This is a genomic window from Succinivibrio dextrinosolvens DSM 3072 (genome assembly GCF_900167015.1).
Classification (GTDB): Bacteria; Pseudomonadota; Gammaproteobacteria; order Enterobacterales; family Succinivibrionaceae; genus Succinivibrio; species Succinivibrio dextrinosolvens.
This window is the reverse complement of sequence record NZ_FUXX01000008.1, coordinates 1-57,671: the sequence shown is the minus strand read 5'-3', so window position 1 is coordinate 57,671 and position 57,671 is coordinate 1. Positions and strand designations below refer to the sequence as shown.

52 protein-coding genes and 2 tRNA genes (1 of these 54 running past the window's edge) are annotated in these 57,671 nt (G+C 39.3%); 14 read left to right on the top strand and 40 right to left on the bottom strand.

Annotated elements, in window-relative coordinates:
• On the top strand, nt 1–234 hold the 3' end of the coding sequence (locus B5D46_RS03725; RefSeq protein ID WP_078928291.1) for a PTS sugar transporter subunit IIA. Its footprint begins 303 nt before the window's first position; 234 of the gene's 537 nt are visible here — the last part of the coding sequence; its start codon lies off the left edge, out of view; the stop codon is at nt 232–234.
• Nucleotides 235–333: 99 nt separating this feature from the next.
• Here B5D46_RS03725 and B5D46_RS03720 read toward each other — a convergent pair whose 3' ends face one another.
• The 7 genes from B5D46_RS03720 to B5D46_RS03690 form a co-directional block, all read right to left on the bottom strand.
• Entirely contained in the window at nt 334–981 is a 648-nt protein-coding gene (locus B5D46_RS03720) for a hypothetical protein (RefSeq protein WP_078928290.1), read from the bottom strand.
• A 135-nt stretch (nt 982–1,116) separates the two neighbouring features.
• The gene (gene pntB, locus B5D46_RS03715; protein WP_078928289.1) at nt 1,117–2,640 is read right to left on the bottom strand and encodes a Re/Si-specific NAD(P)(+) transhydrogenase subunit beta; all 1,524 of its coding nucleotides are present in this window, start codon (nt 2,638–2,640) and stop codon (nt 1,117–1,119) included.
• 21 nt (nt 2,641–2,661) lie between these two features.
• Nucleotides 2,662–4,197, bottom strand: a complete 1,536-nt coding sequence (locus B5D46_RS03710; protein WP_078928288.1) for a Re/Si-specific NAD(P)(+) transhydrogenase subunit alpha — start codon at nt 4,195–4,197, stop codon at nt 2,662–2,664.
• Between the two features lie 374 nt (nt 4,198–4,571).
• On the bottom strand, nt 4,572–5,072 hold the full coding sequence (gene rimI / locus B5D46_RS03705) for a ribosomal protein S18-alanine N-acetyltransferase (protein ID WP_078928287.1): 501 nt from the start codon (nt 5,070–5,072) through the stop codon (nt 4,572–4,574).
• Nucleotides 5,062–5,766, bottom strand: coding sequence for a hypothetical protein (locus B5D46_RS03700; RefSeq protein WP_078928286.1), 705 nt, complete (start codon nt 5,764–5,766; stop codon nt 5,062–5,064). Before B5D46_RS03700 ends, rimI begins: the two co-directional genes overlap by 11 nt.
• A 179-nt stretch (nt 5,767–5,945) precedes the next feature.
• A tRNA-Trp gene (locus B5D46_RS03695) sits at nt 5,946–6,021 on the bottom strand.
• A gap of 209 nt (nt 6,022–6,230) precedes the next feature.
• Complete coding sequence (locus B5D46_RS03690; RefSeq protein ID WP_078928285.1) at nt 6,231–6,494, bottom strand: hypothetical protein; 264 nt, start codon at nt 6,492–6,494, stop codon at nt 6,231–6,233.
• Nucleotides 6,495–6,660: 166 nt separating this feature from the next.
• Between B5D46_RS03690 and B5D46_RS03685 the strand changes: the two genes are divergently transcribed.
• The 3 genes from B5D46_RS03685 to pyrI all read left to right on the top strand — a co-directional run bounded on the left by B5D46_RS03685 (nt 6,661) and on the right by pyrI (nt 8,959).
• Complete coding sequence (locus tag B5D46_RS03685; RefSeq protein ID WP_078928284.1) at nt 6,661–7,299, top strand: TetR/AcrR family transcriptional regulator; 639 nt, start codon at nt 6,661–6,663, stop codon at nt 7,297–7,299.
• Nucleotides 7,300–7,536: 237 nt separating this feature from the next.
• Nucleotides 7,537–8,460, top strand: a complete 924-nt coding sequence (gene pyrB, locus B5D46_RS03680) for an aspartate carbamoyltransferase (protein ID WP_078928304.1) — start codon at nt 7,537–7,539, stop codon at nt 8,458–8,460.
• 1 nt (nt 8,461) lies between these two features.
• Nucleotides 8,462–8,959, top strand: coding sequence for an aspartate carbamoyltransferase regulatory subunit (gene pyrI, locus B5D46_RS03675; RefSeq protein ID WP_031492299.1), 498 nt, complete (start codon nt 8,462–8,464; stop codon nt 8,957–8,959).
• 68 nt (nt 8,960–9,027) lie between these two features.
• Here pyrI and B5D46_RS03670 read toward each other — a convergent pair whose 3' ends face one another.
• Both B5D46_RS03670 and B5D46_RS03665 read right to left on the bottom strand, forming a co-directional pair.
• Nucleotides 9,028–9,726: an EAL domain-containing protein gene (locus B5D46_RS03670; protein WP_078928283.1), complete on the bottom strand. Its 699-nt coding sequence runs from the start codon at nt 9,724–9,726 to the stop codon at nt 9,028–9,030.
• Nucleotides 9,727–10,974, bottom strand: a complete 1,248-nt coding sequence (locus tag B5D46_RS03665) for a hypothetical protein (RefSeq protein ID WP_078928282.1) — start codon at nt 10,972–10,974, stop codon at nt 9,727–9,729.
• Between the two features lie 166 nt (nt 10,975–11,140).
• Between B5D46_RS03665 and B5D46_RS03660 the strand changes: the two genes are divergently transcribed.
• A complete protein-coding gene (locus B5D46_RS03660; protein ID WP_078928281.1) occupies nt 11,141–11,629 on the top strand; it encodes a methylated-DNA--[protein]-cysteine S-methyltransferase in 489 nt (162 codons plus the stop codon).
• A gap of 8 nt (nt 11,630–11,637) precedes the next feature.
• Here the strand turns inward: B5D46_RS03660 and rlmD are convergent, their stop codons facing one another.
• On the bottom strand, nt 11,638–13,014 hold the full coding sequence (rlmD, locus tag B5D46_RS03655; RefSeq protein ID WP_078928280.1) for a 23S rRNA (uracil(1939)-C(5))-methyltransferase RlmD: 1,377 nt from the start codon (nt 13,012–13,014) through the stop codon (nt 11,638–11,640).
• A 99-nt stretch (nt 13,015–13,113) separates the two neighbouring features.
• Here rlmD and B5D46_RS03650 point away from each other — a divergent pair, with 99 nt between their 5' ends.
• Nucleotides 13,114–13,623, top strand: coding sequence for an outer membrane lipoprotein (locus tag B5D46_RS03650; RefSeq protein WP_078928279.1), 510 nt, complete (start codon nt 13,114–13,116; stop codon nt 13,621–13,623).
• Between the two features lie 14 nt (nt 13,624–13,637).
• Here the strand turns inward: B5D46_RS03650 and B5D46_RS03645 are convergent.
• Both B5D46_RS03645 and dnaG read right to left on the bottom strand, forming a co-directional pair.
• A tRNA-Ile gene (locus tag B5D46_RS03645) sits at nt 13,638–13,714 on the bottom strand.
• A gap of 90 nt (nt 13,715–13,804) precedes the next feature.
• On the bottom strand, nt 13,805–15,646 hold the full coding sequence (gene dnaG / locus B5D46_RS03640; protein WP_078928278.1) for a DNA primase: 1,842 nt from the start codon (nt 15,644–15,646) through the stop codon (nt 13,805–13,807).
• 218 nt (nt 15,647–15,864) lie between these two features.
• On the opposite strand from dnaG, the gene B5D46_RS03635 reads away from it, so the two are divergent.
• The 3 genes from B5D46_RS03635 to B5D46_RS03625 all read left to right on the top strand — a co-directional run bounded on the left by B5D46_RS03635 (nt 15,865) and on the right by B5D46_RS03625 (nt 19,084).
• Entirely contained in the window at nt 15,865–17,235 is a 1,371-nt protein-coding gene (locus B5D46_RS03635) for a DUF4910 domain-containing protein (protein WP_200805010.1), read from the top strand.
• Between the two features lie 18 nt (nt 17,236–17,253).
• A complete protein-coding gene (locus B5D46_RS03630; protein ID WP_200805009.1) occupies nt 17,254–18,069 on the top strand; it encodes a formyltransferase family protein in 816 nt (271 codons plus the stop codon).
• A 133-nt stretch (nt 18,070–18,202) separates the two neighbouring features.
• Nucleotides 18,203–19,084 carry a symmetrical bis(5'-nucleosyl)-tetraphosphatase gene (locus B5D46_RS03625; protein ID WP_078928277.1) on the top strand — a complete coding sequence of 294 codons (882 nt, stop codon included), beginning with the start codon at nt 18,203–18,205 and terminating at the stop codon, nt 19,082–19,084.
• On the opposite strand, the gene B5D46_RS03620 is transcribed toward B5D46_RS03625, so the two are convergent.
• The 4 genes from B5D46_RS03620 to rplU all read right to left on the bottom strand — a co-directional run bounded on the left by B5D46_RS03620 (nt 19,081) and on the right by rplU (nt 21,423).
• Entirely contained in the window at nt 19,081–19,563 is a 483-nt protein-coding gene (locus B5D46_RS03620; RefSeq protein WP_031491642.1) for a dihydrofolate reductase, read from the bottom strand. The genes B5D46_RS03625 and B5D46_RS03620 overlap by 4 nt on opposite strands.
• A gap of 2 nt (nt 19,564–19,565) precedes the next feature.
• Nucleotides 19,566–20,717, bottom strand: coding sequence for an Obg family GTPase CgtA (gene cgtA / locus B5D46_RS03615; protein ID WP_078928276.1), 1,152 nt, complete (start codon nt 20,715–20,717; stop codon nt 19,566–19,568).
• Nucleotides 20,718–20,829: 112 nt separating this feature from the next.
• Nucleotides 20,830–21,093, bottom strand: a complete 264-nt coding sequence (rpmA, locus tag B5D46_RS03610; protein WP_031491644.1) for a 50S ribosomal protein L27 — start codon at nt 21,091–21,093, stop codon at nt 20,830–20,832.
• 18 nt (nt 21,094–21,111) lie between these two features.
• Nucleotides 21,112–21,423 (bottom strand): 50S ribosomal protein L21, encoded by a 312-nt coding sequence (gene rplU, locus B5D46_RS03605; RefSeq protein WP_031491645.1) that lies wholly within the window; start codon nt 21,421–21,423, stop codon nt 21,112–21,114.
• Nucleotides 21,424–21,724: 301 nt separating this feature from the next.
• On the opposite strand from rplU, the gene B5D46_RS03600 reads away from it, so the two are divergent.
• Both B5D46_RS03600 and gltS read left to right on the top strand, forming a co-directional pair.
• The gene (locus B5D46_RS03600) at nt 21,725–22,690 is read left to right on the top strand and encodes a polyprenyl synthetase family protein (RefSeq protein ID WP_078928275.1); all 966 of its coding nucleotides are present in this window, start codon (nt 21,725–21,727) and stop codon (nt 22,688–22,690) included.
• A 75-nt stretch (nt 22,691–22,765) separates the two neighbouring features.
• A complete protein-coding gene (gltS, locus tag B5D46_RS03595; RefSeq protein ID WP_078928274.1) occupies nt 22,766–23,983 on the top strand; it encodes a sodium/glutamate symporter in 1,218 nt (405 codons plus the stop codon).
• Between the two features lie 65 nt (nt 23,984–24,048).
• Here the strand turns inward: gltS and B5D46_RS03590 are convergent, their stop codons facing one another.
• From B5D46_RS03590 to B5D46_RS03560, 7 genes are all read right to left on the bottom strand, one after another.
• Nucleotides 24,049–25,347: an adenylosuccinate synthase gene (locus tag B5D46_RS03590; RefSeq protein ID WP_078928273.1), complete on the bottom strand. Its 1,299-nt coding sequence runs from the start codon at nt 25,345–25,347 to the stop codon at nt 24,049–24,051.
• A gap of 78 nt (nt 25,348–25,425) precedes the next feature.
• A complete protein-coding gene (hflC, locus tag B5D46_RS03585) occupies nt 25,426–26,421 on the bottom strand; it encodes a protease modulator HflC (protein ID WP_078928272.1) in 996 nt (331 codons plus the stop codon).
• A complete protein-coding gene (gene hflK / locus B5D46_RS03580; protein ID WP_078928301.1) occupies nt 26,421–27,620 on the bottom strand; it encodes an FtsH protease activity modulator HflK in 1,200 nt (399 codons plus the stop codon). The genes hflC and hflK overlap by 1 nt, the downstream gene beginning before the upstream one ends.
• 26 nt (nt 27,621–27,646) lie before the next feature.
• Nucleotides 27,647–28,990 (bottom strand): ribosome rescue GTPase HflX, encoded by a 1,344-nt coding sequence (hflX, locus tag B5D46_RS03575; protein WP_078928271.1) that lies wholly within the window; start codon nt 28,988–28,990, stop codon nt 27,647–27,649.
• Between the two features lie 29 nt (nt 28,991–29,019).
• On the bottom strand, nt 29,020–29,274 hold the full coding sequence (hfq, locus tag B5D46_RS03570; RefSeq protein ID WP_031491652.1) for an RNA chaperone Hfq: 255 nt from the start codon (nt 29,272–29,274) through the stop codon (nt 29,020–29,022).
• Nucleotides 29,275–29,675: 401 nt separating this feature from the next.
• The gene (locus B5D46_RS03565; RefSeq protein ID WP_078928270.1) at nt 29,676–30,572 is read right to left on the bottom strand and encodes a PfkB family carbohydrate kinase; all 897 of its coding nucleotides are present in this window, start codon (nt 30,570–30,572) and stop codon (nt 29,676–29,678) included.
• Nucleotides 30,573–30,702: 130 nt separating this feature from the next.
• Nucleotides 30,703–31,707, bottom strand: a complete 1,005-nt coding sequence (locus B5D46_RS03560; protein ID WP_078928269.1) for a LacI family DNA-binding transcriptional regulator — start codon at nt 31,705–31,707, stop codon at nt 30,703–30,705.
• Between the two features lie 475 nt (nt 31,708–32,182).
• On the opposite strand from B5D46_RS03560, the gene B5D46_RS03555 reads away from it, so the two are divergent.
• Complete coding sequence (locus tag B5D46_RS03555; RefSeq protein ID WP_078928268.1) at nt 32,183–33,787, top strand: sugar porter family MFS transporter; 1,605 nt, start codon at nt 32,183–32,185, stop codon at nt 33,785–33,787.
• A gap of 115 nt (nt 33,788–33,902) precedes the next feature.
• Nucleotides 33,903–34,838 carry a DUF2786 domain-containing protein gene (locus B5D46_RS03550; RefSeq protein ID WP_078928267.1) on the top strand — a complete coding sequence of 312 codons (936 nt, stop codon included), beginning with the start codon at nt 33,903–33,905 and terminating at the stop codon, nt 34,836–34,838.
• Here the strand turns inward: B5D46_RS03550 and B5D46_RS03545 are convergent, their stop codons facing one another.
• From B5D46_RS03545 to B5D46_RS03515, 7 genes are all read right to left on the bottom strand, one after another.
• On the bottom strand, nt 34,839–36,410 hold the full coding sequence (locus B5D46_RS03545; protein WP_078928266.1) for a carboxylesterase/lipase family protein: 1,572 nt from the start codon (nt 36,408–36,410) through the stop codon (nt 34,839–34,841).
• A 98-nt stretch (nt 36,411–36,508) separates the two neighbouring features.
• Nucleotides 36,509–37,465 carry a tRNA (adenosine(37)-N6)-dimethylallyltransferase MiaA gene (gene miaA / locus B5D46_RS03540; protein WP_078928265.1) on the bottom strand — a complete coding sequence of 319 codons (957 nt, stop codon included), beginning with the start codon at nt 37,463–37,465 and terminating at the stop codon, nt 36,509–36,511.
• A gap of 2 nt (nt 37,466–37,467) precedes the next feature.
• Nucleotides 37,468–39,465, bottom strand: coding sequence for a DNA mismatch repair endonuclease MutL (gene mutL, locus B5D46_RS03535; RefSeq protein WP_078928264.1), 1,998 nt, complete (start codon nt 39,463–39,465; stop codon nt 37,468–37,470).
• Between the two features lie 19 nt (nt 39,466–39,484).
• Nucleotides 39,485–41,182, bottom strand: coding sequence for an N-acetylmuramoyl-L-alanine amidase (locus B5D46_RS12435; RefSeq protein ID WP_327192106.1), 1,698 nt, complete (start codon nt 41,180–41,182; stop codon nt 39,485–39,487).
• 10 nt (nt 41,183–41,192) lie between these two features.
• Complete coding sequence (tsaE, locus tag B5D46_RS03525; RefSeq protein ID WP_078928262.1) at nt 41,193–41,681, bottom strand: tRNA (adenosine(37)-N6)-threonylcarbamoyltransferase complex ATPase subunit type 1 TsaE; 489 nt, start codon at nt 41,679–41,681, stop codon at nt 41,193–41,195.
• A complete protein-coding gene (locus B5D46_RS03520) occupies nt 41,668–43,218 on the bottom strand; it encodes an NAD(P)H-hydrate dehydratase (protein WP_078928261.1) in 1,551 nt (516 codons plus the stop codon). Before B5D46_RS03520 ends, tsaE begins: the two co-directional genes overlap by 14 nt.
• An 11-nt stretch (nt 43,219–43,229) precedes the next feature.
• Nucleotides 43,230–43,676 (bottom strand): hypothetical protein, encoded by a 447-nt coding sequence (locus tag B5D46_RS03515; RefSeq protein WP_078928260.1) that lies wholly within the window; start codon nt 43,674–43,676, stop codon nt 43,230–43,232.
• A 293-nt stretch (nt 43,677–43,969) separates the two neighbouring features.
• On the opposite strand from B5D46_RS03515, the gene ppgK reads away from it, so the two are divergent.
• Nucleotides 43,970–44,716 carry a polyphosphate--glucose phosphotransferase gene (ppgK, locus tag B5D46_RS03510; protein WP_078928259.1) on the top strand — a complete coding sequence of 249 codons (747 nt, stop codon included), beginning with the start codon at nt 43,970–43,972 and terminating at the stop codon, nt 44,714–44,716.
• A gap of 68 nt (nt 44,717–44,784) precedes the next feature.
• Here ppgK and recJ read toward each other — a convergent pair whose 3' ends face one another.
• The 10 genes from recJ to B5D46_RS03460 form a co-directional block, all read right to left on the bottom strand.
• A complete protein-coding gene (recJ, locus tag B5D46_RS03505; protein ID WP_159443013.1) occupies nt 44,785–46,482 on the bottom strand; it encodes a single-stranded-DNA-specific exonuclease RecJ in 1,698 nt (565 codons plus the stop codon).
• Between the two features lie 190 nt (nt 46,483–46,672).
• Nucleotides 46,673–47,812, bottom strand: coding sequence for a hypothetical protein (locus tag B5D46_RS03500; protein ID WP_078928257.1), 1,140 nt, complete (start codon nt 47,810–47,812; stop codon nt 46,673–46,675).
• A gap of 12 nt (nt 47,813–47,824) precedes the next feature.
• Nucleotides 47,825–48,943 (bottom strand): AMP-binding protein, encoded by a 1,119-nt coding sequence (locus tag B5D46_RS03495; RefSeq protein WP_078928256.1) that lies wholly within the window; start codon nt 48,941–48,943, stop codon nt 47,825–47,827.
• On the bottom strand, nt 48,943–49,758 hold the full coding sequence (gene menB, locus B5D46_RS03490) for a 1,4-dihydroxy-2-naphthoyl-CoA synthase (protein ID WP_031491668.1): 816 nt from the start codon (nt 49,756–49,758) through the stop codon (nt 48,943–48,945). Before menB ends, B5D46_RS03495 begins: the two co-directional genes overlap by 1 nt.
• The gene (locus B5D46_RS03485) at nt 49,736–50,185 is read right to left on the bottom strand and encodes a PaaI family thioesterase (protein ID WP_200805008.1); all 450 of its coding nucleotides are present in this window, start codon (nt 50,183–50,185) and stop codon (nt 49,736–49,738) included. The genes menB and B5D46_RS03485 overlap by 23 nt, the downstream gene beginning before the upstream one ends.
• A 43-nt stretch (nt 50,186–50,228) precedes the next feature.
• Nucleotides 50,229–52,415: a DEAD/DEAH box helicase gene (locus B5D46_RS03480; RefSeq protein WP_078928255.1), complete on the bottom strand. Its 2,187-nt coding sequence runs from the start codon at nt 52,413–52,415 to the stop codon at nt 50,229–50,231.
• A 110-nt stretch (nt 52,416–52,525) separates the two neighbouring features.
• Nucleotides 52,526–53,872, bottom strand: a complete 1,347-nt coding sequence (locus tag B5D46_RS03475; RefSeq protein WP_078928254.1) for an ATP-binding protein — start codon at nt 53,870–53,872, stop codon at nt 52,526–52,528.
• Between the two features lie 240 nt (nt 53,873–54,112).
• The gene (locus tag B5D46_RS03470; RefSeq protein ID WP_078928253.1) at nt 54,113–54,883 is read right to left on the bottom strand and encodes a hypothetical protein; all 771 of its coding nucleotides are present in this window, start codon (nt 54,881–54,883) and stop codon (nt 54,113–54,115) included.
• A 455-nt stretch (nt 54,884–55,338) separates the two neighbouring features.
• On the bottom strand, nt 55,339–56,313 hold the full coding sequence (locus B5D46_RS03465) for a tripartite tricarboxylate transporter substrate binding protein (RefSeq protein WP_078928250.1): 975 nt from the start codon (nt 56,311–56,313) through the stop codon (nt 55,339–55,341).
• Nucleotides 56,314–56,435: 122 nt separating this feature from the next.
• Nucleotides 56,436–57,248: a tetratricopeptide repeat protein gene (locus B5D46_RS03460; protein WP_159443012.1), complete on the bottom strand. Its 813-nt coding sequence runs from the start codon at nt 57,246–57,248 to the stop codon at nt 56,436–56,438.
• Nucleotides 57,249–57,671 lie beyond the last annotated feature (423 nt).

The following is a 57,671-nucleotide window of genomic DNA, read 5'->3' as shown; positions in this document are numbered from 1 at the left end:
TCAGGTGAAGGTTTAAGTTCAAATGTCGGAATTGGAGATAAGGTTGAAACAGGAACTCCCATAATAAACATTGATATAAACAATGTCTCAGATCAGCTTGAATCGACTATTACCTCAATGATTGTTGTTAACTCATCAGCACCAATTGCCAGAGTTATCAGCGCATCAGGAAAGGTTGTAGCAGGTCAGACTCCATGTACATGGGTTATCCTGGAAGACGATAAAGTAAATTAAAAAAAAGATGAGGCCCAAAAGCTTCATCTTTTATCCTATCATCTGCATCCGAATTAGTCAGATGCAGATTTCGGCACAATTATCACACACTTAAATTCTTTATACGTTGCTTAAGGAAGCAGATTCCGACATCTCATCAGCGCCGTTTATATTTGAATCATTCTGAGTCTGCTCATTTGTAGCATTATCAGAAATAGTCTGAGGTTTTCCCTGAGGATTTGCCGGACTTTCATTATCAGCAGATACACTCTGGGGCTCATCAGTACGTGGCTGAGTATTTAATGTTGTCGAAGTCTCTACAGGAGCTTCCGAAGCTTCCTCTGTCTCTAAGAGAGATTCATCCTGAGCAGAACTTGCAGGAGCATATCGATCATTTATCTCTTTCTCGATTTTTGCCAGATTCTGCTCACGCTGTTTCTTTAAAGTCATGTAATCGTAGGTATAAGATACATCAGAGGACGCTGTCTTATCAGACTTATCTGTCTTCTCAGTATCCTCATTTCCCTTCAGGTTATAATTCTTTAAAGCATCTATTGCGTCTTTGCTAATCTCAACTTCATCAGAACCAGTAGCTTTTTTCAGTTTCTCTTCGAATGCCTTTTTATACCTGGTTTCAGTACTTACTGAAGCACTGGCATCAGATAGAGTCTGAACATTATTCTGATATACAGAGTTCTGCGTATTTGAAGAAGAAAAGCTTGCGATAGCATTTTGAATGCTAGTAAGTGCATTTGCATCTATACTCATACTTTCCTCCTAAAATGGTTACATCTCCCCTCTACATAGGTTATCGGAATTATTGAAGATGAACTTTAGAAAAAAGACAAAAAAAATCCTCTAATTTTGGTAACTAGAGGATTTTTATAAATATTTTGTTATAAATTAGATGTTAGCAACAATCTCTTCAACTGTCTTCTTGGCATCACCGAAGCACATTGCTGAGTTTTCCTTGAAGAACAGAGGGTTCTGAACACCAGCGTAGCCAGGATTCATAGAACGCTTGAATACAACAACGTTGCGAGCCTTCCATACCTCAAGAACAGGCATACCTGCAATTGGGCTGGTTGGGTCTTCTGCTGCAGCTGGGTTTACAGTGTCGTTAGCTCCGATAACCAGAACGGTATCTGTATTCTCAAAGTCATCATTGATTTCATCCATTTCGAATACGATATCATATGGAACCTTAGCTTCTGCAAGAAGAACGTTCATATGTCCAGGCAGACGACCTGCAACAGGGTGAATAGCAAAACGAACATCAACACCACGAGCCTTTAATTTCTCGGTTAGAGATGCAACTGCATTCTGTGCCTGTGCAACAGCCATACCATAACCAGGAGCAATGATTACTGAGCTTGAATTCTTACATAACTCAGCAACATCAGCTGCTTTAAGCTCACGGTACTCGCCCATCTGCTCATCATCCTTGCTTACAACAACCTCGTTACCGAAGCCACCAGCAATAACAGAGATAAATGAACGGTTCATTGCCTTACACATGATGTATGACAGAATAGCACCTGAAGAACCTACTAGAGCACCGGTAACAATCAGAAGATCGTTTGAGAGCATGAAGCCTGATGCTGCAGCAGCCCAACCTGAGTATGAGTTCAGCATTGAGATAACTACAGGCATATCAGCACCGCCGATAGCTGCAACCAGGTGAACACCAAATACTAGAGCAATGATGGTCATTGCAAGTAAAGGTAGGACTGGAGCATGAAGTGTTGAAAGCTCTGCTCCAGCTACGAACCAGATCAGAAGTAGGAATGATACTACTAAAGCACCTAGGTTCATGGCATTACCAAATGGTAAAGTCAGAGGTGCTGACTTGAAGATACGTAGACTGTATGTACCATTTAGTTTACCGTAAGCTACGATAGAACCAGTGAAGGTAACAGCACCGATGAAGATACCAAGGAAGATTTCAACCAGTTCAGTGTTGAACATAGCTAAAGTCATCTGTGGGTGAGCTAATGCTGAAACAGCCTGCTCTTTGCACTGAGCAACTTTCTCTAGAACTTCCTGAGTTGAGCCTTCAAATGGAACTGCGCAGCTTGCAACTGCAGCAGGATCTGCACCTAGCTTAATAAAGCTGTTAAAGCCTACAAGTACAGCAGCAAGACCTACAAAGCTGTGCAGACAAGCGATAAGCTCAGGCATCTGAGTCATCTGAACTTTCTTTGCAACATATAGACCAATAACTGCACCGATCAGCATTGCAATGATAATTGCAGCGAATCCGAATGGGCTTACGGTGGTAAAGGTTGCCAGTAGAGCAATGGTCATACCAACCATACCAGACAAACAGCCCATTTTTGCAGTTTCCTGCTTTGATAGACCTGCTAGCGCTGTGATGAATAATAGCGCTGCAAGAATGTAGGCCATATGAGTTAAACCTAATAACATACTAAATTCTCTCCTTACCTACTATTGCTGTTTTCTGAACATTGCCAGCATACGACGTGTTACTGCGAAACCACCGAAGATATTGATGGATACAATTAACACACCGATAAAGGCAAATATGCCAATTAGAACTGAGCTATTACTGATCTGAACCATGGCACCAACGACCACGATACCCGAAATAGCATTAGTTACAGACATCAGAGGTGTATGCAGTGAATGAGAAACATTCCAAACAACATAGTAACCAACAACTACTGCAAGTACGAATACAGTGAAGTGTGGCAGGAACTCTGAAGGAGCGTAAGCGCCCATTAGCATGAACAGCACAACCATACCAACCAGACAACCGATCTTCAGAGCGGTATTTGGCTTCTTTGGTTCTACCTTAGGAGCCTCAGCAGCCTTGGTAGCCTGAGGAGCAGCAGAAACGCTGATCTTTGGAGGTGGGAAGGTAACCTCACCATCCTTGGTTACGGTCATGTTGCGTAAAACAACATCTTCAAAATCAACATCAATCAGACCGTCTTTGTTCTTGCACAGTAATTTTGCAAGATTTACCAGGTTTGTTGAGTATAACTGTGAAGACTGAGCAGGAAGACGTGCAGCAAGATCAGTATAACCAATCATCTTTACGCCGTTTGGAGTTGTGATAACCTTTCCGGCTTCAGTGCCTTCACAGTTACCACCGGTAGCAGCAGCCAAATCAACAATTACGGAACCTGACTTCATAGTTGAAATCATTTCCTTGCTGATCAGGCGAGGTGCCTGCTTACCAGGAATTGCAGCAGTAGTAATGATGATATCTACTTCCTTACACTGCTTTGCGAATAATTCCATTTCAGCTTTGATAAACTCATCAGACATTACCTTTGCGTAACCGTCACTTGAGCCACCATCTTCATTCTTAAAGTCGAGTTTTAAGAATTCGCCACCCATTGATTTAATCTGGTCGGCAACTTCAAGACGGGTATCAAATGCACGAACAATCGCGCCTAATGAGTGAGCGGTACCAATAGCTGCCAGACCAGCAACACCAGCACCAATAACCATCACTTTTGCAGGAGGTACTTTACCTGCGGCAGTAACCTGACCGGTAAAGAATCTTCCAAAGGCATGTGCTGCTTCAATAACAGCACGGTAACCAGAAATGTTTGCAGTTGAAGATAAAGCATCTAAAGACTGGGCACGTGAAATACGTGGAACCATGTCCATTGCTAAAACTGTAATCTTTTTAGCATTCAGCTTATCTACAAGCTCCTTATTTTGAGCAGGACGAATAAAGCTTACTAAAGTCTGACCTTCGTGCATAAGCTCAATTTCGGCATCAGTTGGGGCATTCAGCTTGAAAATAATATCAGCTCCCCAAACCTGCTTTTTATTGACAACCTTAGCACCTGCCTGTTCAAAGGCAGCATCGTCAAAACTTGAAAGCGCACCAGCTTCGCTTTGAACAGCAATTTCAAAGCCTAATTTTTTAAGTTTTGCAACAGTGTCAGGAGTTGCAGCAACTCTTGTTTCACCGCTTAAACTTTCTTTAGGAATACCTATAAGCATCGCATTTCCCTGTTTGATTAAAGACACTTTCGTGACAACATTGTAATTTTAAAGAAGACGATTAGTCATACTTCCTTATGTATTATAGGTTCTATACCTGTCCTACAAAATGTAGATCTTAGTCAAAACTATTCCTTATTCGCTAATAATCTCCCCTTTTCTACAAATAAAGGCTTAAAATTCAATTAGTTAAAAAATTATAAAAATAATTTCTTCTGATAAATCAATTGCTTTCATTTAGTGCATAACATTTTGTATTATCGCGTTTTTTTATCATTAAAAAAAACTTGCAGCATAATCTATTTGACACTAAAAGATAGAACATCAATGATCATTTTTAACAAAATAACGGTAAGAAATAAACATGAACAATGTTAAAGTGAGAGCGTCATATCAAGATTTTCTTGAATATCACAAAGATGCATAGTATAAGCATCCTCTGCAGGAGAATTTCCGACAGGATTATAATAGGCAGGACGGGTGCCGACAATTTTAAAGCCAAACTTCTTATATAGATTCTGCGCAACAATGTTGCTGACTCTAACCTCAAGAAAACATTCCTGAACCTGATTATTAAGAGCCACCAGCAAAGTATCCTTCAAAAGAAGGCTTCCAAGTTTCTTTCCCTGATAATCAGGATCGACCCCTATGGTTAATAGATCTGTTGTAAATTTTGTATTGTATATGACAGAAAAGCCAATCAGAGTCTGATAATTAAAAAGACCAATGATTATGTAGCTGTCATCAAAGCATTCGATTAGAGACTGGGCGTTCCAGGCATTTTTCTGGGTTCTGAACTCTATCTTTTCCATACTGTTAACAAGAGAAAGATCATCTCTTGTAAGAATTCTTGTGTAAAAAGAATTAGTTGCCATTCAAACGAGCTCCAAACTCTTTTAAAAGAGCTTCCCAAATATAGCGTTTGCCTCTCTGCAGTACCAGTACAGAGCCTGCATCTATAATTCTTGAGACATCGGCAAGAATCACATCGGATGGGAGGTATCGGAATTCATCATTGTATTCCTTTACATCCAGACCACATTTCTTTAGATAATCGGCAAGAGATGACAGGAAATCTACAGATGACTGCATATCAATGAAAACATCTGCTCTTTTAGGTCTTAATCTATATGGCAGAGACTGCCATCTTGCGCCATTAGTTACAGGTATTGATGATGCTGATACAGGAACTCCATCCACAACAGGAGAAGCAGAAGAAACATTAACCAGGTGAGCATTAATACTCTCAGGATATGATTGAGGTATACGATCCGCTTCGACAATATTCTCGGGGGATAAAGATGGTGCTGTCTGAGAATTCACGTTTTCTGCTATTTCAGCAGAAGTTGTACTGTTTTCAGAATCAGTAACAGCCACATTTATAGCTGTATCAGGAGATGAAACAACAGTATTTTGAGATTGACTCATTGCATCAAGTTCTTTTTCTGTAGCAATGGATAACAGTTCTGAATTATTGTCTTTTTTCTCTGGAACATCCAAGTCCGGACCATACTTAAGTACAATCCCTTCTTTAAGTTTCCATGTTATCTGAGTACTTTTTAATATCATAAAAATTTAAAATCAGTTTTGAAGAAAGCTCTGAATCCAGTTTTATCCAATGTTTGAAACTGTACGTGGCAGAATCAAAAAAACTAAAACAATTATATCCAATACAGAACAGATCTGAAAAGAAACAATCAGACTTAGCAAAATTATTTAATGAAAAAAAGATGAGTATTTGAGGAGAGTGGCAGGGGCAGTAAGACTCGAACTCACAACCGTCGGTTTTGGAGACCGCTGTTCTACCATTAGAACTATGCCCCTGTGGATTTTGCCGTAGTATTATCTTTAAAACAGGTGTGTTTGTAAAGAGTTATTTATAAAATTGTTTATATAATTAAACAACAAGTGTATGATTCTCTGCGGCAAAATATTAATTATCATTCTGTATCTTGTTGATTTTATTAGTTTATTAAAAATTTACTCATTAAATTTCCCTCCTTTTGGAGGGAGAATTATTAATCTGTCCTCTACTAATCATCCCAGTGGTGATGATGGTGGTGATGATGGTGATGGTGATGAGGACGTGGTGGCTCATGATAAAAATGATGATGCTCTACAACGTGCTCATGAGGTCTATAGTGAGGTCTTGGATGGAATGGAAATCCATTGCTATACGAGAAATTACTTCCATCCTTGCTATAAAAGAATCCAAAGCTGTCGCCAGCATTTGCTACATTAGCAGCAGATAAGCTTAATACTAAAGCAGAAACAGTAAGGATTTTATTTAATTTCATACAAAACAGCTCCTAAAAAAACAAGTTTGTCTTGCTGAGTCACAGAGTAATGAATCCGCCTTAGAAATTACTTAGAAATTATGGATTAAAAACAAACAGATATGATAAATTTGCCTAGTTGTAATATATGTAAAAACTAAGTATATTGTCCCAAACGAGGATAAATATGGAAGAACAGAAACAAAGAGTAAGAAGAAAGGAATCTCGACCAGAGGAAATTCTGGCCTGCGCAGATAAACTTTTTCTCGAGAACGGTTTTGAGGAAACAACTTTTTCTGATATTGCAAAAGAAGGAAAGATGGCAAGATCAACAATCTATCTTTACTTCAAGGATAAAAATGAAATTCTTAAGGCTATTCTTCAGAGAAGTTTCAAATCTCATATGCCAATTATTCAGCATGAGAGTTTATATGAAAGTAAAACTGTTGGAGAATTGTTCAACAATGCTGTAATCGGTATTGAAAAATTCTTTGATGAGCCTCAGTTTATCCGTCGCTATCAGATGCTTTTCAATCTTGCAATCAAGAATCCTAACATTGCAAAACTGATGAATGAGGAATCTATTCTTCCTACAAAAGATCTTTGGAACAAGCACTGTGCCAGACTGCATGTAAGTCAGAAAATGACAGATTACTTCTTTTCATCACTATACAGTATCTTTCTGATGGCCTGCCTATCAGGAAATATATTTGGTGATCAGAATCCATTGCTGGAGTTTAAGGATTTCTCAAAAATCTACAGAGAAGGAATTCTGAAGTTAGAACTTTTACAGAGTCATAAAAATAAGGATGAAGCTGAAAAATAAAAAATACATCTGATAGTCATGGCACTTTTTTGGTGCGATTTAAATTTATATCTATCAGAAGTAAAAAGTGATTTTTCAGGCGGTTACAGCGCTCCGAAATTTAAATTTCTGCTTTCTCACAAAAAAAATAATCTTCTAGAGTATAATGTAGCTTTCAGGAACAGCGTAAACGCAAGCGCTCCTGAAAGCGAATGCGTCCCAGTTCTTGCTGGTTTTCTAACAGTAAAGGGACAAAACATGACAAATCCACTTTTCCAGAAAGATATAATCTCTATATCTGAATTCTCTAAAGACCATATCGAATTAATCCTAAAAACTGCGTTCGAACTAAAAAAGAATCCTCGCAACGATCTTTTAAAAGACAAACTGATCGGTGTAACTTTCTTTGAAGGTTCAACCAGAACCCGTCTTTCTTTCGAAACCGCCATTCAGAGACTAGGCGGACGAGTAATCGGCTTCCCAGATGCAGCTAACACTTCACTGGGCAAAAAAGGTGAAACCTTCATGGATTCAATGAGAATTATCACCTCATACACTGATGCTCTGGTTATTCGACACAACAAGGAAGGCGCAGCAAGACTTGCTGCAGATATTTCACCTGTACCAGTTATCAACGCAGGAGACGGTTCTAACCAGCATCCATCTCAGACAATGCTAGACCTGTTTACCATTAAAGAGACACAGGGAAGACTTGAGGATATTTCAATTGCATTCGTTGGCGATCTGAAGTACGGACGTACTGTTCACTCTCTGGCAGAAGCTCTATCCCTGTATAACGCAAGAATTTACCTGGTATCCCCAGAATCACTGGCAATGCCACAGTATATTCTTGACGATCTGACCAAGAGAGGAATCACCTTCTCTGTACACAGTAACCTTGAAGAGGTTATGCCAAAGATCGATATTCTTTATATGACTCGAGTACAGAAAGAAAGATTCGACGAAACAGAATACCAGCATCTGAAGTCAAAATATATCCTAACCCCAGAAATTCTTGCTGATGCCAAGGAAAACATGAAGATTCTTCACCCTCTTCCAAGAATAGACGAAATCGTATCTTCTGTTGATGACACCCCATATGCATACTACTTCAAGCAGGCTGCAAACGGTGTATATGCCCGCGAAGCAATTCTTTCACTAGTTCTGAACAAGGAGATTTAAAATGTCAGAAGCTCATGTAGAAAACAATAAATCAAAACTCCTTGTAGAGGCAATTGCAAACGGAACAGTAATCGATCATATTGCTCCTGGTCAGGCCATCAACATTATTCGTATGTTTAAATTCCTGGGAAAGGACAACCAGCTAACTGTAGGATTCAATCTTCGCTCAGGAGAGCTTGGAAAAAAAGATATCATCAAGATTTCTGACGTAGTTTTTTCACCAGCACAGACAGAGCAGATTGCAGTACTTGCTCCTAATGCAACCATAAATCAGATTGAAGATTATAAAGTTGTAGACAAGTATAAGTTAAGATTACCGGCTGAAACCGTAGGTGTATTCAAGTGCCCTAACAGCAACTGCATCACAAATGAAGAAAAAGATGCAAATGCTCGCTTTAAAATCTCAACAGAAGGCAATCAGATTATGATGAAATGCCGTTACTGTGAGAGAGTTTTCACAAGAGAAGTGGTTTTAGAATTCAATGGACTTGGTGATTAGTTTCTAGTCAGCAAAAAAAAGTTTTACTTTCCCAGACATTACTCATAGCATGATGTCTGGGATTTTTTTTACTTTTTCAGTATATTCAACTCAGATACCACTGATTCATCATCCATTTTAGACAAATATTCAAGAAAACTATCTTCAGATAAAGGCTTGGAGAAAAAGAAGCCCTGCAGAAATTCTATACCACATTCCCTTAGGAACTCAGCCTGACTCTCTGTCTCTATACCTTCTGCGACCACTGTACAGCCAATCGAATGAATCATATTGATAATAGAAATCAGAACTGTCATTGATTTTCTATTCTTCCCATCAAAAGCCTGCCAGATCATGGATTTGTCGATTTTGACTAAATCATAGTTAATGGATGACATATTCGAAAAGTTTGAATATCCGGTACCGAAATCATCCATAGAAAATTTGTAGCCCATTTTCTTGAGTTTCTCAATGTTAGCTGCAATTACGGCATTGCGGGAATGAACAGCAATAGTCTCTGTTATTTCAAAATTAATAAACTTCGTAGAAATGTCATAATTCTTTACAGACTGATGCAGACGATAAGGTAAAGAAGGATCCTGCAACTGAAAACCAGATAGATTTACACCAACCCCCACAAAAGATTGTTTATCAAGATTGTATTTTCTTACAAAGCTGCAGACTTTGTTCATTACTCGATCACCAAGCTGAGATATAAGGCCCTTTTTCTCAGCAATAGGAATGAATACATCAGGAGAAATATAGCTCAATGTATCTTTATCTTTCAATCAGACTAAGGCTTCAAAATAAACACATTTATGAGTTATAGAGTTTACAATTGGCTGATAGTAAACTTCAAAGCCATCCTCATCCACAGCTTTCTGAAGCAGACTTTCTACGGCTGTAATATAGTTTCTTTTTTCAGCAGTTGATTTATCAATTATCTGGATAGATGAGCCAGATTTAGACTCTACTCCGTTTTTACAGAAGGCAAGAAGTGAAATAAGTCCTTCAGAAGAGGAAACAATTGCAGGACATTCAATAGAACATACAGAAAAAGAAGGGGCCACCATGTAATCAGTCAGAAACAAAGTTCTATCAGATAATTTATAGCTTCCATAAAGATTATTCAGTTCTTCTTTAGAGTTGATAATAAAACCAAAACTATATTCTAACGTTCTGAAAATGTTATAACTCTTAAATTCAGGAATAGTCTGAATAGCCTTCTCCAGACATTCAATGCAGGCCTTCTGTCCGTATGTAGATCTGATCGCTTCAACATTCTGTAATGAAAAATTAATCACCCAGAAATGTCTTCTTAATTTAAAAAACTCCTGAACAGTGTACTCAAATGCGTATCTGGAAAATGCGGAGGAAATATCCTTATCTGTATGATCTTTTGGGTTTTCAAAAATAAGGTAGTAAAACAGCACTGCAACACAGGATGACGCTGAAGACAAGTGCATATAAGGGCAGAGATACTGAACCAGAGCTGTTACCAGCCAAATAGATAAAAAAAGAGTAAATTCAAAATGATATTGTTTTTCCTTGAATTGATCTGATCTTAATAGCAGGAAAACTATCATAAGGAAATAACAAGGAAAAGCAAAATAACTGCTCAGAGGAATTATGCCATAGGCATAGGCCGCATCCGGCTCACAGTAATAATTGATGTCTCCTAGAAGCACCATTAAAAAAGAAAGAAAAAGAGGGAGAATTCTTAATACAAACTGAGGAGTTGTGTAGTTTTTTATTGATCTGGTTCTAAGATCAATATACATGTAAATCATCCAGATATTAATATTAACAGTTACATAGAACAGCTGATGAATAAGCTTTGCGCTTAGGATAGTAAAGTGTTCTGGATTGTAATAGAAAAATATACATAATGACTTAAACAGGATGCTGGTGACTGAAAGAAAAATCAGTACTTCAAACATTTTTGTAGTGAGCAGATTCAATCTACGATAGCGATAAAACTCCATCACCACAATGAAGATGATAACTAATGAAGCGATCTGCAAACCGTAAGACATGATAAACACATCCTCATGAATTCAACTGCAATATAAAAATATATAATGTAATTATGACTTTATTTAAAAATAACACTTTCAATGAAATCAAGTCTAGAAATGGCTCACAAGACTGTATTTTTTAGAGTTCGAGATTGAAATTTGATGACATTTGGAGCATATCAAAATGAATTTTGTTCAGTTCTATAACTCGCCACTTGGCAGAATCATCATTACAAGTGATGGTAACAGACTGACAGGCCTTGTTTTTGATGACAGCAGTCTCCAATATAGAGCCAACACAGAAAGCATGCTTCCGATATTTACTCAGACCAAAAGATGGCTGGATATTTATTTTGAGGGAAAAGCTCCTGATTTCACTCCTCAAACGGCCTTAAACAGCACTGAATTTCGAAAAGATGTCTGGCAGGATTTATTAAATATTCCTCATGGAAAAACAGTAACCTATGGAGAGCTTGCAAAACATTTATCTGAAAAGAAAGGAAAAAATAAAATATCAGCGCAGGCCATCGGAGGAGCAGTTTCCCATAATCCAATCGCGCTCATTATTCCTTGTCATAGAGTTATAGGAACAAATGGCAGTCTGACAGGTTATGCATGGGGATTGGAAAGAAAAAGAAAACTTCTTTTTTTAGAAAAAGCTATCCCCAATTAATTTCTCTATTATCTTTCTACACGTGACATAAGGACAACGGTTTCTACGTGGGATGAAAATGGGAACATATCAAAGCCTTTTACTGCTTCAACCTTATAACCGTTTGAACATAGTATCTTAAGATCTCTTGATAAGGCAGTCAGAGAACAGAAAATATAAGCAAGTTTCAGAGGAGCCTTAAGTTTACATAGCTGTAGACAAGCTTTATCTCCAATTCCGGATCTTGCAGGATCACAGATAATAGCCCTTATATTTTTATCCTTAAGATATGAAGGCAGCCCCTTTGTAATATCAGCAACATCAAAAAACACATTATCTACAGCATTCAGTTTGGCATTATTCTTTGCTGCAATAATAGATTCTTCAACTATTTCAAGACCATATACCTCTTTGAAGTGAGGTGCTAAGCAAAGAGACATAGTACCAACACCACAGCAGAGATCCAGCGCAACAGCACTCTTTTCCTGACCACACCAGGAAACAGCAGTTTCGTATAGCTTCTGAGCAACAGGGTAGTTTACCTGTAAAAAAGTATGAGGACCTGCTGTAAATTTATATCCGCATAGAGGCAGTTCCACTGACTCTGCCCCTCCTGCAAGATAGGTCATATCACCAAGAACCCTGTTACCTTTGTCTGAATTAACGTTTATGTACACAGAATCGATATCAAACTGCTTTGCTGTATTTAAATAAGCTTCTTTGATATCGTCAGAAACCTTTGAAGAAACTATAAGAGTACATAATCTCCCTTCAAGAGTATCTCTTAAAAATAATGCCCTTAACTCACCAGATCCTGTTTTTTCATCATAAACAGATACATTTAGCGAAGAAAGTATTTCACAAAGTTTAATGGCAAAATCAGAGAACCATCGAGGTTCAAACTTTGACTCTTTTATTTCGATGACATCATGGGATCGGCTTTTATAAAAGCCATTTATGATCCTGCCAGAATTTACAGCAAAATGTCTGATAGATTTAAATCTTGAAGGTTTTGAAATATCACAAGGTTGAACATCTTCAACCAGCTCTGGAGATAATCCAGCTTTTCTGACTGCGTTAACAATATCAGACTTCTTTTTTCTTAGAGAAGCTTCATAGGTCATATTACCGTACGAATACAGGCTCGGATGTTCCAGTCCGTTAAAATCATCAGCTCTGTCTGGAGACTTTTTTATAAAAGAGATTATCTTTCCTGGTCTTCTTTTTGAACCATTTGCAAAAGGAGCCCCAATTTCAACAAGAATCTCTTCACCTTCAAGTGCACCTTCGACATACACTTCGCAATCTTCAAAGACAGCTATTCCCTGTCCGAAGGAATTAACTTCTTTAATCTTGATCTGACAAGGGGATTCGTAATTTTTATAAACTATAATTTTCTTAGACATAACTGACAATTTTTAAATTTTTATACGAAAACGATTTTAGCAAAAATGAGATAATATTCTCAAACTAGCTTTTGTTGAGCTGATAAAAAGGACTATTCAATGAAAAACAAATATTCTTTATCTTCAATTGTAATGGCTTCGTCTGTTCTTGTATTAAGTGGATGTACAAATCCAACAACCGAGGCAGGCTCCATGAATGCCTACTATGACGGAACCATTACAGATATTGAACTTATTGACATGAATAACAAGCAGCAGGATTCGACAACAAACGCTGTTATCGGAGCTGTTGCAGGTGCAATAGCAGGTAACATGATTAATGGACATACCACAGGAACACTTGTTGGCGCTGGTGCAGGTCTGCTTGCAGGAAAAGGATATTCTATGCTTGCCGACAGAACTGATGGTGTAAGAATGACAGTGGATACAGAGAACGGACCAATGATCATTGATATGCCATTCTCATGCAAGTATGGAATAGGTAAGAAGGTCCGTATTGTTTCTGGAAGCTCTAACGGCAGTGTAATGGTCGAAGAAGACGGTCACTTCGTAACAGCAACACAAGACAGTAAGAGTAAATGTCCAGCAGTACTTGAGAAGAAAAAATAGATAAGAGGAAGAAGTGGTGGCCCATTCCCGACTTGAACGGGAGACCAAACGATTATGAGTCGTCTGCTCTGACCAACTGAGCTAATGGGCCACATTTCGAGAAAACATTGTACCTATTTTATGTTGTACAGTCAAGGAATTAGCTGTCAGATGTTAAGTCCGGCACCTGTAGCAAAACAGGTTAACCAAGATTATTTCTAATTATTCTCTGAATCGCCCCATGCTCTTCAAGAGCGTTTGAGTTTCCCTGAGACAACTGTATTTTCAAAGCCTCTGCACGATCTTTCAGAGGTTTCATTAAAACCTCACCTAGAATAACAGCAAAATAATCAATTCTATCTTTAAAAGGAATTTCCCCTCCTGTTGTTGTTACCAGATTCAAAGGAGCATCCATCAGATAACGAACTGTCTTTTCATACTCAGTTCCTCGAGTTATTTCTATAAAATTAGCAGGAGTCATTTCCGGATTCTCTGTAATCAGCTGGAGTATGCCTTCAAGATGCTCACTTCCGCTTATGTTCATGCGTTTACATAATGCAACAAAGGTATCCAGAGCAAATTCATGGTAAACGGATGATACAACGATAGGCTGCTGGACGATAAAGGCCATCAGTTTTCTCATTGGAGTTTTGAGTATATCCTTAGAGCCAGACTTTATCTCGATGGAAGTATTATCTACGCTGCGTTTGTCCTCTGATTTAGGAGTTTTAACTGTTTCCTTATTATCCTTAAGCATGTCATAAAGCTGATTCTCTGATATTCCAGATGGGCCAGACAACAGCTTTATGCAAACCATCTGAACAGCGCTAAGAGGGATCTGAGCAATAAGCTTAATTGAATTATTGATGAAAACAGACAGTTCATTAGGATCCTGAAGATTAAATGACTGTGAATTATGAAGAACAAGAAATTCAGGATAACTCATTGCATCATCGAGGAATTTTACAAATGCATCCAGCCCCTTCTCTCTTACAAGAGAATCAGGATCGTGCTCTGGAGGAAGAAAAACAAAGCTAATCTCTTTTCCTTCCTGCATGATAGGCGTAATAGTCTGAAGAGCATGCCAGGCCGCATTTCTACCGGCACTATCACCGTCATAACAGAAAACAATCTTATCGGTATAGCGGAACATGGTCTGTATCTGCTCAGGTGTAGTTGCAGTACCTAAAGATGCCACAGCATAAGAACATCCTGCCTGACGAACAGAGATAACATCCATATATCCTTCAACAACAACCAGTCTTTGAGGACGATTATTATTTACAAGAAGGCTTTCGTATAAACCAAACAGTTCCTGCCTTTTTCTATAGATTGCAGTTTCCTTGGTGTTCATATACTTAGGCTTATCGTCACCCATAGTTCTGCCACCAAAAGAGATAATGCGTCCCCTTTTATCGAAAATAGGGATCATTACTCTGTTTCGATACATGGCATGAACACCATACTGGCCCTGAACAAGCAGACCAAGATCTATAAGCTTTTTCTCATCGCCAGGATTTTTGCAGAGAGCATCCTGCAGGTATCTAGGATTTGCTGGAGCAAAGCCTAATCTGCATTTCTGAATTGTTTCGTCTGATAGACCTCTGCTTTTTCTAAAATAATTGTAGCCGACCTGACCTTCAGGACTTTTAAGATAGGATGAGAACAGGCTTGCACACCTATCCATCAAATCGTAGTACTCTTTTAGGCGATCATATTCATCTTTAGAATGAGAGGATGACTTATCATATTCAACCTCAATTCCTGCAAACTGTGCAACTTCCTCAACAGCCTCGACAAATCCCAGATTCTTGTATTTCATTACAAAATCTATTACGTTTCCATGTTCCTTGCAGCCAAAACAATAGAACATCTGTTTGGAAGGAGTTACACTAAAAGAAGGGGTTTTCTCATGATGAAAAGGACAGCAGCAGGTATAGTTTGAACCTGCTTTTTTTAACTGGACATAGTTGTTTATCAGCTTCTCGATAGCAACGTTAGGCAGTAGCTTTTCTGTAATAAAACTTTTCTTGATAAATGGCATTATTGTGTCCTTTTCTTTTTTTCAGAAAAACATTTTACTTAAAAATAAACACTCAATCTTCCTAAGGTATCTATTTTTTTTTAACTTACAGAAAAATTATTTTAAAAACATACAGCAACTAAATAAATTAATAATTATTACTGTTAAAATCGACCATAGTTAAACAGAGATAGATCTAATTTTATAATTTCCCCAAAAACAATAAATTATAAGTTCATATGAAAAACAGTCTGAACAATATCAAAGAGATAAATTCCCTTTTCGACAGGTTATTTCCTCTAAACAGAAGCATTCTTGGTGATGGATATAGAGAATCACTGAAAATCCTTAGTGAATATGTTCCATTTACACTTTTATCCTATCCAACAGGAAAAAGGGTTCTAAACTGGGAAATACCAAAGGAATGGGTTATACACGAAGCCTATATAGAGGATCAAAATAAAAAAAGAATTATCGACTTTAAGGATAACAACCTGAATATCGTTAACTATTCTCAACCTTTTGATGATTTCATTTCCCTTGATGAATTAAAAAAACATATTTTTGTGTCACCATATCTTGATAATGCAATTCCCTATACAACATCCTACTACAAGAAAAACTGGGGATTCTGCATGACACAGAAACAGCTTAAGACCTTAAAGAAGGGGGTCTATCATGCATGTATTAAAAGTGAGTTTAAAGATGGTGAGCTTATAACAGGAGAATGCCTTCTTGAAGGGGAATCAAAGAAAGAAATACTGATAACAGCATATCTGTGTCACCCATCAATGGCCAATAACGAGCTAAGCGGACCAATTGTTCAGGCGATGCTTTATCAGAGAATCAAAAAATGGAAACACCGTCATTTTTCTTACAGATTTATCATAAACCCAGAAACCATCGGTTCCATAGCCTATATTTCAGATCACTATGAGAAACTTAAGTCCAATACATTTGCAGGACTGGTCCTGACCTGTCTTGGAGGATTACAGGAGACCTTCCGACTAAAACGTTCAAGAATGGAAGACTCGCCCCTCGATCTCCTGGTAGACAGAATAAACGATGGAGACTGTATAGATTTCTGGGATGATAATACACCTCAGGATAAACGACATATCAGAGTAGAAAACTTTGATCCATCCTGCGGTTCAGATGAAAGACAGTACTGTTCAACAGGAATTAATCTTCCAGTATCACAGCTTGCAAGAAAGGTTTACGGAACCTACCCTGAATACCATACTTCGCTTGATAATAAAGAACTAATGGGAATTGAAGCTCTTTCAGATTCCTGCAACCAGATTGAAAAACTCTTAGCTGTTCATGAAAAGGAAAAGTATTATCTGAACAAATATCCAAATGGAGAAGTGAAACTAGGAAATTACGATTTATATCCAGGGGTTAACACAAACGGCGCCAGAAAAGATTCAAGCATGGAAGATATTATAAATAATCCATTCTTTATCAAGAAAGTCATGTTTATACTCAATTACAGCGATGGAACAAAACCTCTGTCATATATTGCCAAAAGACTTGGCTGCAGCTGTCAGGAATTGCAGGCAGTAGCTGATATATTAGAAACAAAAGGTCTTATTCAACCTATCGATTAACAAGAGAGGATTTTCTCTGTGAAAAAAGTTGTACTGCTATGTGGATCCCATCCAAGACATCTATACGTAGCCAATGAACTCCTAAATCAGAATATGCTGGCAGGAATGGTTATGGAGATTAGGGAAAGTTTTGAGCCTATTCCTCCTGCTGCACTTTCTGAACAGGATAAGGAAAACTTCATTCTTCACTTTAACAGACGCGCCGAATCTGAGAATAGATTTTTTAAAAAGACAGATCCTGCGATCTTCAAAGAGCACATTCCTTTTTTAGAAGTTAATCTCGAAGAACTGAATTCAGACAAAACTTATGAGTTTGTTAAAAGCCTAAAGGCAGATCTTATGATTTCTTACGGAATCCATAAGCTCGACGACAAGTTTCTGAGTCTCCACCAGCGTAATAATTTCAATATTCATGGTGGTCTATCTCCATGGTTCAAGGGAAACACAACTCTTTTCTGGCCTTTCTATATGCTAAGACCAAACTGGGCCGGCATAACCATTCACAGGCTAACACAAAAACTCGATGGAGGAGAAATTCTTCATCAGAGCCTACCAGAGCTGCAATTTGGAGACACAATGCATGATGTGGCAAATAAGGCTGTTATACAGGCAACAGATGATCTTATGAGAATCATCCAGATGCATGACAACGGCAAAGAGCTTATCTGTCATGAACAGAAAGGAAACGGAAAACTGTTTTTAAGCGATGACTGGTCACCTCAGACTCTGAGAGTAATCTATAACCTTTTTAATGACAGGATTGTCGATATGTTTTTAAAAGGAGAAATTACCAGTAATCCACCTAAAATTGTTAATTTTTTCAGCGAAAATTAGCTGATTTAATTCAAAATTCATTCAGAATTGCAAAAAAAAAGTAGATTTGCGTTTTAATGTATAGATACTAAAATATACCAATATTTTATTAAAAATAAGATTAAGTATCAGAACGTGTCACTTTGGGGATAAAATGTCAGCATATGTATTTGGCGACCTTCACGGTTGTTATGATGAGTTTTCAAAACTTCTTCATAAAATTGATTTTACTGCAGGAAAAGATGAACTTTATCTGACAGGAGATCTAATCGGAAGAGGCCCTCATCCTGAAAAAACACTTGATACAATCATTAATCTGAAACAGAAATTTCCAGATAAGATTCATTGTGTACTGGGCAATCATGACCTAAATTTTCTGGCAATTACAGCCGGTTTTCATGCTGCAAGAAAAAAGGATAATCTTGAAGGATTACTTGCTTCAGAGAAGCTTGACCGTTACCTTCAGTTCTATTATTCAACTCCTTTAATTTACATCGATCACAGCAAAAAGCTCGCCGTAAGTCATGCTGGAGTTTATCCTATGTGGGATCTTGAAGAGGCTCAAAAGCATTCGGATGCCTTTTCCGCAGTACTGGCCGATCCTCTGACACGTAAACTCTTTCTTTCAAATATGTATGCCGATCATCCTGTCAGCTATACAAAAGAACTTGAATACAGCGATCTGAATTACTGGAGATTTATCGTTAATGCATTCACCAGAATGAGACTTTGCGATAAAAAACTGAACCTTGACTACGGGCATTCAGACTGTTCACTAAAGGAAGCTGAAAAGGATCATCTGTATCCATGGTTTAAGTACGGTAAACCTTACATGTACAGGAATTCAGCATATACTCTAGCATTCGGTCATTGGGCTGCACTAAACGCAGAATGTAATGAAAAGAATATTATCGCACTTGATACTGGTTGCGTATGGGGAAACAAGCTAACCTGTCTTTGCGTTGAAAACGGCAAAAAAACTACCGTCAAATCAGGTGTAAAAATCGAATTCAGTTCAATGAAGAAAAGCAGTTAGGCTCTCTTCCAGGTTTCAAATACGTATTCAAAACCACAGCTTTCAGAATAGAAAGTCTCACTTTCTTCAAGTTTGAACGGATAAGATGAGAAATCAGGGAATCTGGTGTCACCATCAACGGATTTTCTGATTCTTGTAAGATGAAGAACAGTAGCCAGAGGAAGTGCCTCTTCATACATGCGGGCTCCACCAATAACCATCAGAGTCTTATCTCCGACCAGTTCAATGGCTTCCTTAAGGCTCTTTACGACTACCAGGCCATCAACCTTCTTATCAAAAGTTGAACTTACCATAATATTCAGACGATTTGGTAGAACTCGACCGATTGACTCAAAAGTTCTTCTGCCCATCACTACAGGATGGCCTGTAGTGATTGCTTTAAAATGTTTAAGATCTTCAGATAAATGCCAAGGAATTTCACCTTTATTACCAATTACATAGTTATCAGCAAGAGCAACAATTATCTGAATATCTGCCATTTTTATGCCTTATAAATAAACTCTGGACCATCATCTTCATCATCGAAATCGTCATCATCATCGAAACGATTCTCAGGAAGTTCTGGTTCTGTCCATACAAAGTTCTCTGCCTTAGGTTTCTCAGGCTCCTGCTGCTCTTTGAGTTTAACCTCATCAACAAGATCCTGCAGAGCATAAAGCAGCTCAGGAACACCGGTCTTGTTCAAACCGGAAATAATGAAGGTCTTCTCAGGCTTAACTTCAACAGCATCAATAATACGCTGAAGAGTCTCCTGAGCCTCTTCTTCAGTACCAAGATCAACCTTGTTGGCAACAAGCCAGCGAGGCTTGTTGTACAGCTCATGAGCATACTGCTTAATCTCGTTCTCGATAACCATAACATTATCTACAGGATCTGACTCATCCAGAGGATGAACATCAACAAGATGAACAAGAACACGACAGCGCTCAAGATGCTTTAGGAAACGATGACCTAAACCAGCACCTTCAGAAGCGCCTTCAATAAGACCAGGAATATCTTCAATAACAAAAGATCTTCCCTCTGAGGTCTTAACAACACCTAATGAAGGAACAAGGGTTGTGAAAGGATAGTCAGCAACCTTTGGTTTTGCAGCAGAAACAGAGCGGACAAATGTTGACTTACCGGCATTTGGGAGACCAACCAGACCAACATCAGAAACAAGCAGCATCTCCAGTTTTAACTGTCTTCTTTCGCCTGGAGTACCGTTTGTCTTCTGTCTTGGAGCCTGATTGGTTGCAGACTTAAAGTGGGTATTGCCATATCCATGACGACCACCACGTGCAACACATAGGCCTTCCCCCTCTTTACGAAGGTCACCGATTACTTCACCGGTTGCCATATCTGTTACACGAGTTCCTACAGGAACAAGCAGAACCTTATCTTCACCTTTAGCGCCTGTACAGTCTGATGTACCACCATTCTTACCGCGCTCAGCCTTGTAGAATTTGGTAAATCTGAAATCAACCAAAGTATTCAGATTTGTATCAGCACGTAAATATACGTTGCCGCCATCGCCACCGTCGCCACCATCTGGGCCGCCACGAGGAATATATTTTTCTCTTCTAAAGCTGACAATGCCATTACCACCATCACCAGCTTCTACTCGGATCACGGCTTCATCAACGAATTTCACCTGACTATCCTCCTGATTTCTAGGTGGCAACAGCAGCCACAACTAAAGAAAAACTAATGTACAGACTAAAAAGGCCCGCCGGAGCGAGCCTCTTTATTGTAACTCTTAAGAATTACTGCTGAGTCTCAACGATCTCAACAAACTTACGGCCCTTAGAACCACGAGTTACGAAGGTAACCTTACCATTTGCCTTAGCAAATAGAGTGTCATCCTTACCTAAACCAACGTTTGCACCTGCATGGAAATGTGTACCACGCTGACGAACGATGATGCTACCTGCGGTAACTACTTCACCAGCATAAGCCTTAACGCCTAGACGCTGACCTTGTGAGTCACGGCCGTTACGTGATGAACCACCAGCTTTCTTGTGTGCCATTTCAGTTCTCTCCTAATATTACTGATTAATACCAGTAATCTGTAAATCGGTAAACCACTGACGGTGACCTGTCACCTTCTGGTGGTGCTTACGACGACGGAATTTAACAATCTTAATCTTCTCGCCACCGTGTGCGCCTAATACCTTAGCGGTAACCTTAGCGCCATCAATGTAAGGAGCGCCAACTTTAATGTTGGTGCCATCTGATACTAATAGAACTTTATCTAGTTCGATATCGCTGCCAGCCTCAGCATCAAGAAGCTCAACGCTTAGCACGTCGCCCTCTGAAACCTTGTGCTGCTTGCCGCCGCAAAAAATAACTGCGTACATGCTCAAACTCCGAATAAATGCAGGAGTTCGTCTCCCGCAATCAAACAAAACTTTGCCCTCTAGGGCCATAATGGGTCAATATTTTACAGACAATAAGAATAAAAAGCAAGTCTATTTAAATAGACTCACAATTAATATTTGTTCTGGCTTGAAGCTTCCATTAATACATAGAAATTAATATTTGTATTAACTGACCTATAAAAGCGGTACGAATTTTAATTCTAAATAAGATTAATTTCAAGAAATTTATTAATTGAAATTAATATAATGATACAATACTGCTGATAACAGAGAGAAATGCATGGAAAACCAAGACATTATTATTCAGCAGGATTTAAATTCCGTTGAAGGAATTTTATCGTCTGTTCTGACAGACTCTATTTATGAGGCTTCAATTAATGAAATGTGCCTCAGAGTCGTCAAATCTGGCGGAAAAAGAATGAGACCTATGTTAACTCTTATGGCATGGCGTGCCTTAGGAGGAAAAGGAGACATAAAGTCTATTCACAATTTTGCCGCCGCCACAGAACTTCTTCATACAGCTACACTTGTACATGATGATGTTATCGACAGGGCTACAGTAAGAAGAGGAAAAGAAACATTAAACGAAACAGAGGGAAATCATGCGGCTGTTCTTGCAGGAGATTACCTGTTTACAAGATGTTTCTTCTGCATCCATGACATTAATAACCAAAGAATAGCAAGTATGCTCAACAATACTTTGGCATCTCTGGTTTCCGGTGAAATCAAACAGCTTCATACTCAGGGTGATTTAAACATCTCAATCGCCGATTATGAACATACTATATACTGTAAAACCGGAGCTCTGTTCGAATTAGCAACTGCCGGTGCCGGTATCTTAAGCGGCGAGTCGGACGAGGTTATATCCACTCTTCAGGAGTATGGAAAACAGCTTGGCATAGCATTCCAGGTTGCAGACGATATTCTTGATTACACTTCATCTTCACAAACTCTCGGAAAGAATATCGGAGAGGATCTTGAGGACGGCAGAATTACCCTACCGCTGATTCTTGCTTTACAGAACTGTTCTGCTGATGACAGAAAACTTCTGGAAGAAGCAATAAGAAATGTAAATCTTGATTCTGTACTTAACTTTATTAACAAAACAGATTCCATCCAAAAATCAAAGGATTTTGCGCTAGCCGCGGTTGAAAAGGCAAAGAAAGCTCTGGCCAGATTGCCTCAATCGCAATACAGAGAAAATCTAGAAGCTCTTGCGTTAAAAGCTGCGACAAGAAACAACTGATTTTCTTTGTACATTTTCTAATCGAATATTAAACTTCAACTATAAGCAGGATCTTTTCTTATTCAGGAAATCAAAATGCAAGAGACAACCTTTTTATATACTTATGATCTTAATATGACCATGACCCTTGGTCTGGCTGTTATCCTGCTATGTATAGGTCATTTCATAAAAAAAATATTCCCTATTCTTACAAAATACTTTATTCCTTCACCAGTATTAGGCGGAATTATTTTTTCTATAGTTACCTTTATAGGTCACCAGACACATACATTTAATTTCACTTATGACGAGCAGCTAAAGAATCTGCTGATGATTGCCTTTTTCACCACTATCGGCTTTACAGCTAGTTTCAGAATGCTGATTAGTGGAGGTCTTGGAGTAGCACTATTCCTATTCTGCTCAATTATTCTGATTGTGATTCAGAACGGAATTGGTGTCGGAATTGCAGAGCTTTTCGGTGAATCACCTTTACTGGGAATGGCGGCAGGCTCAATTCCTCTTACCGGAGGTCACGGAACATCAGCTGCATTCGGACCAGAACTTCAGAGATATGGTCTTGATGCCGGCCTGACAGTATCAATCGCAGCAGCAACCTTTGGTCTTGTAGCAGGCTCTATCATTGGCGGTCCTGTTGGAGAAAGATTAATAGCAAAGTTCCACTGCCATAATGCAGATAACTCTGTCTCTAACAGAGATATGGTTGAAGGTGTTCTGACACAGGAAGAGAAGACAATGAGTGAATCTCAGCTCATGGCTGGATGTGCCTATATCATCATATCAATGGTTCTAGGTAGTTTCATCATCACAGGACTTAAGAATATAGGTGTAATCTTACCAGCATATATTGGTCCTATGATTATCGCTTCAATAATTCGAAACTATTTTGATATGAAAGGAAAACATATTCCTATCAGAACAATCAACGTAATAGGCAGTCTTTCACTGCAGTATTTCCTTGCAATGGCTCTAATGACAATGAGACTGTGGGAACTTATTGATCTTGCAATTCCATTGTTTACTATTCTTATTGTTCAGACCATTGTTATGGCTTTATTTGCCTACTTTGTGACATTCAGAATCATGGGTAAGGATTATGATGCAGCTGTAATCTGCGTTGGACAGTGCGGTTTTGGAATGGGTGCAACTCCTAATGCCATGGCAAATATGTCTACCTTTACAGGTGGTAACGGACCATCTCCAAAGGCATTCTTTGTTGTTCCTATGGTTGGCGCTTTATTTATCGACTTTGTGAACGCGTTTATTATTACGATGTTCCTGCAGTTTTTCGGTTAACCCGTTTTAAAGGCAAAAAAAATCAGGTTCATACTAGTATGACCTGATTTTTTTTAAACCGAAGACTAATCAAAAGGATTATCTAAATAGATAGTCTGATCTCTTTCAGGGCCAGTTGAAAGAATTGCAACCTTAGCACCTGATAGCTCTTCTAATCTCTTGATATAGTGTTTTGCATTCTCAGGGAGATCATCCCACTTGGTAATACCAAAGGTTGATTCCTTCCAGCCTGGCATAGACTCATAAACAGGAGTGATACCCTCATACTCATGAGCTGATAAAGGAGGAAGCTGGCTGATTGAGCCATCCTTTAACTTGTAAGCGGTACAGATCTTGATCTCATCCATTCCATCAAGAACGTCCATCTTCATAAGAGCAAGACCGGTTAATGAGTTGATAGTTACAGCTCTGCGCATTGCAACAGCATCATACCAGCCTGTACGACGAGGTCTACCTGTAACAGCACCAAACTCAGCACCGCGCTTACGGATTCCTTCGCCGACCTCATCATTCAGTTCTGTTGGGTATGGACCACCACCAACGCGAGTGGTGTAAACCTTAGCAATACCAAGAACATAATCAATGTGAAGAGGACCTGCACCAGAACCGGTTACACAGCCTCCAGCAACAGTGTTTGATGAAGTTACATATGGGTATGTACCATAATCAATGTCTAAGAATGTACCCTGAGCTCCTTCAAATAGGATCTTCTTATTAGCACGACGACCGTTATCCAGGATCAGAGATACGTCATCAACCATTGCAAGTAATCTGTCGCGAACACCTTCAATGTACTCAAGAACAGATTCAAAGCTTACTTCTGGCTCATGGTAGTAATTCTTTAACTGGAAGTTTCTGTACTCAAGTAGAGCCTTTAATTTCTCCTTGAAGTTTTCCATGTCATAAAGGTCACCGACCCTTACACCACGACGGGCAACTTTATCTTCATAGCAAGGACCGATTCCTCTGCCTGTTGTGCCGATTGCGCCCTTACCTCTTAGTTTCTCAGAGCCTTTATCAATAGCAGGATGAACAGGAAGAAGCAGAGATGAAGCACCAGAAATCTTGATTCTAGACTCTACATTCTCTACACCAGCCTTGTTTAATTCTTCAATTTCTTCAAATAACGCACCTGGATTTACAACAACACCAGAGCCGATCAGGCACAGGCAATCCTTATGTAAAATTCCAGAAGGAACAAGTCTTACAACAACCTTTTTGTTTCCTACAACCAGAGTGTGACCAGCATTGTTACCACCCTGACTGCGAACAACAATATTAGCTTTTGAAGTCAGTAAATCAGCGATCTTACCTTTACCTTCATCGCCCCATTGTGTACCAAGCACAATAACATTATTAGGCATTTTGTTTTTATCCTCGTTCCGAATTATTGCCAAAAAAAAATACCTAAACCATTATACAAAAATGATTTAGGTATGTGATTAATTTGTAGCTTTTGCACCATTTGCGTTATTAAAGAACTTAAAGAACTCGCTGTCAGGTTTCAGTACTAAAACATCCTTTCCTGACGTCATTGACTTCTTATAAGCATCCATTGACCTTAAGAATTCAAACAACTGAGGATTCTGTTTGTAGGCCTGAGCGTAAATTCTTGTAGCTTCCGCATCGCCCTCGCCTCGAAGAGTTCTTGCCTGACGCTCTGCCTCTGCGATCTTCACAACAACCTCTCTGTCCGCATGAGCCTTGATTGCTTCAGCTTCCTTTCTACCCTGAGATCTGTGAAGTTTTGCCACTGCATCACGCTCAGCACGCATACGCTGATAAATGGAATTTGAAACTTCTGGAGGAAGATTAATCTGTTTGATTCTAACATCAACAATCTTGATACCAAGAGCCTTTGCAGATGCGCCGATATCCTTTAAAGCGTTCTGCATAACCTCATCTCGCTTAGACTGACTGGCAACAGCAACTACCTCAGAATCAGTTGAATCGAACACGTTATCATCTTCTGGAGTTGATGTGTTCTTGCCTGAGTTCTGACCAGATACAATCTGATGAATTGTAAGTCTACCAATCTGACTTCTCAGAGAGTTATTAATACGACGTCTTAACAGCTCTTCAGCCTGCATCTTGTTACCACCTGCAGTGGTCAGATAATAGGTCGCAGCATCAAGAATCTGCCACTTAACGTATGAATCGATGATAACGTCTTTCTTCTCTGAGGTAACGAATCTGTCAGCAGATGAGCTGATGGTCTGAATCTTTACATCCAATGCTTTTACCTGATCGATGAAAGGAGCCTTGAAGTGAAGACCTGGATCTACAATTTCAAGCTTGCCGTCAGAAGCTCTTACAACCTTACCGAATCTGGTTACAATTCCCTTAGTACCTTCTGTTACAACATATAAACTGTTAAAGCCGATAAAAGCCAGAACAAATAACAGAATAAGTCCGATATTTAAAGTATTCTTATTCATTATCTACCCCTTCTTGATGAAGTTCCGTAAGTGCTCTGAGTATTTCCTGATAAAGGAGGATATGACTCGGTTACAGTTACATTATCCTTATCTGTCAGATCCTTGGTATTTACACTGCTGTTATCCTCTAAGGCCTTTGGCTTAGAAGGTAGCTGCTGCATACCATTCTGAGGAAGAGGAAGATAAAGTACAGGAGATGAACCTTTAGGAGTATCCAGAAGAATCTTCTGAGACTTTGAGAGAACATCCTGCATGGTTTCAAGGTAAATTCTGGTCTTGGTGATTTCAGGAGCAGCATTGTACTCAGGAAGAACCTTTTCGAATCTTGCAACCTCACCTTCTGCCTTCAGAACAACCTGTGAACGATAACCTTCAGCTTCCTGTCTGATTCTCTGAACCTGACCTTCAGCCTTTGGAAGAACTTCGTTTGCATAAGCCTCAGCCTCACGTTTGTATCTCTGCTCATCTTCCTGTGCGGCGATAGCATCATCAAAGGCTTCTTTTACCTGTTCAGGAGCTCTTGCAGGAAGGAAGTTAACATCAACAATAGTAAGACCGGTATTATATGGCTCAATAATTGAGGTCAGAAGCTCACGGGTGGTCTGTCTTACCATCTCTCTACCGGAAGTTAGAATGTCATCCATCAGAGTATGGCCAACAACATATCTTAAGGCACTGTCGGTTGCTTCAAGAAGAGTATTGTCTGGATTTACAACAGAATACAGATATTTAACAGGATCTGAAATTCTGTACTGAACATCCATTTCAACAATAACAACGTTCTCGTCCTCAGTCAGCATGGTGCCTGATGACTGGATAGAACGAACCTGTTCAATATCAACAACATTAACAGTATCGATACCGGAGAATTTCCATCTCAGACCGGAATCAACAACGTTATAAACCTTACCAAAACGAAGAACAACGCCCTTCTCAGCCTCTCTTACGGTGTAGAATCCGCTGAAGATATAAAAGCCAAGAATAACGGCAACAATAAGACCAATCAAATTGAGACTTGGCTTATCCTGTTTTGAACCACCATTTGATCCTGATTTCTTGTTGCCAAGAAAATTCTTTAAAAGATTCAGAATCTCCTGAACAGGATCATTATTGCGTTTAACGGTACGCCCCCAAGGGTCCGTGTTTTTCTGTTTATCTTCGTCTGAAGAATTATTTGAGCCAGGAGCATTCCAGCCCATTAGATCTTTATTATTTTCCATAGTTTCTAATTCACTGAGTCAAAATCAAATTCGTTACTTTTCTTCCAAGGCTTTTCCAGTGATGAACAGCACAATGAAAGTTCTCCGTTGGTCTTGCTATCTATAATAGAAGCCTCAACCGCTGTAATTCTTATGTTAAGTACAGCAAATCCCTCATCATCATAACTTTCTGAATCTACCGATTTTGCTGCATATAAAAGACTGCGTAATCTTCCATTTTCAGCTCCTATCTTAACAGTAAATTCACATAAATTATCAGATAATAATTCGCTAACTGCTGATAATAAATTATCAATGCCCCATCCGGTCTTTGCACTTACATAGACTCGGGTTGGTTTTCCGCTTTCATCTCTTATGATATTTCTGGCACAGTCTTTTACAAGGTCAGCCTTGTTGTAGACAATTAGAGTTTTTACCTCTGAGGCGCCAACCTGTTCCAGAACTGCATTTACAGCATCAATATTGGACTCTTTTCTCTCATCGGAAGCGTCCACAATATGCATTAAAAGATCAGCCTGAGCAGTTTCTTCCAATGTTCCTTTAAAGGCAGCAACAAGATCGTGAGGAAGATGTCTTATGAAGCCAACAGTATCAGCCAAAACTGTTTTTCCCACGACAGGAAGCTCAATTGTACGAAGAGTAGGATCCAATGTCGCAAACAGCTGATTTGCAGCGTAAACCTTAGCATTGGTAAGAAGGTTGAATAGAGTTGATTTTCCTGCATTGGTATAACCAACAAAGGAAACAACCGGAATGGCATTTTTCTTTCGAAGACTGCGGTTCTGCTCGCGTCGAGATGCCACTACTTCAAGAGACTTTTTAATAGCAGCTATTCTTTCTCTTAATGCACGTCTATCAAGCTCGATCTGAGTTTCACCAGGTCCACCTCTAAGACCAAAACCACCTTTCTGTCTTTCAAGGTGAGTCCAACCTCTGACCAGACGAGCCTGCTCGTATTGAAGCTGAGCAAGTTCTACCTGTAATTTACCTTCATAAGTGCGGGCTCTCTGAGCAAAAATAGTGAGAATAAGAGCGACTCTATCCATCACTCTTACACCGAAGGCTTTTTCAAGATTTCTTTCCTGAGCAGGAGTTAGACTGTTGTTGAAAATTACAGTCTGAACATCAAGTGCATTAACTAAAGAGGCTACTTCCTCGACCTTACCTGAGCCGATGAAGGTGCTAGGATCCGGAGCATCTCTTTTACAAGAAACACTCTCGACGACATCACCTAATGCAGATTCTGTTAGAAGCTGTAATTCTTTTAGGTCTTCTTGTGATTGAATCTGAGTTAACTCAACATGCACTAATAGCGTCGAGCCTAACGACTCAAACTCTTGTTTGGGCATTATGAATCAGTCTCAAATTGAACAAATGTTTATTCTGCAGATTGATTTTCTTCTTCTTTCTCGTCGCCAGTAGTGATATTAACTGCGCGAGCAGGAACGATGGTTGAAATTGCATGCTTATAAACCATCTGGCTTACCTGGTTCTTTAACAGAACTACGAACTGGTCGAAAGACTCAACCTGTCCCTGAAGCTTGATTCCATTTACAAGGTAAATTGAAACGACAATATGTTCCTTACGTAATGCGTTTAAGAATGGATCTTGAAGTGATTGTACTTTAGCCATGTTAAATCCCTAGTTATATTTATTTTATCGGGCAATCTTGAAGTTGAGAATTCAGCTGTAACCGCGAATTTCTCACTTCCCTTATCATCTTATTTTATTGATGACAAAAAGCCATCAGTGCTACTTATGCAAGTAACACCATTATTGTAGCAATAAACTGATGTTTTTTTTATAAATGTTTTAATTTTTAGCAAATAAATGTAATTTTTTTAAGATTATGTTAGCCGATTCACTAAAATTGAGGCTTCTTTACGATCAGAAGTTGCGAATTTTCGGAAATTAATCGAAGAAATTACTTGCAGAAGGAAAATGGAACAGATTGATAAAAATGGACAGTACAGATAAAAAATGGTCTCAGATTAACTGAGACCAACGGAAAAATAATGAAATTTTATATGAAATTAAGCAAATAGTTCTGCTGGCATATCAGGCATTGCACCTGCCTGAGTACAAACGTATGCAGAAATTTTTACTGCTTTTTTATGAGCCTCAACCAGAGAATCGCCCTGCATTAAACGGCTGATAAAGGTTGCAGTGAATGAGTCACCAGCACCAACAGTATCAACAACCTCAACCTTAGGTGTTGGCAGAACAGAAATCTCATCATTTAAGAATACAGTACTCTGAGATGCTCCTTCAGTGAAGATAAAGCAGTAGATGCCAAGGCTCTTCAGATATTCATAGTAAGCAGCAGCAGTCTTTTCCTGTAATCTTGCAAACTCACATAAAACAGGTAGCTCGTCTTCATTGCACTTGAAGATTTCAGTCCTCTTTAAAGAAGCTTCAATAATTTCTCTTGAGAAGTAATTACGGCGAAGATTTACGTCAAATACGCGTAATGAACCTTTTGGCATTGCATCTAATAAGGCCATGATGGTTCTGTGTGAAACGTTTCCACGCTGAGCCAGTGAACCAAAGCACATCAAATCAAGCTGTCTTGCAATTCCAAGTGCTGTTTCGGTCAGAGGAATATTGTCGTATGCAGTATCTTCAACGAAAGTATATGTTGGAACGCCATCATCAGTTAAATCAACGTTTACAGCACCGGTTTCCTTAGTATTTTCAATTAGAAGTGCAGGTAAAAATCTTGCAGCTAAAAGGTTGCGAGCCTGAAAACCTAATGAATCAGTACCAACAGAACTGATTGCAAGTGACTCTAGACCATTCTGTCTGCAGTGGTATGCAAAATTTGCAGGAGCTCCACCAATCTTTGGGCCTGTTGGGAATACATCAAATAGCACCTCACCAAGGCCGGCACACTTTACTTTTTTACCTTTAAATTTTGAAAAATCTAGCATTTTTATCTCCTAATAAAACTGTTGCTGCTAGGTATCTACACTGCAAAATAATCCGTTAATTCCCAGTATGAAATCCTGCTTTTCTTTTGAAATAACTATCCTGGACAGTCTTTTCAAAAAAGGATCCATACTAGTCTGCGTTAGGGCTAGATGTGGAAGCCCTACGCAGCAGCATGGATTTTAAACACACGTTATTAACCTTGTCTCTGCTGCCATTAATACGTTCCAAAACCATAGTGGCAGCCATTCTTCCCATTTCTTCAACTGGCTGACATACGGAAGTAATAGGTGTCGGATAAAAACGGCACCAGTTGCTGTCTCCGTAGGAAACCACTGAAACATCATTTGGGATCTTGAATCCTTTCAGGTTAAGAGCATATAGAATTCCTGATGTAATCGCGTTGTTAGCACCAATAATCGCAGTTGGTCTACTGCCTTTTGCTCTTAACATTAAAATATTTGTCTGTTCAAACGCACCGATAAACAGTTCTTCGTATGAATCAGCGATAATTTCGTGAATTTCTGTTTTAATACCAGACTGCTCAACTCCGGCACATCTCTGAGAGAATGTGTAAACTTTTTTTGAACCAGAGATAAAAGCGATTTTCTCGTGACCAAGTTCCTGCAGATAATCTAAAACCTGCTGAACTCCACCGAGATTGTCCTCAATTACACTATCAAAATTCAGCTCATTCAGGTGTCTGTCTACCAGTACCACCGGCATATCAATAAAATCATTAGCAACAGTTTTGCAAAATTTTGCAGTCGGCATAATGATAAGGCCGCGTAAATTAAGAGGAGCCCACTGTTTCAGGATCTTTGCCTCAAGAGAACTCTGCTCATAATTACAGCCAACGATCACAGAGTAGTTCTGTGAATCAAGATAATCTGTCACTGATTTAACAATTGCATTTGAGAATGAATTGGTTAAATCAGCTGCTATAACACCAATCAACTTGCTTGAGGATGCAACAGTTATGTCATCTCTCAGCTTCTGTAGATAGCCCATCTTCTCAGCAGCATTCAAGACCTTATGTCTGGTTTCTAGAGAAACCATGTCTGGTTTTTTTAATGCTCTGGAGACTGTGGAAGGTGAAATTCCAAGATGTTCGGCGATCTGTGAAATATTAACCATATTTTTTATTTTTCTACCCCAAATCTCTTCGCAGATTATATAAATGAAAAAATTTGTTGTGGTGAAAATGTTTTCAATCTTTGAATATTATCAAATTACTATATGCAATTTTTTGCATTTGCACAATTATACATAATTCTTAAATAACCTCAAAATAATAACTTCAGATAAGTAATTTTTGGGGAGATTATACTTTACAACTGGATTCGCTAGTTTTTTAATTCAATATATATCCCTTATTTAACATAGAGTTATCTTGTTAATTAGACCATCAAAACTGCTCTATATATGAGTTCTAGCAATAAAGAATCGTCTTCATAAATATTAGTTTTTTTGCATTTTTTTACACATTGCAAAATTTTGCATAATATTTTGTGAATAAAAATATTTTTTTAAATTTAACAGTATGGCATTATGCATATCGCAATTTTTTGCACCGCAAGCGCGGACGTAAGGACAAAGGAAATTTAAACAAATGAACAAAAAACTCTTACTGTGGGCTATTACTTCAGCCTTAGCAGGTTTCTTATTCGGTTTTGATACCGTAGTTATTTCAGGTGCTGAAAGTAAAATTCAGCAGTTATGGTCTCTTTCTGGCTCAATGCATGGTTTAGCAATTTCTGCTGCACTATGGGGAACCGTTTTAGGTTCTATTTTCGGTAGTATCCCTACTGCAAAATACGGAAGAAAAAAGACCCTTATTTTTAACGGTGTACTATTCCTAGTAGGTGCTATCGGTTCTGCTGTAGCATGGAACGTATCATCATTCTTCATCTTCCGTTTCATCGGTGGTCTTGGAATCGGTATTTCTACTATTGCAGCACCTCTGTTTATTTCAGAAATCTCACCTGCTGGTGATAGAGGTAAACTTACCGGTTTATTCCAGTTCAACATCGTGTTCGGTATTCTAATCGCATTCTTCTCTAACTATGTGATTGCAAACATCGCACCTGATGAGTCTGCATGGCGCTGGATGTTAGGTATTCAGGTTATCCCATCAATCATCTACACCATCATGTGTTTCTCTCTACCAGAGTCACCACGTTGGTTAATCGTTGATGCTAAGAACGAAGCAGAAGGTAAGATGGTATTCGCTTTAATCACCCCAGAGATGTCTGACAACGAGTTAAATGAGCTTGTTTCAACTGTTAAGGCATCAGCAGCTGAGGAAGGCAAGTTAAAGCAGAGCGCATCAAAGTTCTTCTCAAAGAGACTTCGTTACCCAATTCTGTTTGCATTCCTAATTGCAGCATTCAACCAGTTATCAGGTATTAACATTATTCTTTACTTCGCTCCAAGACTTTTAGGTCTAGCAGGTATCGAGGATCCAGTAGCAGCTTCAATCGCTCTTGGTGTAACCAACCTGATTGCAACATTCATTGGTATTCGCTTAATCGACCTTCTAGGTCGTAAGACCCTACTTTTAATCGGCTGTGTTGGCTATATTGCATCTCTATCAGTATGTACCTATGCATTCTTCCACTTCGAAGAGCTTAAGGTTGTTTCAAATGCAATTGATACCGCTTCAACTGCAGAACAGTTAATCAACATGAACAACGAGACTGTATTCTTCACCGCTGACGATAAGTCAAAGGCTGAGGTTGCTTACGAGACTGCAAAGAAGAAGTTATCTGATTCAACTCAGAAGGCTTCATACACCGGTACCAAGGTTGCATTTGACGGTGAGTCTTTAGAAGAGGTTCGCGATATTGCCCTACAGGTTAAGCACGAAGCTTCATCTTCACTAGGCTCAGTAAGTACCTTAGTACTTGTATGTATGATTACCTTCATTGCATCACACGCAATCGGTTCAGGTACCATCATCTGGGTATTCATCTCTGAAATCTTCCCTAACGATCAGAGAGCTGCCGGTCAGTCTCTAGGTTCTGCAACTCACTGGGTATTCGCTGCAGGTCTAACTCTGCTGTTCCCAATTGCAATTGCAAACTTCGATGCTGGCTACATGTTCGGTTTCTTCGCTCTAATGATGATTGTTCAGATTATCTGGTGTGCAATCATGATGCCTGAGACCAAGGGTAGAACTCTTGAGGAAATCGGTGAAGCTTTATCATCAAAATAATAAAGTAACAAATTTTCCATACTAACGTTTATCAGGGCACCTTATCACAAGGTGCCTTTTTTATATCAGGTCAATATATAATGGTCTGGCGAAGCTGTTTTATCCGAAATTCAATATGAATAAAAGCGAACTGATTGAAAAAATAAAAAAACTTCTAGCTCTATCTGACAGTTCCAATCCCAATGAGGCTGCCATTGCACTTTCAAGAGCACAGAAGCTGATGGAAAAATATAAAATTGAGACAGCAGAACTTAATTTAGGCAATGACATTGGAGAAATAATGTTAAAGCCTTTAAGTGCCCTGACAACACAAACAAGTATGAATCTTCTGCTCTCTATCATCAAAAAAGCATTTGGAATCGAATCTATTCTGCACACCCGCAACTCAAAGATTCAAACTGTCAGCCTTATTGGACCGACAGATCTTTTAGAGTGCTGTGAATACATTTTTACAGTTTTATCCAGACAGGCTGCAGCTGCAATTGGAAACTATTCCAGTACCATCGAATGCGAGGTGTTGTTAGAGACTTTCCAGAATCCTCGCCTTCTCTTGGCCATAGAGCAGCACGTTCCTCCTTTTTACAGGATAGCAATTGAGCCATTTTTCTGTTTTCTGCAGGTAATATCTGAAGAACTTAATTTGACTGAAACTAAGATTGATTACAACTATCTGAAAGGAATATCAAAAAGATTCAAAGATGCAAGAAACGAAGCCTACAAAAATCTTCCTGAATGGAGAGTAACCGAGCTGAAAAGATTATTCTCTTCAAAAGTTAAAGAAAAGAAAAACGCCTTCATCCTGGGGTATTTCAAATCTATTGAGAAAAAAATTGAAGAATATGCATTAACAGAGAAAACGGAGAACAGTATCACTGCCTACATATCTCATAAATATCCTGCTCTAACACAGAGCAGAAAACATTATATGTCCTCAAGTAAAGCTGCAATCGAGGCTTATCAGAAAGGAGTAAATGAAGGAAGCAAGGTCACACTCAACTCTGCCATAAAGGATCGCGCTCCCAGAATTCTCGAAGTTGAAATGAAGATATAATCAGTTCTTCTGTGAAACAAAAAATATCTCTTCAAGCTTTAAGAGTTTATCTTTTAATTTAAACTCCTCTACACCGGTATAAGAACCGATTCTGAGTACTGCACTATCAGTAGTATCATAGGTTTTCCATTTTATAAGAGTGTTCTTTGAGCCATCTGAATTTGGATCTCCTGTTTTCAGAAAATTCAAAAGTCTCATATGAAATACCTGAGCTACATCTCTGGTCTTATCACTGGCATCCTGTGGCAGATTCAAAAAGGCATATTTCAGTTCAGATGAGTGATGTACACCAGAACCATCTTTATTGGAACTCTTTGGAAGATAATCAAAATGATAAACATAAACTTTCTGAGTTTTTGAAAGATTATCCGCAAATATTTTCATTCCAAGATTAAACATTACATCACCAAGAAATTCTGAAGTTTTTGCAAAAGATGAGCTTTTTTCGGTGATTTTATAGAGATTTTTTAAAGATTCTGCCGTTTTTTTATCAAAATTTGCATAAAAACCTGAAATCAGGTCATTTTCACTGATATCAGGATTAACAAACATGGTTCCTTCATCTGTGTTATACCCCATAAGCACAGTTACATCGTTATAATTCCCCTTCTTAAGCTCATGATATGGTGATTTTGGAATAATATTTCCGTCAAAGTAAGGAACCATGAAGGAGCCACGATTGTTTGCAAAGTTATAGTCATAGGCACAGTGATATGCCAGAAGAAACGGATCAAGTGAACGCAGCATATCAATACCGGTATCAGAATCATCCACACCAAACTCAGAGAAGAGTTTCTGACTTCTGCTCACAGCAATCTCGTGATTCTGCTCGGTATTAAAGCCTAAAAATGGATAGGATATAAGAGTGCCGCTTTCCAGAACAGCTTTCTGAAAAAGACCTTTAAGCTGAGGATTCAGAATAAGAGCCGATGCTGCCATAGCACCGGCAGAGTTACCTCCAACAGTAATATTGGAAATATCCCCACCAAAACTACCTATGTTCTTATTTATCCACTTCAAAGCCTCTATGATATCCATAAGGCCCCAGTTTCCACTTGTACCGTATTTTGTAAGTAGTTTTTTGGAATACAGAAAGCCTTCTGCTCCCAGTCGATAATTCAAGGTAACGGTTATAATGCCGTCTTTTGCAAACTGACTGCCATCATACAGAGGGATACTTCCTGAACCTGCAGCAAAAGCTCCACCATGAATCCATACATATACAGGAACTCTGCTGTCAGGATTAATACCTTTAGGTCGGAAGATATTCAGACACAGATAATTGGCTCCTCCACTCTGAGTTGAGTCGTAATTTAAAAAGGCTGACTGAGGGGCAATCGGACAGAATCTGCTGGCAGTGAATTTTTTACTGAATGGCAGAACTGCAACAGGCGGAGCAAAGCGAAGTTCATCTGTTACGGTCTGGGCGTATGGAATTCCTCTGAATACTTCAACACCGTTTAAATCCTCTCCTTCTATCTGACCTGCAGGAGATTCAACCAGAGGTGCTGACTGCGCAGCATTTAAGACAGCCAGAAAGACAAGAGTCAGAAGAGAGGATACAAGCTTCATTTACAATCTCTATCAGGAATAAAGGAAGATACCTTAATTATAGGTAGAGATACAAAGCTATCCGTGATTTAATTCAGAAATCACCGAGGAGAGTCAGTCTAGTAAAGAGAGAACTCCTTTAAGGAATCCAATACTATCTTAAGATTGTCAGGATCTCCTATATTCAGTCTCTTTTTTACCAGATAATTCTGATCTTTGGACAGAGAGCCTCTAAGCCAGGTCATCTGATGCTTTGCAAGGTGAGCAGTTGCAATAACACATTGTTCAACCATCTCATTCTTATCATATTTCCCGTCCAGATATTCCCATACCTGACGGTAGCCAACACATCTCATTGACGGCATATCAAGATTCAGATCACCGCGAGACTTAAGTTTGGAAACCTCATCAATCAGACCGTTGTCCACCATTAGTTCAAATCTTTTGCGGATAAGCTTTCTTAATTCTTCCCTGTCATCATTCTTTGGAAGCAGAATGAATTCTAAGCGCTCAAAAGGACAGCTGTCAGTTTTGGTATCAAAGAAGGAGCTCATGGCTCTTCCTGTCATTTCGTAGATTTCAAGAGCACGAGAAACTCGCTGCTTGTCATTTGGGTTTAGCTTTTCATAAGATACAGGATCAACATCCTTCAGTCGCTCATGCATCTTCGGCCAGCCGTAAACCTGAGCCTCACTGGCAATCTTTTCTCGAACCTTGGGATCTGTCTGAGGAAGAGGAGACAGTCCATCAACCAGAGCCTTGTAATACATCATGGTGCCACCGCAGATAACAGGCAGAGCACCTCTTTTTGTTATTTCGTCTACAAGTCTTATGCAATCCTCTCTGAAATTTGCAGCACTGTAGCTTTGTGCAGGATCGCAGATATCAATAAGATGATGAGGAACGGATTCCTGCTCTTCTCTGGTAGGCTTAGCGGTACCGATATCCATCTCTCTGTATATCAGAGCAGAATCAAGACTGATAATCTCAATCTTAAGATGCTTTGCCAGATTCAGAGCTAAAGATGTCTTACCTGATGCGGTTGGTCCAAGAATAACCAGAGCTTTATTTTTCATACTTAATTCTCAAAATCACGTGCAAGAAGCTTTAAATCAAGCTCCTTTACAGCATTTTCAATTTCAGTCAGGCGAGAAAAATCAGGAATTCTGCTGATAATATCCATTGCAGAAGTCATATTTGTGCCAATTACAATGCTTGCCCCCACTATTTGAGCAAGTTCATCCGGACACTCACCTCTATCAAGTTCAGAATGGTTAGAAACAATAAGATTAAAGATCCTAACCGCTATACCAGCAATATTTGCCCCTTTGAGTTTTAATGGAATCTCAAGTAGCTCAACCTTGTTTTTCTGAACTCTTACAACAAAACCGCACTTCTGCACTGAGAAATAACAGTCCTTTAGCTGTCTGCATAATTCATCATCAATATGATTCAGAGTATAAGGCAGTGTCATTTTAAAGCGCTCAACTCTGTTGGCCATAATATCCTTGCTGTACTCATCCGCAAGAAGATTGGACCTTACTGCATTGATATTCAGAAGATAAAAACTGTGATTTGCCCTTATCAGAGCTGTTTTCTCGGTTATAAGCTCAATCAGCTCTATGCCGTTATCGCGCTCTGAAGTTCTGAATGGAGCACTCTCAAGGTTTGTTCTGGCATTCAGACTGATGTTGGATGCAGCAACAGACGCTTTGTATATATTTATGTTTCTCTGGATGTCATCAGCATTGGTTGCAAAACTGGTATGAAGTCCACGATGCATACCTAAAGAGGATTCAGAAGAGTTTCCTCCTGAGAATGACTGAGAGCCTAAATTAGATGTATTCCTGTCAGATGCCCTGATGATTACAGGCTTGCCTCTGTCTGCAAGCTTACTGATATCAATAAACGCCCCCACGCCTGAAGGGAAAGCTGGAAGTGATTTATCTGTAATATCGTATGAGGTTACATGAGAGGAAACTCTATGAATCTCCTCAGGAATTTCGTTCTGTTCTGCGCTGCTATCAGGACCTAAAGGATCACTGTTCACCATCTGCTGATATGAACCTATGCCGTTTTTCCTTAGTGCATAAACAATACTGTCAACAATCAGATCATGTATCAGAGTTGTTTCATGGAACCTAACCTCATCCTTACGAGGATGTACATTTACATCCACCTTGGCAGGGTCAATTTCCATGTACAGAACACAGCGGATTGGCAGAGTTTTTCCCAAAACCTCAAAAAAACCCTCTTTTAGAGCGTGAGTTACAACCTTATCCGCCAGAGGACGTCCATTTAAAAATATATAGATTTTTTCTGAAAGAGCTTCTTCCTCTCTTGGAGGAGGAAGGATCATGCCCTCAATTCGCAGATTAGGATCTTCACAGATGACTCTCATCCCCTGAACACCGAATTCGGCTCCAATCAGGGTAGTAGTACGCCTTAGATCAATCCCCTCCCCCTTTGCAGGAGAAACTCTGGTAACAGTTTTAGAATCTGATATAAATTCAAAACCAACATCAGGATGAGCAAGAGCAATTCTGGTAAAGATGTCCTTGATTCGAGCAAACTCTGTTCTGTCGGATTTTAAAAAACGTCTTCTTGCAGGTGTATTAAAAAACAGTTCACCAACATCTACCGTAGTTCCAGTTGGATGAGCGGCAGGTTTAACTGTAGGATTCTGTTCCGGACCTTCAACACTGACACTGTATGCATTCTCCTCGTCTGCGGTCTTCGAAGTCAGAACAAGCTTTGATACAGAAGCAATGGAGGCTAAGGCCTCGCCTCTGAAGCCCAGAGTAGTAATTGCAGCAAGATCTTCAACGCTGGAGATTTTAGAGGTTGCATGAGGGGCAAGAGCTAAAGGGAGATCTTCCTTAACAATTCCAGAACCATTGTCTCTAACACGAATTAGCACCTTGCCTGCATTTCGTATTTCACAAAGAACATGTGTACCACCGGCATCAACAGCATTCTCAAGAAGTTCTTTCACCACAGATGCAGGTCTTTCCACCACCTCACCGGCGGCAATCTGACTTGCTAGCTGTTTGGACAATAACCTGATTGAAGACATATCTGTATTCCGGACATGGTTAAGGCAGGTATAAAACCTGACCTACAGATAGAGTATCTTTTTTCAGTGAATTTAACTTCTTGATTTCACTGACGGTTGTGCCATAACGATTTGCGATGATTGAAAGAGATTCTCCTCTTTTTACAGTTACACTGCGCTTACCGCCAATCTGCTTTGTTCTGGCATATGATTCCTGTCTGGATTTGATTTTCTGGGCAGGATACTTTTCATAGTAGGATTTGATACCCAGATAAATATGATAGGCAATCTGTTTCTGATAGTTAGGCTGGTTAAGCTGAATCTCTTCGTAACGGTTTGATAGATAACCGGTTTCAATCAGCAGCGAAGGAATATCAGGAGACTTTAATACAGCTAAAGAGGCAGAGATAGGCTGACTCTTTCTTAAATGAGTGAATGAGCCTAAAGAACGCAGAATCTCCTTTGCCAGAAGATTTCCCTCTGAACGAGTATTTGTAGATGACATATCAAGAATTGCTGTTGCAAGATATGGGTTGCCAACACTCTGATCCATAACCTCACCGGCACCACCGATAAGCTGAGTCTGCTTGTGATTCTTCAGAATCTTGCCGTTCTCTCTTTCAGCTCTGTTTTCAGATAAAACCAGCACACTGGCACCACGGGCAGTAGAACTTCCTGAGGCAACAGAATCAGCGTGAATGGAAATCAGAAGATCCGCTTTACGCTTTCTTGCAATCTCAGAACGTCTGTCCAGATCAATAAATATGTCTGATGAACGAATAAGTGTTCCTCTGAAGGACTTATTGGAATTGATATAGCTTGCCAGTGCCTTGGCAATAGCCAGAGTTACATTCTTCTCTCTTACGCCTCTCTTACCTATAGCACCAGGATCCTTTCCGCCATGACCGGCGTCAACAGCAATAATGAAAGGTCTTGCAACAGGTGTAGCATTAACAGGAACAGGAGGAGCTGAGGTATCAGCAACTTCTTCTTCAACCTCTTCTTTTATGGTTGTAGAAGTCTTTTTGCCTGCTGACGAATTCCTGCTTGATGCTACAGCAGCATCCTGCTCAAGCTGAGCTTTCTTGTAATTTTCTCTTAATTCTTTGAGCTTCTGATTATAGGTTCCTGCATTGGCAGGAGTCATGGTTCTAAAACCATCCTTACCTACTGTTGAATACTGAATAAAAAGATCTCTTTCCAAAGCAGCAAGAGGCTTTGAGGTATCAACACCATAGCTCTTTGCAGAAACCGCAGCTGTTTTTTTACTTTCGGATGACTTAACAGATGAAGCTGCAGCAGTGCCTGCTGAGCTTTTGACTGCAGACTCAGAAGCATGAGGAAAATCAATTACCAGTCTGTAGTTTTTTGAATCCTTTGATGGAGCTAAAAGAAAAGTCTTTGGAGTATCACAGCTTTTCAGAGAGAAAATATAGCGAACATCTTTGCCGTCAGTTTTTTTAGCCACGGAACTCAGACAGCTCTGAGCCTTAAACTTTCCTCCCTGTGGCGCTTTAGACAGATTATCAATATTTCTGATGCGAACTGCCATTACAGACTTGTCTTTAGAAAGGGCAGTTGAATAGTCTGGCTTTGTTTCTGTATCCAAAACCACACGGGTCTTCTGGGAATTATGATAGCTTCTTAGCTTATAAACATCCTGAGAACAGGCTAATCCTGGAATCAGAATACATAGAAGACACAGAAACTGAAATAATTTTTTTAATCTGGCGTTCACAATCATTACTTTAATTAAAACAGGAAGCAATACCGTCCAATTCATCCTGCGATAGTACAGATGATTCTATCACAACATTTCTGCTGTTCTGTGAATAACTTAATGCAATACGAACATCAGCCTCAGGTAGTAATCCATGAGCCTTATCGGGCCATTCAACAAGACTTACGGAGGTTTTCTCAAAATAATCTCGTATGCCCATGTATTCGAGTTCTTCAGGATCTAAAAGTCTATAAAGATCAAAATGATAAATACTGTAATCAGAAAAATCGTAAGGCTCTACAAGAGTATATGTAGGGGACCTTACAATATCCTCATAACCGCAGCCTTCAATGAAGCCGCGGGAGAAAGTGGTTTTACCTGCGCCAAGATCACCCTCTAGAAAAATGAGAATGCTTTTTGAATTCTTTACAGCATAAGGTACACAAAGCTTTGACATAAGTGCGCCAAAACGCACGGTCTGTTCTTCACCTTCAATCTTAAATTCAGTCTTTGACATTAATAAGTTCTCTTATATTCTGACATAAATCCATTGGTAGAGTGCCGATCATACCCTTTTTTATGCCTTCAAGGAATCCTGCTCTTCCATGTAGTGCTGCACCCACGATAGCGGCATTTTCAGGAGAAAGTCCCTGTCCTAACAGAGATACAATTATACCAGTCAGAAGATCACCTGAACCACCAGTTGCAAGAGAAGGAGCTCCCTCGTGAATTATAGTAAGTTTCTTACCGTCACAGACTATGGTGCCAGGTCCCTTTAAAAGAACCACGCCACCGTATTTCTGCTGTAGTTTGTAACAGGCGGAAAGTCTGTCGGCATTAACCTCATCCGGGCTTATATTCAGCATTCTTGCAGCCTCACCAGGATGTGGGGTTAAAACACGATTCTCCCGGTAATAGTCCTGCTCAAAGGTAGCAAGTACATTCAGAGCATCCGCATCAAAAACCAGATTCTGATCCTCAACATCTGACAGGAATGAAATCAGCTTGGCAGTTCTCTCATTGACTCCAAGTCCAGGGCCAACTGCAATTGCATCTGCCCAGCTTATAGCTTCTATAACCGACTTGTCGTCATTGAAATCTATACTCATAAGCTCGGGTCTTACTGACAGCATGGCAGTTACATTTGAAGGATCCATGGCAATCTTAACAAGACCGGCACCACTTCTTAGAGCTCCGTTTCCGCAGATAATTGCGGCACCTCCCATGCCCCTGGCACCTGAGATAATCAGAACCTTGCCGTTATCTCCCTTATTATAGGAAGGTAATCTGATAGGAAGTGCATCCTGAAGGTCGTCAAATCCAACCTGAAAAATTGGCAGAGGTGATTTATATGATGATTCTGTCAGGATTTCATGATAACCGTTTGTATCAACATCTAAAGAGGCAAATTCAATATCGCCGACAAAATCCACTGCATCCGAGGTCAGAAGGCCTGGCTTTAAGGCCAGCATACAGACAGTGGCATTCGCACAGACGCACATACCAGGAACTCCGCCTGTATCAGCACATATGCCTGAAGGCACGTCAACAGCAACGGTGAAGGTATTGAGCTTGTTGATATATGAAATCCATTTTGCGGTTATTCCGGTTGGAGCTGATTCGATACCGGTTCCAAGCAGAGCGTCAATAATCAGATCCGGTTTTGAAACATGAATAATCTCTGCGCCTGCCTCCTGAACAAGACCATTGTTTGGAAGCTCATACTCGACACTTCCGCCCTGCTTTATAAAAAGCTCGTAGGCATAGCTGGCCTCAGAACCTTCATGAGGAATACCTGTTGCAAAAACACGATGTTTTATCCCGTTCTCTAAAAGCAGAGACGCAACAATATAGCCATCACCACCATTATTACCTTTTCCGCAGAATACCCAGACCTCTTTAGCATCTCCGCATTCACGTATAATGTAGTCAAATACAGATTTTCCGGCCCTCTGCATCAGATCAAAGCAGTGACCATTATGAGATTTGGCATGATCTGCCTCTATCTGCTTAACTTCATCGCTGGTAAAAACTTCATAAGGTAATTTGGACATCTTAAAACCTCTTAGATATTAAGATCAGGGTTGTTCAGATCAACACCACAGGATGCAAGAATCACTACATCCTCAGCAAGATCTTCAGGATCAGCGGTGCTACAGGTAATTCTTTCGCGCTCTACGCATACACAGCCAAATTCATCTTTACTCTCGTCAGAAAACAGCTGCAAAAAATCATTAGAAGCAATAACCAGAACTTCTGTATCATCTCTATTTAGAATAAGTCTTTTTATATCTTCAGGCAGAACCGGTTCACTCTTTTTTTCTGAACAGTCATCAAAAATATCCGGTAAACTTGACAGAAATCTTCTTTTGATAAGAAACGGACCGCTTCTTAAAATGTCCTCATAAACGCCATAGTCAAACTCTTCTAGCTTTCTTATTTCAACTGTCCAGTTCTGTTCACTTAAAAGATAGCCTAAGTCCGAGTAACTTATACAAAAAACCTTATTCATCAGAAACACTCATTTTGCAGGATTTTTCAGGATTTATCTCCCTCATTTCAAAAGTTTAACATAGAAATAGACAATCTGAAGTGCACATAAGAAGAATTGAACACAACAAAAGACAAATAGCTCAAAATTACCAACATTTTGCTCATTAACACTTAGACAAACCTTAAAACAAGAAAATTTTCTGATTTTTTTTGACTGAACCTCTACCTTTTAAACAATTCCAGTGGAACTTCAACTGTATTATTGTCTATACTCAAATAAATAGATAACTATGTCATTTCAAGGGGTTTTCCATGGAAATTTTGGGTGTTGATATTGGTGGTAGCGGAATAAAAGGTGCAATTGTCGATACAGAGACAGGCGAACTAAAAACTGAAAGAATTAGAATTCCTACTCCTCAGCCTGCAACTCCAGAAGCTGTAGCAGAGACTCTTAAGGAACTGGTTAAACAGATTGGCTACAATGGCCCAATCGGCTGCGGTTTTCCTGCACGTGTCATTAACGGAGAGGTTCTGACAGCAGCAAATATCGATAAATCATGGATTAACGTAAAGGTTGAAGAACTGTTCTCAAAGACTGTCGGTCTTGATGTGTTCGTAGCAAATGATGCTGACGTTGCAGGTCTGGCTGAATTAAGCTTTGGTGCAGTAAAAGGTTATAAAGGTTCAGTTTTATTCCTGACTTTGGGTACAGGTATCGGTTCCGCTCTTTTCTATAACGGACAGATGTTCCCAAATACAGAGTTTGGACATATCAAGTTCAAGGGAGATATTGCAGAGCATTACTGTGCCGACTCTGTAAGAGAAAAGGAAGATTTGAAATTCAAAGAATGGGGAGAGCGATTAAATAAGTTCTTAGAATACATAGCATTTTTAACTTCACCTGATTTTATCGTGCTGGGCGGCGGTGTATCAAAGAAATTCGAAAAATATAAAGACCAGCTGACACTGAAAACCAAGGTAGTTCCTGCAACAACTCTGAATCTGGCAGGAATTATCGGTGCAGCAATGTACGCCAACACCAGAATACAGAAGAAATAAAAAAACAATCAAACAAAACTTAGAGCCTGAAATAAAATTCAGGCTTTTTTTTGCTTAATTACTTTTTATCATACCCTTTCAATAGAAGAGATTTTGATTTCAAGACGCTCAGAGCCCATATAGTGATTTACGCCGATTGTATATACAGCCCTTACTCTCATATTAGCCTGAATTTCGCGCTCTGAAGGAGTTGCTCTGAGCTTAATGCCTCGCATATAGGAACCATCATCATTGCGAAGGTTAAAACGCAGATGTCGGCTACCTACTACAAATACATCCTCAACTGTATACTCACCATCAAAGCAAGGCTCTTCAAAGCCGTTACCCCATGGACCGTAGGCTTCAAGATCACGGGCAAAGCCGATAGTCAGATAATTAGATGGGAGCTCACCATCAGAAATAATCTCTTCATCGTTAGGATTACCAAGATTCTCTTTTGCAACCTGATTAAAGAGCTCTTTGAATTTCTCAAAATTATCCTTGTGAATAGATGCTCCGGCTGCCATGGCATGACCACCGAATCTAATCAGAAGACCTGGACACTTCTCTGAGAGAAGCTGAAGATTCTTTACGATACTAAAGCCGGGAACTGAACGGGCTGAACCAGCAAGCTCGTCTCCTGAACCAGAGAAAACAAAACATGGAACAGAAAACTTCTCTTTTATTCGGCTTGCAATAAGGCCGCCTAAACCAACCAGCCAGTTTGGACGGTAAAGAACAATTGCACAGTTGCCTTCCTGCTTTAAGGCATCCTCAGTAGCTTCCTTTAAGAAGACGCGCTCATAATCGCCTCGGCGCTTATTGCACATCTCAAGATCCCTGGCAATAATGCTGGCCTCAGATTCATCATCGGTAAGCATTAAAGATACTGCAGGATTGTTTTCAAGCTTAATTCGTCCCGGTGCATTAAGTCTTGGACATAAATCAAAGGCAATACTTACTGAATTGATGGCAGCAAGATCAACTCTGCAGGAGGCTGCCAGAGCCTTGACGCCAATAACTGATTTTCCGGCCCTGATCTTTTCAAAACCGTATTTAACCAGCTTACGATTATTTGCATCAAGCTGCATTACATCGCCGATGGTGCCTAAAGCCACAAGATCAAGGAATCTGGCAATCAGAGGCACATGAGTCTTATCGTAAAAGCCCCTGTCTCTTAAAACAGCTCTGGTTGCAACCAGAACATAGAAAAGCACACCGGCTCCGCAAAGATTTTTTGAAGGGAATTTATCACAAGGAAGCTTAGGATCAACAATAGCATCGGCTTCAGGAAGAACCTCAGGAGTTTCATGATGATCTGTAATTACAACCTTAAGACCTTTGCTTTTGGCGTAATTAATCGATTCTTTACAGCTGACACCGTTATCCACGGTCAGGATCAGCTTAACTCCATGAGCTAAGGCTTCATCTACAGTTTCGTTACTGACACCGTAGCCGCCTTCATATCTTGATGGAACAAAATATCTTACCTCAGAGGCGCCTAAATCCTTAAGACCTCTGACACCCAGGGCTGTACCTGTAATACCGTCAACATCGTAATCGCCAGAAACCAGAATCTTGTCACCGTTCTCAATGGCATCAGCAAGAATATTACTTGCCTTGTCGATATCATGCAGGTCTCTGTAATGATAGATATCCGAAAGCTGGCATGTAACCTCACTTTCCGATGATACGCCTCTTCTTGCAAGTATCTGACGAATAATCGGATCAGATACAAAAGTCTGCAAGTGACTATCATCAACGATATCACGTCGTACTATTTTCACGATAAATCCCTTAGGTTCCGTATTATTTAAATTCGATATATTTTGTCCGTGACACCATTATATGAGTTTAGAAGAGGTTTTTCATACAAACTGATTAATAAAATTCATTTTCTGTTAATTATCTTTGTAAATCAGAAAAAAAAACAGAAAGAAACAATGAAATTAATTCAGAAAAATTAAGTTGCTATCTTTAAACTAGAGCTTTCATTACCAGAATTGAAATAATTGCATTAATAATGCTGATGGCAAACATCAGTCGGTAATGACGGAATTCAAGTCCGATAACTCCAAGAATGCGGCCCATATACTGCAGCTGAGCCCCCATCAGGAAGATAGCAGGTGTAATGATTGCAAGCTGAGTCTGTGTAATCTCTCCTGTGGCACACATTGTCGCCCCCATAGCCACACCGCCAAGACCGGAAAACCAGGCAGAGACCAGAACAACCATAGTCTGACCATTCAGACCGAAAATCTGCATCAGAGGAGAACCAACTCTGCCTAAAAAATCCATAGCACCTATTTTCATAAGAACAGCAGTCAGAACAAAAGCCATTATTACATTTGGCATCATGATGTTAAGACTGATATTTATGGCTCTTTTCGCTCCACTGATAAAAGCATCGGCAATATTTGATATATTCTCTTTACTCTGTTTTATATTTCTGTTTTCCAAAACCTCATTCGGGCCTTTCACCTTAGTATCGATCTCTTCATTTTTGAAAGAAAGATAAGCTCTAATCAGGTTGGCACCGACAATCTTGATTACCAGAATAATTCCCAATGGCATAAGAATAGGAATGTTAAGATGTGCTGATATAATCGGCATTGCAGTCAGATAAACACCTATCGAGCCACCGGATGAGAATTCAAATGCAGAGAAGATGCAGCGCTGTTTTCTGTTAATAATTCTCTGATCATAGAGATCCTTAGTCATTACAGCACCACTGTCTGAACTCTGAAGTGAACTTATAATCGCAAAGGCAGAACAGCCCGGCAGACCTAAAAGAGGCTTTAGAATAAATGAGAAAATACGTCCTGCAGCATTTAGGGCTCCAAGATACCCTGCAACAGAAAGCACGCCTAAAGAGAGAATAATCCCAGGGATAATTGATAGCGCAAACAGAAAAGCGCTTCTTACACTGATATCCCCATGACCTGTAAAATTATCAGAGCTTCCTGCTATGGTACCGAATTTACCCAGAATAGATGAGTAATCAAAAGCTGTAAGCCATTCCGGTCCCTTTGCACAGATACCCGAGAAAAACGCAATCACCATGAACAGTGATACATATTCCATTACGTTTTTAAATATCGCTCTGATATTAAACAAGAAATATCTCCTCTAACGAGTCTGAAGTCCCTGATAAAGATCCCTTGCCAAAGCCTTAAGCTTTGCTCTTGCAGGCTTTCCAGATTCGGTTCTTGGCAGATTATCAGTTCTTAGGATGATCTTTGGATCCCAGTACTTTGGAACCTTTTTCTTTAAAAGAACAGTAAGATCCTCATCTTTAATTTCAGATGGAATTCCATGCTCTCCACTAAGCAGAAGGCATACAGTCTCACCATACCTGTCTGATGAAACCGAGGTGATATTAAAATCACAGCTGACTGATTCCCTAATCATTTCCTCAAGCTTTTCAATCTGAATCTTAATACCGCCGCTGTTAATTATGTTATCTGCACGTCCTATAACAGAGAAGGAATTATCAGGATTAAATTCCACAATGTCGTTGGTCTTTAGGGATTCAACTCCAATATAAGGAGCATCAATCATCAGAGTATCATCCTCGGCCTTATGAAGTCTTACCCCTTCAAAAGGTACATATCCGCATGCAGAAACACCATTTTTTTCTTCAGCGTTTACACGCTTTAGTGCAATGTGAGAAATCGTTTCCGTCATACCGTAGGTTGACCATATACGGTTTTTAGATTGCATCAGTTCTGCTTTTAAGGAACTGTTTACAGCTCCGCCACCAATAATCAGCTCTCTGATATCAAACAGGATTTTTCTTTCTGCTTCTGATTCAAGTGAAGAAAACACCTGAGCAGGAGTCATTGCGGCAAAATATGGAGCCTTTTTCAGTCCTAAAAGAGGATGAGATGACGGATTTACCGCCACAAGCTTAAGCTTTCTGGCCATTGCTCTTACTACAACCATCTTTGCCCCGATAAACTTCAGAGGCATACACAGAAGAGTTGAAGCCCCCTCAGGAATATTAAGGTATGAGCAGGTCATATTAGCACTGTTCAGCATATACTCTTTTTTAAGTTTCAGCTCTTTAGGTTCACCTGTAGAGCCGGAGCTGAACACACTGATTGTCTCAGAATCAGAGATAAAATCCTCATACAGAGCATTTATCTCTGATTTGAAATTCTTACAGAGAATCTCTTCAGAGTCGTTTATCAGATATCCTTCAGCAAAGCTTAATGAAAAGTTTTCTTTATAGTTATTCTCTTTCATTATGGCAGATTGTTCAGTTTGCTGAAATTTGGTTTTCTCTTCTCTAAGAAGGCTTTTCCTCCTTCCTGAGCCTCATCGGTCATGTAGTAAAGCATGGTTGCGTCACCTGCAAGCTCCTGAATACCAGCCTGACCATCAAGTTCAGCGTTTAGACCGGCCTTGATCATACGCAGAGCAAGAGGACTTAACTCCATCATTCTCTGAGCCCATTCAACAGTAGTATTCTCAAGCTCTTCAACAGGAACCACAGTATTTACAAGTCCCATTTCCAAAGCTTCCTTAGCACTGTACTGACGGCACAGGAACCAGATTTCACGAGCTTTCTTCTGACCTACAACACGAGCCAGATATGAGGAACCAAAGCCAGCATCGAAGCTACCAACCTTAGGACCGGTCTGACCGAAAATAGCAGACTCTGAGGCAATTGACAGATCACATACAACATGAAGAACATGACCGCCACCTATGGCAAAACCGTTTACCATTGCAATTACAGGCTTTGGAAGTGATCTGATCTGCTTTTGCACATCAAGAACATTCAGTCTTGGAACGCCCTTTCCATCAACATATCCGCCACGGCCCTTATAGTTCATGTCACCGCCGGCACAGAAAGCCTTATCGCCGGCACCGGTCAGCACAACAACACGAACATCTGCACACTCGCGGCAGTAGTATAGAGCATCACTCATCTCTGCTACAGTCAGAGGAGTAAATGCATTTCTGTAACGAGGACGATTGATGGTGATACGAGCAATACCCTCGTAAAAATCAAAAAGAATCTCTTCGTAGTCTTTAATCTTTGTCCACTGACGCATTAGTGATAGCCTCTCTTAATTTGTGTGTATCTTTGATAATCAAATTGGTCATTCTGATAGTAGATAAAAGCTGCTCTTTTTCATTGAAGACATCTACATTCCAGATATGAATGGTTTTTCCTATTTTTACTGGAGTTGCTACTGCATGAACCTCTGAATTGAAAAAACCAGGAGCAACATGGTTTGCAGAGACACATGAGCCCACCGGAATCATATCTGAATCGCACAGTTCAAATGAGGCAAATCCAGCCAGATTCTCTGCCAGAGCAATGCTTGCACCGCCATTCAAAAGCCCGAAGATCTGACAGGTTCTGTGATCAACCGGCATGGTTGCCTTATAAACACCATTCTCATCCTTGAACATTTTTATACCTAGGGCTTCAACCATGGTACTTTTCAGATGAGGAGACATTTTTTCCCCGCTCATAGACAAGAAACTCCGCAAAAAATAAAAAACATATTTATCTTTTTTAAGATAACTCTTTTCTCAGTACTGAGAAGAATTCCAATGCCCCGTCGATATCAAGTTCGCTATGGGCAAAGGACATTCTCTTTAAATCCATTGAAATATAGCTGTCATGCTTTTCACGATCCAGATTATTAACCTTTTTAATCAGATCGGTACCACTTATATTCTCATAATTCAGAATATTATAAACAGCAACCTTAAGACTGTCTTTAGGAGTATAGGCAAGCTCAATATGTGATTTATATGCAGATGCATCAATTGATTCCTTTTTAAGCATCAGCACAATTGTCCTGATTACCTTGTCGCCCTGCCAAGGGAATAGTGCGATTCCGGTAGGACCGTCATAAATATGAGATTTGGCAAGCTGCATACGTTCAAACTGTTCAATTCCCTGCTGAACATGTTTTGCTGCAACCTTATTCAGATATACAGGGATTTTCTTGTTTCTGTATATCTCAAACATTCTCTTTCTGACCTCATTATGAATATGACCGGCACTGCCGTTCATCTGCAGAGGCTGCGCATCATGAGGATAGGCTTTTACACCGATAAGATGTCTCTCCTGAGAAAAGAAATTAACCTTCCAGCCGCGTCCTGCAAAGAGGAAGGTATCACCGATAATCAGATCCTGAGATAAAGGAATGGTTCCTATCTGATGACCTTCATGTTCAATTGTGAACTCTTTAGGAGTATCAAATGCGGCGTAGAAATTCCAGTTTGAGACGATTTTCTCGCCTTCAAGGCCTAATGCCAGAGAACCATCGTTTAGCTGAACAATCAGATCCTTTTCACCAAGACATTTTAAAAACTGCATATAAATCTTTGGTGTACATAAAGAGAAAGGTCCGCTCTTGCACAATAGCTCATGCAGAGCCTTGGCACTGACACTTCCATAGGAAGCTATTACAGACAGAGTCTGCTGCAGCAGTGTTGAAAAGGCATACTCATGCTCTAAAGGAGGTTCATACCATCTCTCTAGAAGCAGCTCTATCATGGCAACAGTCATTACTGTATCTTCGTAAAGCTCTGTTTTTCTGGTATCAGTCAGAGCCTCAGGAATAAATACTCTCAAAACCGCATTGTGCTCACGGCGACCGGCTCTTCCAAGACGCTGACGCAGTGAGGCCACTGTAATAGGATGCTCAACCTGAGCGATTGATGAAACATCAGAAATATCAATACCTAACTCTAGAGTTGCAGTACAGATAGCAGTTGTTGGCCATCGACCTTCCTGCAGACGATACTCAAGACTTTCTCTGAGCTCCTTTGAAAGAGAACCATGATGAGGAAAAAACTCGTTAGGAACAAATTTGCTCTTACTCTTCTGTTCAAGCTTTCCTGCCAGAGTTTCAGTACAGAATCTTGAATTACAGAACACCAGATTAGTAGAGCCGCGCAGAAGTCTGAAAATATCGTCTGAAATGGAATCAAACTCTTTAGGCAGAACTTTTCCTTCAAGCTCAGGATTATCAAGGGCAATATGATCATAGCCCTTAATCTGAACAGAAAGCTTATCCTCACAGCTCTTGGCGGCAGTAATAACTTCACAGGGAATAGAGGAATTTGGACGTAAATATGACATAACGCCATGGGCATCCGAAAATGTTGCCGACAGAGCAACTCTGGTTACGCGTTTACCAATAAGGTTCTCTATTCGATGCAGCTGTGACTGCAACTGATAGCCTCGCTGGGAGCCCATAAAGGCATGGAACTCATCGATAATCACGTAATAAAGATTCTTCATCGATGATTCTATCCAGCTTTTATGGTTGATTAGAAGAGATTCCAGGGACTCAGGAGTTGTCAGAATAATACCTTCAGGCTCATCTAATATTCTGTTTTTCTTGGAAATTGATACATCTCCATGCCATGGAGTCACATTTATTTTCAGAAATTCTGTCATCTCATCAAGACGACGATACTGGTCGTTAATCAGAGCCTTAAGAGGGCTGATGTAAAGAATTCTGATTCCATGCAGATCTTTGGAATTCTGAATTGAGGTCAATGCTGGCAGAAAGGCTGCTTCAGTTTTTCCGCTGGCAGTAGATGCGGAAATAATTACATCATTCTTCCTTTCAAGAATTGGCTTGATTGATTTTTCCTGAATTGGAAGAAGTGACTGCCAGCCCTTTTTAAACATCCATCTTTTAAGATCAATATCAAGCAGATTTATAGAATCTTTTTCCATAGAAAATACCTTTAAATGGATGTCTAATGGTAGGAACTCTCCTCAAAGGAGAGCAGCCTAAATGAATAACGGGGTACAGAGACCAGAGCTTCAGGAGTAACTCCTTGAAACTAAAGAGTAAATGATGTCAGATCATCATCATCTTCAGATTCTTCCATATCATTCTTTTCTGAAAAATCTTTTGCAGGCTCTGTTTCAATGGATACGAGCGATGTATCTGACTCAGACTCAATAGAAATATTACCAATCAGAGTTTTCCAGTTAAGTTCAGGATTCTGCTCTAAGATTGACAGCAGATCTACAAAGGCCTTAATTGTATTACGAGGTGTTCTGAAATAAGCGTCACCGATATTCTGAGAACAGTGCTCTAAGAAGGCTGTTAGAGCTTCATCAGGAAGAATGTAGTTTTCCTTCTTTCCGTTTGCAAAAACATTTCTAATGTTGCAAAGCAGGACATAAATCTCCTCAGGAGAAAGGTTCTGCAGAATCAGAATTGGGCTGTTATAGTCAACAACATTGGCAATCTGAGCAAAAGTGTTCTCCGCAAGACGAGAATGAAGAGCCTCATAAGAATACAGACCTTTGCGCTGATCCATCAGGAACTCAGGAGTACCGCCAAACAGGAAGCCTATAGACTGAGCAGAGCCCTGGAAACAGTCATTAAGAATTCTTAAAACCTGCTCGTAATTTGAATTTCTGGCTCTCTGAGATGGAAGCTTATATAGATTAACAACCTCATCAAGATTTACCAGAAGGCCTTTATATCCTGCCTGGGTAACAAATCTGCCAAGAAGCTTGATATGATCATAAACATTATGATCCTCAACAATAGCTCTTACTCCTAGGTCTCGTTTCGCATCTGCCTTTGAAGTATATTCACCGCGAAGATAACGGATAGCATTATTCTTCAGATCATCGTTATTCTCGTTGTAAGCCTTCCAGTAGGTTGCAATCACCTGTGCAAAATCATAACCGTCAACAAGCTCAGATAAAGAGTTCAGTTTCTCTTTAATAACCAGCTCAACATCTCTCCCCTGTTCATCAGCAATACGACGCTGCTCGGTAATAAATTTTTCAACAAGAGGAACCATGGCGTTTCCTTCAGGATGAGCTCTGGTAGACAGATTTCTTGCAAGCTCCTTATAAAGGTTACGAGACTGACCGGTTGAAGCAAACAGTCTTCTGTCAGGGGATAAATCTGCATTTACAACAACAAGACCTTTCTCCAGAGCTATATATCTTACAAGCTGAAGAAAGAAAGACTTACCGGCACCGAAATCACCGATAACAATACGAAAAGCGCTGCCCTGATCTGCAATATTATCAAGATCTTTTATAAGAGCTTTAACCTCATTTACTCTACCGACCTGAATGTACTCAAGTCCGATTCTAGGTGTCACACCGGCACGAAGAGACTGAATAATTGCAGATCTTTCACGAGGTCTGATGTTTGCCATGATATAAAGCTCCTAAAATTTAAGTGAACTGATCATTATATACCATGATTTATGTTGCGGCGGAGTATATTTCAGAAATATTACTATCTGGAAAGCGAAGAAAAAAAATCTTTTAAGAAAAAATTTCTTAAAAGATTATGAAATTCCAAATTGGAATAAGTACACGTTAGAAAATATGAATCTTTTTTAGAACCTTAGACAGATAGTCTAAGATTCTGATAAATTCGATATAAAAAACTATTAAATATCAAATGAATGGTATTTTTCAGTATCAAAAAAATCAGTAGTTGAATGTCTTACAGCATCCTTTAACTCTTTAGATACAGCTCTGGAAAATGCTCTTTTCAGAATATCTCTTCCTGTTACCTTAGGATTAGAGGTTGATGTCATTGTATAAATGACAGTTCCGTTTGAATAAACTTCTGTAAATTCATTCACAAACTTGTTGGTAGACAGATCCTGATAGCTGAATCTGCAGATTTTTGACTGCTCTCCCTTCAGTAAGGTAGGAGGTACAATATTATTGATATTAGAATGCTTAGTTGATCTTGTTACAAGCTCTCTGCAGAAACTGTCATGAGAATAGTCAATGTCTGAATATTTCATTTCATACTCAACAGTTGCAGTAAATTTCATAGAATCATTTACAAGAATAACTGATTCCTTAGGAGTGTCAGGTTTGTCTTCTGTACGGGTTTTCAGAATTCCAATGAACCCAGGCTGAACCCAGAGATTCATGTCCTCACTTTCTATCATTTCATCTTCAAAGAAGACATTAACCTCATACAAATCAGGATTAACAGAAGAGTATTTCTGAGTAAGAATCTTTCTTTTCTCTTCCTTCTCAATTTGTCTGACTGCTCTTGCGACCTTTGCTCTTTCATACAGAGAAAGTCCGTCAGATGATTTATGAGAAGTTGTACTTTCTGATGTTTGTTCTTTTGTACATCCGGCAAAAATGCCCGTAGACATCATTGCAAGAAAAGCGATAAGTAGTTTAGATGATTTCATATATAGTGATATAACCTAGTATTATTTTTTTTGTGAAATATATTAAATAACTTTTTGCGACACATGTCAAATTATTAAATATCAAAAAGTTAATATAACGAAATTATCATATTTTTAATGTCAAATATTATTTGATTGGCTCAGGGTCTTTTATTTTCAAGTCATGGAGATAGATTATAAAGATGAAATTCACACAGAAAAAAATAAAGTAATGACGTTTCGCATAAAAACGTCATATTCTCTAACATTTCAGATGAATTATAAAATTATTATTCCGGTGTTCTAAACAACAGAATGCCTCTGCAGACAGGGCAATTGAATGGATTTGAGAAAGAAAAAAAGAATCGGAAAACTAATCTATATATTTCAACAAATAAAAAGGTAACAATAAGTGTTACCTTTGTTGATTATTTTATGCAATAAAATGATTCTCTTTATTGTTATGAATAAGTACGTTATTTATCCACCTCTTCATTCTTGTATAACATTGGAATGATGTCTCGACAGAAGAACTCGCTGGCTGTCATAGTAGCTTCAAAATTCAGATTATCCTTAAAGTCCAGAGACAGATTAGCCTTTCTGTGTGCTGCAACAACTTCAGGATCTGACAGCATAGCTTCGAATTTTTTCTCGTAGTATTCAATAATCTCATCAGGAGTGCCCTTAGGGGCAACTATACCTCTTGAAGAACCATACCATTTATCGTAATAGCCATATTCAGCCAGAGTAGGGACATCAGGAAAATCTCTGAGTCTTTTCTCTGAAAAAGAAGCCAGAATTCTTATTTCAGGATTTTTCTTTGCCAGTAATGGAGTAATATCAGGGACCTTAACACAGGAAAACTGAACCTCATCGTTTAAAAGTGCCAGAATCTGATCAGATGTACCACCGCAGTCTACGGCAACATAATTAAATCCTGCAGAATGAGAAAGAAGCTGAGCTGCAGTGTGATTAGATGCCATAAAACCATTAGTTGAAGCCACAAGATCTCCCCTAACCTTGGCATCATCCACCAGATCCTTAATATTCTGATATGGGCTGTCAGCTCTGACAATAACAATTGTTGACTCAGTCAGTTGATTGCAGATAGGCACAACATCCTGCATTTTTATAGGAGAATTGTGTTTTAGAGTAAGACTTGCAAAAGTTGGCAGATTTATAAAACCGATAGTATATCCATCTGGATTTGCGTTAATAAGCTCCTTCCAGCCCAAGATGCCATCGTCTCCATCAATGTTTTTGACGATCATTTTATGACCAAAAAAACGCTGAGCATAAGAACTAATCAGTCTAGCCCCTATATCGGTTCCGGTGCCATTTTTATATGCAACAACCAAAGTAATATCTTTTACAGGTTCCCAGGCATTAACTGTCGATATAAAACAGAATAAAAATGAGAAAACAAATGAAAGAAAGAGTTTTAATCTCATACTCTCACCATTTTTTTAAAAGAAATCCCAAACGTATATATGTAAGGATATAGGAGTAAATGCAAAATAGATTCAGTGTTGATCACGAATTGAGTGTTCCAGAACACATATTTCAGAGTTAATTACATACCCTCGTTGTTAAGATTCTCGTATTCATCACATCCTGGTTTGTAATGAAGATAACAGGCTTTAGAGTAATAAGCCTTACTGATAGTATAATCCTGCTCAATTCCCCAGCCATTGGCATACATAACACCAGCATTAAAACAGCCTTCTCCTGCACCGAGATCACAGCCTTTGGTGAAATACTCGTATGCCAGTTCATAGTTCTGTTCAACGCCCTCTCCCTGAGCGTAATTCAGACCGATATTAGCACAGGCTTCACCGCTATCCATATCACAGGCCTTGACATAATATGAGTTTGCCATCTTAAGATCTTTATCAAGACCAAGACCGTTATAGTAGGCATTACCGATTAAAGTACATCCGGTAGCCTGCTCATGGTCACATCCGATTCTTAATAGAGGAATTGCCTTATCAACAGATTTTTCGATACCAGAACCGAGAATATAACTGATACCGAGATTTACACAGCTTTCATAGAATTTAAGATCACAGGCTTTCCTGTATAAAGTTGCTGCCAGATCAAGATCGAGTTTAACACCGTTTCCAACAGTATAAAGATAGCCCAAATGGCCACAGGCGGAACCATTATTGCTATCACATGCTGAAGTAAAGATCTTTGCTGCTTTTGCAGGATCTGCCTCGATGAGATCTCCACGAGCAAATTCACAGCCCAAAGCATCACACGCATCCATATCACCAGAATTACACTGTTTCTCTAGTGACTCTATACGTGACTGCTGTGCTATTGCTGTAGTTGACACAACGCTGACGAAAATTGTCAATATCGTTATTGAAAAGACTTTTTTCATAAAATTTCCAGGTTCAAGTTTTGCTGAAAGCAAAATATCTAGCCTGAGCAATACCTTCATCTAAAAAAAAATTTAATTATGTATAATTTTATTTATCATACCTAGGATCTTAAGAAATTTATTCTAGGATCCTCATAAATTAAAGGATATGCAACTGTTACCAGTTGCGATCCGTTGCTGAATTAGTTCAGCATAAAAAGTTCTTTAAAAATTTGATATATAGATCAATGTGTTAATAAAATATACGGAGCTTTATTCTGATATTTTGCAATTGTTTTATCCGTAAAATTGGATTTTTGTGAAAAGGTTGAAATGTGGTTGATTTGAAAGGAATTAATTGATTTATGGTTTTCTGTTTAATATAATTAATGTGTTCAAAATCAAAGAATTAAACAAGAAAACCATGGAACAATTATCTCTATT

Excerpts from the sequence above, each read along its gene's own strand:
- B5D46_RS03720 (WP_078928290.1), bottom strand. The coding sequence starts at position 981 with ATGAGTATAGATGCAAATGCACTTACTAGCATTCAAAATGCTATCGCA.
- pntB (WP_078928289.1), bottom strand. The coding sequence starts at position 2,640 with ATGTTATTAGGTTTAACTCATATGGCCTACATTCTTGCAGCGCTATTA.
- B5D46_RS03710 (WP_078928288.1), bottom strand. The coding sequence starts at position 4,197 with ATGCTTATAGGTATTCCTAAAGAAAGTTTAAGCGGTGAAACAAGAGTT.
- rimI (WP_078928287.1), bottom strand. The coding sequence starts at position 5,072 with ATGGCAACTAATTCTTTTTACACAAGAATTCTTACAAGAGATGATCTT.
- B5D46_RS03700 (WP_078928286.1), bottom strand. The coding sequence starts at position 5,766 with ATGATATTAAAAAGTACTCAGATAACATGGAAACTTAAAGAAGGGATT.
- B5D46_RS03690 (WP_078928285.1), bottom strand. The coding sequence starts at position 6,494 with ATGAAATTAAATAAAATCCTTACTGTTTCTGCTTTAGTATTAAGCTTA.
- B5D46_RS03685 (WP_078928284.1), top strand. The coding sequence starts at position 6,661 with ATGGAAGAACAGAAACAAAGAGTAAGAAGAAAGGAATCTCGACCAGAG.
- pyrB (WP_078928304.1), top strand. The coding sequence starts at position 7,537 with ATGACAAATCCACTTTTCCAGAAAGATATAATCTCTATATCTGAATTC.
- pyrI (WP_031492299.1), top strand. The coding sequence starts at position 8,462 with ATGTCAGAAGCTCATGTAGAAAACAATAAATCAAAACTCCTTGTAGAG.
- B5D46_RS03665 (WP_078928282.1), bottom strand. The coding sequence starts at position 10,974 with ATGTCTTACGGTTTGCAGATCGCTTCATTAGTTATCATCTTCATTGTG.
- B5D46_RS03660 (WP_078928281.1), top strand. The coding sequence starts at position 11,141 with ATGAATTTTGTTCAGTTCTATAACTCGCCACTTGGCAGAATCATCATT.
- rlmD (WP_078928280.1), bottom strand. The coding sequence starts at position 13,014 with ATGTCTAAGAAAATTATAGTTTATAAAAATTACGAATCCCCTTGTCAG.
- B5D46_RS03650 (WP_078928279.1), top strand. The coding sequence starts at position 13,114 with ATGAAAAACAAATATTCTTTATCTTCAATTGTAATGGCTTCGTCTGTT.
- dnaG (WP_078928278.1), bottom strand. The coding sequence starts at position 15,646 with ATGCCATTTATCAAGAAAAGTTTTATTACAGAAAAGCTACTGCCTAAC.
- B5D46_RS03635 (WP_200805010.1), top strand. The coding sequence starts at position 15,865 with ATGAAAAACAGTCTGAACAATATCAAAGAGATAAATTCCCTTTTCGAC.
- B5D46_RS03625 (WP_078928277.1), top strand. The coding sequence starts at position 18,203 with ATGTCAGCATATGTATTTGGCGACCTTCACGGTTGTTATGATGAGTTT.
- B5D46_RS03620 (WP_031491642.1), bottom strand. The coding sequence starts at position 19,563 with ATGGCAGATATTCAGATAATTGTTGCTCTTGCTGATAACTATGTAATT.
- rpmA (WP_031491644.1), bottom strand. The coding sequence starts at position 21,093 with ATGGCACACAAGAAAGCTGGTGGTTCATCACGTAACGGCCGTGACTCA.
- rplU (WP_031491645.1), bottom strand. The coding sequence starts at position 21,423 with ATGTACGCAGTTATTTTTTGCGGCGGCAAGCAGCACAAGGTTTCAGAG.
- B5D46_RS03600 (WP_078928275.1), top strand. The coding sequence starts at position 21,725 with ATGGAAAACCAAGACATTATTATTCAGCAGGATTTAAATTCCGTTGAA.
- gltS (WP_078928274.1), top strand. The coding sequence starts at position 22,766 with ATGCAAGAGACAACCTTTTTATATACTTATGATCTTAATATGACCATG.
- B5D46_RS03590 (WP_078928273.1), bottom strand. The coding sequence starts at position 25,347 with ATGCCTAATAATGTTATTGTGCTTGGTACACAATGGGGCGATGAAGGT.
- hflC (WP_078928272.1), bottom strand. The coding sequence starts at position 26,421 with ATGAATAAGAATACTTTAAATATCGGACTTATTCTGTTATTTGTTCTG.
- hflK (WP_078928301.1), bottom strand. The coding sequence starts at position 27,620 with ATGGGCTGGAATGCTCCTGGCTCAAATAATTCTTCAGACGAAGATAAA.
- hflX (WP_078928271.1), bottom strand. The coding sequence starts at position 28,990 with ATGCCCAAACAAGAGTTTGAGTCGTTAGGCTCGACGCTATTAGTGCAT.
- hfq (WP_031491652.1), bottom strand. The coding sequence starts at position 29,274 with ATGGCTAAAGTACAATCACTTCAAGATCCATTCTTAAACGCATTACGT.
- B5D46_RS03565 (WP_078928270.1), bottom strand. The coding sequence starts at position 30,572 with ATGCTAGATTTTTCAAAATTTAAAGGTAAAAAAGTAAAGTGTGCCGGC.
- B5D46_RS03560 (WP_078928269.1), bottom strand. The coding sequence starts at position 31,707 with ATGGTTAATATTTCACAGATCGCCGAACATCTTGGAATTTCACCTTCC.
- B5D46_RS03555 (WP_078928268.1), top strand. The coding sequence starts at position 32,183 with ATGAACAAAAAACTCTTACTGTGGGCTATTACTTCAGCCTTAGCAGGT.
- B5D46_RS03550 (WP_078928267.1), top strand. The coding sequence starts at position 33,903 with ATGAATAAAAGCGAACTGATTGAAAAAATAAAAAAACTTCTAGCTCTA.
- B5D46_RS03545 (WP_078928266.1), bottom strand. The coding sequence starts at position 36,410 with ATGAAGCTTGTATCCTCTCTTCTGACTCTTGTCTTTCTGGCTGTCTTA.
- miaA (WP_078928265.1), bottom strand. The coding sequence starts at position 37,465 with ATGAAAAATAAAGCTCTGGTTATTCTTGGACCAACCGCATCAGGTAAG.
- mutL (WP_078928264.1), bottom strand. The coding sequence starts at position 39,465 with ATGTCTTCAATCAGGTTATTGTCCAAACAGCTAGCAAGTCAGATTGCC.
- tsaE (WP_078928262.1), bottom strand. The coding sequence starts at position 41,681 with ATGTCAAAGACTGAATTTAAGATTGAAGGTGAAGAACAGACCGTGCGT.
- B5D46_RS03520 (WP_078928261.1), bottom strand. The coding sequence starts at position 43,218 with ATGTCCAAATTACCTTATGAAGTTTTTACCAGCGATGAAGTTAAGCAG.
- B5D46_RS03515 (WP_078928260.1), bottom strand. The coding sequence starts at position 43,676 with ATGAATAAGGTTTTTTGTATAAGTTACTCGGACTTAGGCTATCTTTTA.
- ppgK (WP_078928259.1), top strand. The coding sequence starts at position 43,970 with ATGGAAATTTTGGGTGTTGATATTGGTGGTAGCGGAATAAAAGGTGCA.
- B5D46_RS03495 (WP_078928256.1), bottom strand. The coding sequence starts at position 48,943 with ATGAAAGAGAATAACTATAAAGAAAACTTTTCATTAAGCTTTGCTGAA.
- menB (WP_031491668.1), bottom strand. The coding sequence starts at position 49,758 with ATGCGTCAGTGGACAAAGATTAAAGACTACGAAGAGATTCTTTTTGAT.
- B5D46_RS03485 (WP_200805008.1), bottom strand. The coding sequence starts at position 50,185 with ATGAGCGGGGAAAAAATGTCTCCTCATCTGAAAAGTACCATGGTTGAA.
- B5D46_RS03480 (WP_078928255.1), bottom strand. The coding sequence starts at position 52,415 with ATGGAAAAAGATTCTATAAATCTGCTTGATATTGATCTTAAAAGATGG.
- B5D46_RS03475 (WP_078928254.1), bottom strand. The coding sequence starts at position 53,872 with ATGGCAAACATCAGACCTCGTGAAAGATCTGCAATTATTCAGTCTCTT.
- B5D46_RS03470 (WP_078928253.1), bottom strand. The coding sequence starts at position 54,883 with ATGAAATCATCTAAACTACTTATCGCTTTTCTTGCAATGATGTCTACG.
- B5D46_RS03465 (WP_078928250.1), bottom strand. The coding sequence starts at position 56,313 with ATGAGATTAAAACTCTTTCTTTCATTTGTTTTCTCATTTTTATTCTGT.
- B5D46_RS03460 (WP_159443012.1), bottom strand. The coding sequence starts at position 57,248 with ATGAAAAAAGTCTTTTCAATAACGATATTGACAATTTTCGTCAGCGTT.